Origin of the sequence: Martinezella tropici (assembly GCF_008370325.1) — a bacterium.
In the GTDB taxonomy this organism is placed as follows: Bacteria; Pseudomonadota; Alphaproteobacteria; order Rhizobiales; family Rhizobiaceae; genus Rhizobium; species Rhizobium tropici_B.
In genome coordinates this window covers 447,540-505,210 of the sequence record NZ_VNIP01000001.1, presented here as the reverse complement: position 1 = coordinate 505,210, position 57,671 = coordinate 447,540, and the positions used below count along the sequence as shown (strand labels likewise).

At 61.4% G+C, this 57,671-nt stretch carries 50 protein-coding genes and 1 pseudogene (2 of these 51 cut by a window edge); 16 read left to right on the top strand and 35 right to left on the bottom strand.

Annotation, left to right across the window (positions count from 1 at the left end; translation table 11 throughout):
* Both fliI and flgF read right to left on the bottom strand, forming a co-directional pair.
* Window positions 1–50: the 5' end (the start) of a flagellar protein export ATPase FliI gene (fliI, locus tag FP026_RS02520; RefSeq protein WP_149633046.1), read on the bottom strand. Its footprint begins 1,336 nt before the window's first position; 50 of the gene's 1,386 nt are visible here — the first part of the coding sequence; the start codon lies at window positions 48–50; its stop codon lies off the left edge, out of view.
* Between the two features lie 11 nt (window positions 51–61).
* A complete protein-coding gene (gene flgF, locus FP026_RS02515) occupies window positions 62–796 on the bottom strand; it encodes a flagellar basal-body rod protein FlgF (RefSeq protein WP_149633045.1) in 735 nt (244 codons plus the stop codon).
* 223 nt (window positions 797–1,019) lie between these two features.
* Between flgF and motA the strand changes: the two genes are divergently transcribed.
* From motA to FP026_RS02485, 6 genes are all read left to right on the top strand, one after another.
* Entirely contained in the window at window positions 1,020–1,892 is an 873-nt protein-coding gene (gene motA, locus FP026_RS02510; RefSeq protein WP_149633044.1) for a flagellar motor stator protein MotA, read from the top strand.
* Window positions 1,893–1,894: 2 nt separating this feature from the next.
* Window positions 1,895–2,842, top strand: coding sequence for a FliM/FliN family flagellar motor switch protein (locus FP026_RS02505; RefSeq protein WP_432444083.1), 948 nt, complete (start codon window positions 1,895–1,897; stop codon window positions 2,840–2,842).
* Between the two features lie 68 nt (window positions 2,843–2,910).
* The gene (gene fliN / locus FP026_RS02500; RefSeq protein ID WP_149633042.1) at window positions 2,911–3,441 is read left to right on the top strand and encodes a flagellar motor switch protein FliN; all 531 of its coding nucleotides are present in this window, start codon (window positions 2,911–2,913) and stop codon (window positions 3,439–3,441) included.
* A 48-nt stretch (window positions 3,442–3,489) separates the two neighbouring features.
* The gene (gene fliG, locus FP026_RS02495) at window positions 3,490–4,533 is read left to right on the top strand and encodes a flagellar motor switch protein FliG (protein WP_149633041.1); all 1,044 of its coding nucleotides are present in this window, start codon (window positions 3,490–3,492) and stop codon (window positions 4,531–4,533) included.
* A gap of 93 nt (window positions 4,534–4,626) precedes the next feature.
* Window positions 4,627–5,706: a flagellar biosynthesis protein FlhB gene (flhB, locus tag FP026_RS02490; RefSeq protein ID WP_149633040.1), complete on the top strand. Its 1,080-nt coding sequence runs from the start codon at window positions 4,627–4,629 to the stop codon at window positions 5,704–5,706.
* A 5-nt stretch (window positions 5,707–5,711) separates the two neighbouring features.
* On the top strand, window positions 5,712–6,152 hold the full coding sequence (locus tag FP026_RS02485; protein ID WP_149633039.1) for a hypothetical protein: 441 nt from the start codon (window positions 5,712–5,714) through the stop codon (window positions 6,150–6,152).
* 52 nt (window positions 6,153–6,204) lie between these two features.
* Here FP026_RS02485 and visR read toward each other — a convergent pair whose 3' ends face one another.
* The 13 genes from visR to FP026_RS02420 all read right to left on the bottom strand — a co-directional run bounded on the left by visR (window position 6,205) and on the right by FP026_RS02420 (window position 18,516).
* Window positions 6,205–6,951 carry a transcriptional regulator VisR gene (gene visR / locus FP026_RS02480; RefSeq protein WP_149633038.1) on the bottom strand — a complete coding sequence of 249 codons (747 nt, stop codon included), beginning with the start codon at window positions 6,949–6,951 and terminating at the stop codon, window positions 6,205–6,207.
* Window positions 6,952–6,962: 11 nt separating this feature from the next.
* A complete protein-coding gene (gene visN, locus FP026_RS02475) occupies window positions 6,963–7,700 on the bottom strand; it encodes a transcriptional regulator VisN (RefSeq protein WP_149633037.1) in 738 nt (245 codons plus the stop codon).
* 524 nt (window positions 7,701–8,224) lie between these two features.
* The gene (gene fliF / locus FP026_RS02470) at window positions 8,225–9,901 is read right to left on the bottom strand and encodes a flagellar basal-body MS-ring/collar protein FliF (RefSeq protein WP_149633036.1); all 1,677 of its coding nucleotides are present in this window, start codon (window positions 9,899–9,901) and stop codon (window positions 8,225–8,227) included.
* A 164-nt stretch (window positions 9,902–10,065) separates the two neighbouring features.
* Window positions 10,066–10,455, bottom strand: coding sequence for a chemotaxis protein CheT (cheT, locus tag FP026_RS02465; protein ID WP_149633035.1), 390 nt, complete (start codon window positions 10,453–10,455; stop codon window positions 10,066–10,068).
* A gap of 16 nt (window positions 10,456–10,471) precedes the next feature.
* Window positions 10,472–11,026: a chemoreceptor glutamine deamidase CheD gene (cheD, locus tag FP026_RS02460; RefSeq protein WP_112343799.1), complete on the bottom strand. Its 555-nt coding sequence runs from the start codon at window positions 11,024–11,026 to the stop codon at window positions 10,472–10,474.
* Window positions 11,023–11,412 carry a response regulator gene (locus tag FP026_RS02455; RefSeq protein WP_004128537.1) on the bottom strand — a complete coding sequence of 130 codons (390 nt, stop codon included), beginning with the start codon at window positions 11,410–11,412 and terminating at the stop codon, window positions 11,023–11,025. The genes cheD and FP026_RS02455 overlap by 4 nt, the downstream gene beginning before the upstream one ends.
* Window positions 11,412–12,455, bottom strand: coding sequence for a protein-glutamate O-methylesterase CheB (gene cheB / locus FP026_RS02450; protein WP_149633034.1), 1,044 nt, complete (start codon window positions 12,453–12,455; stop codon window positions 11,412–11,414). The genes FP026_RS02455 and cheB overlap by 1 nt, the downstream gene beginning before the upstream one ends.
* Window positions 12,452–13,360 (bottom strand): protein-glutamate O-methyltransferase CheR, encoded by a 909-nt coding sequence (cheR, locus tag FP026_RS02445; RefSeq protein WP_149633033.1) that lies wholly within the window; start codon window positions 13,358–13,360, stop codon window positions 12,452–12,454. The genes cheB and cheR overlap by 4 nt, the downstream gene beginning before the upstream one ends.
* The gene (locus FP026_RS02440; RefSeq protein WP_149633032.1) at window positions 13,357–13,824 is read right to left on the bottom strand and encodes a chemotaxis protein CheW; all 468 of its coding nucleotides are present in this window, start codon (window positions 13,822–13,824) and stop codon (window positions 13,357–13,359) included. Before FP026_RS02440 ends, cheR begins: the two co-directional genes overlap by 4 nt.
* Before the next feature lie 4 nt (window positions 13,825–13,828).
* The gene (locus tag FP026_RS02435) at window positions 13,829–16,117 is read right to left on the bottom strand and encodes a chemotaxis protein CheA (RefSeq protein WP_149633031.1); all 2,289 of its coding nucleotides are present in this window, start codon (window positions 16,115–16,117) and stop codon (window positions 13,829–13,831) included.
* Window positions 16,118–16,133: 16 nt separating this feature from the next.
* Window positions 16,134–16,499, bottom strand: coding sequence for a chemotaxis response regulator CheY1 (gene cheY1, locus FP026_RS02430; RefSeq protein WP_034488652.1), 366 nt, complete (start codon window positions 16,497–16,499; stop codon window positions 16,134–16,136).
* Complete coding sequence (locus FP026_RS02425) at window positions 16,496–16,792, bottom strand: STAS domain-containing protein (RefSeq protein ID WP_149633030.1); 297 nt, start codon at window positions 16,790–16,792, stop codon at window positions 16,496–16,498. The genes cheY1 and FP026_RS02425 overlap by 4 nt, the downstream gene beginning before the upstream one ends.
* Window positions 16,793–16,854: 62 nt before the next feature.
* Window positions 16,855–18,516: a globin-coupled sensor protein gene (locus tag FP026_RS02420; RefSeq protein ID WP_149633029.1), complete on the bottom strand. Its 1,662-nt coding sequence runs from the start codon at window positions 18,514–18,516 to the stop codon at window positions 16,855–16,857.
* A 718-nt stretch (window positions 18,517–19,234) separates the two neighbouring features.
* Here FP026_RS02420 and FP026_RS02415 point away from each other — a divergent pair.
* The 3 genes from FP026_RS02415 to secD all read left to right on the top strand — a co-directional run bounded on the left by FP026_RS02415 (window position 19,235) and on the right by secD (window position 24,067).
* The gene (locus FP026_RS02415) at window positions 19,235–20,764 is read left to right on the top strand and encodes an ArnT family glycosyltransferase (RefSeq protein WP_149633028.1); all 1,530 of its coding nucleotides are present in this window, start codon (window positions 19,235–19,237) and stop codon (window positions 20,762–20,764) included.
* A gap of 235 nt (window positions 20,765–20,999) precedes the next feature.
* The gene (locus FP026_RS02410; RefSeq protein ID WP_149633027.1) at window positions 21,000–21,419 is read left to right on the top strand and encodes a hypothetical protein; all 420 of its coding nucleotides are present in this window, start codon (window positions 21,000–21,002) and stop codon (window positions 21,417–21,419) included.
* A 92-nt stretch (window positions 21,420–21,511) separates the two neighbouring features.
* Window positions 21,512–24,067: a protein translocase subunit SecD gene (gene secD, locus FP026_RS02405; protein WP_149633026.1), complete on the top strand. Its 2,556-nt coding sequence runs from the start codon at window positions 21,512–21,514 to the stop codon at window positions 24,065–24,067.
* Between the two features lie 109 nt (window positions 24,068–24,176).
* Here secD and FP026_RS02400 read toward each other — a convergent pair whose 3' ends face one another.
* The gene (locus FP026_RS02400) at window positions 24,177–25,052 is read right to left on the bottom strand and encodes an SMP-30/gluconolactonase/LRE family protein (RefSeq protein WP_149633025.1); all 876 of its coding nucleotides are present in this window, start codon (window positions 25,050–25,052) and stop codon (window positions 24,177–24,179) included.
* Window positions 25,053–25,317: 265 nt separating this feature from the next.
* Between FP026_RS02400 and FP026_RS02395 the strand changes: the two genes are divergently transcribed.
* Complete coding sequence (locus FP026_RS02395) at window positions 25,318–27,387, top strand: ATP-dependent helicase (RefSeq protein WP_149633024.1); 2,070 nt, start codon at window positions 25,318–25,320, stop codon at window positions 27,385–27,387.
* A 228-nt stretch (window positions 27,388–27,615) separates the two neighbouring features.
* Here FP026_RS02395 and mmsB read toward each other — a convergent pair whose 3' ends face one another.
* The 8 genes from mmsB to FP026_RS02355 all read right to left on the bottom strand — a co-directional run bounded on the left by mmsB (window position 27,616) and on the right by FP026_RS02355 (window position 35,961).
* On the bottom strand, window positions 27,616–28,497 hold the full coding sequence (gene mmsB, locus FP026_RS02390) for a 3-hydroxyisobutyrate dehydrogenase (protein ID WP_149633023.1): 882 nt from the start codon (window positions 28,495–28,497) through the stop codon (window positions 27,616–27,618).
* 19 nt (window positions 28,498–28,516) lie between these two features.
* Complete coding sequence (locus tag FP026_RS02385; protein ID WP_149633022.1) at window positions 28,517–29,578, bottom strand: enoyl-CoA hydratase/isomerase family protein; 1,062 nt, start codon at window positions 29,576–29,578, stop codon at window positions 28,517–28,519.
* A gap of 39 nt (window positions 29,579–29,617) precedes the next feature.
* Entirely contained in the window at window positions 29,618–31,213 is a 1,596-nt protein-coding gene (locus FP026_RS02380; protein ID WP_149633021.1) for a GMC family oxidoreductase, read from the bottom strand.
* A gap of 161 nt (window positions 31,214–31,374) precedes the next feature.
* Window positions 31,375–32,358 carry a branched-chain amino acid ABC transporter permease gene (locus FP026_RS02375; protein ID WP_149633020.1) on the bottom strand — a complete coding sequence of 328 codons (984 nt, stop codon included), beginning with the start codon at window positions 32,356–32,358 and terminating at the stop codon, window positions 31,375–31,377.
* Window position 32,359: 1 nt separating this feature from the next.
* Window positions 32,360–33,247, bottom strand: a complete 888-nt coding sequence (locus tag FP026_RS02370) for a branched-chain amino acid ABC transporter permease (RefSeq protein WP_149633019.1) — start codon at window positions 33,245–33,247, stop codon at window positions 32,360–32,362.
* 3 nt (window positions 33,248–33,250) lie between these two features.
* Window positions 33,251–33,952, bottom strand: a complete 702-nt coding sequence (locus FP026_RS02365; protein ID WP_149633018.1) for an ABC transporter ATP-binding protein — start codon at window positions 33,950–33,952, stop codon at window positions 33,251–33,253.
* 2 nt (window positions 33,953–33,954) lie between these two features.
* On the bottom strand, window positions 33,955–34,737 hold the full coding sequence (locus FP026_RS02360; protein ID WP_149633017.1) for an ABC transporter ATP-binding protein: 783 nt from the start codon (window positions 34,735–34,737) through the stop codon (window positions 33,955–33,957).
* A gap of 15 nt (window positions 34,738–34,752) precedes the next feature.
* Window positions 34,753–35,961, bottom strand: coding sequence for an ABC transporter substrate-binding protein (locus tag FP026_RS02355; RefSeq protein ID WP_149633016.1), 1,209 nt, complete (start codon window positions 35,959–35,961; stop codon window positions 34,753–34,755).
* Window positions 35,962–36,133: 172 nt separating this feature from the next.
* Here FP026_RS02355 and FP026_RS02350 point away from each other — a divergent pair, with 172 nt between their 5' ends.
* The gene (locus FP026_RS02350; RefSeq protein ID WP_149633015.1) at window positions 36,134–37,060 is read left to right on the top strand and encodes a LysR family transcriptional regulator; all 927 of its coding nucleotides are present in this window, start codon (window positions 36,134–36,136) and stop codon (window positions 37,058–37,060) included.
* A gap of 6 nt (window positions 37,061–37,066) precedes the next feature.
* On the opposite strand, the gene galE is transcribed toward FP026_RS02350, so the two are convergent.
* The 4 genes from galE to FP026_RS02330 form a co-directional block, all read right to left on the bottom strand.
* Window positions 37,067–38,101, bottom strand: a complete 1,035-nt coding sequence (galE, locus tag FP026_RS02345) for a UDP-glucose 4-epimerase GalE (protein WP_149633014.1) — start codon at window positions 38,099–38,101, stop codon at window positions 37,067–37,069.
* A gap of 426 nt (window positions 38,102–38,527) precedes the next feature.
* Window positions 38,528–39,694 carry a pyridoxal phosphate-dependent aminotransferase gene (locus tag FP026_RS02340; RefSeq protein ID WP_149633013.1) on the bottom strand — a complete coding sequence of 389 codons (1,167 nt, stop codon included), beginning with the start codon at window positions 39,692–39,694 and terminating at the stop codon, window positions 38,528–38,530.
* Between the two features lie 146 nt (window positions 39,695–39,840).
* Window positions 39,841–40,266 (bottom strand): large conductance mechanosensitive channel protein MscL, encoded by a 426-nt coding sequence (gene mscL, locus FP026_RS02335; RefSeq protein ID WP_149633012.1) that lies wholly within the window; start codon window positions 40,264–40,266, stop codon window positions 39,841–39,843.
* Window positions 40,267–40,520: 254 nt separating this feature from the next.
* On the bottom strand, window positions 40,521–41,087 hold the full coding sequence (locus tag FP026_RS02330) for a TetR/AcrR family transcriptional regulator (RefSeq protein ID WP_149633011.1): 567 nt from the start codon (window positions 41,085–41,087) through the stop codon (window positions 40,521–40,523).
* A 138-nt stretch (window positions 41,088–41,225) separates the two neighbouring features.
* Between FP026_RS02330 and FP026_RS02325 the strand changes: the two genes are divergently transcribed.
* Window positions 41,226–42,437 carry an MFS transporter gene (locus FP026_RS02325; protein ID WP_149633010.1) on the top strand — a complete coding sequence of 404 codons (1,212 nt, stop codon included), beginning with the start codon at window positions 41,226–41,228 and terminating at the stop codon, window positions 42,435–42,437.
* 8 nt (window positions 42,438–42,445) lie between these two features.
* On the opposite strand, the pseudogene FP026_RS02320 reads toward FP026_RS02325, so the two are convergent.
* The 4 genes and pseudogenes from FP026_RS02320 to FP026_RS02305 form a co-directional block, all read right to left on the bottom strand.
* Window positions 42,446–42,888 (bottom strand): annotated as a pseudogene (locus FP026_RS02320) (YybH family protein).
* A 101-nt stretch (window positions 42,889–42,989) separates the two neighbouring features.
* Window positions 42,990–45,200 carry a 3-hydroxyacyl-CoA dehydrogenase NAD-binding domain-containing protein gene (locus tag FP026_RS02315; RefSeq protein ID WP_149633009.1) on the bottom strand — a complete coding sequence of 737 codons (2,211 nt, stop codon included), beginning with the start codon at window positions 45,198–45,200 and terminating at the stop codon, window positions 42,990–42,992.
* Between the two features lie 13 nt (window positions 45,201–45,213).
* Window positions 45,214–46,422 (bottom strand): acetyl-CoA C-acetyltransferase, encoded by a 1,209-nt coding sequence (locus tag FP026_RS02310; RefSeq protein ID WP_149633008.1) that lies wholly within the window; start codon window positions 46,420–46,422, stop codon window positions 45,214–45,216.
* 209 nt (window positions 46,423–46,631) lie between these two features.
* The gene (locus FP026_RS02305; RefSeq protein WP_149633007.1) at window positions 46,632–48,428 is read right to left on the bottom strand and encodes an acyl-CoA dehydrogenase C-terminal domain-containing protein; all 1,797 of its coding nucleotides are present in this window, start codon (window positions 48,426–48,428) and stop codon (window positions 46,632–46,634) included.
* Window positions 48,429–48,909: 481 nt separating this feature from the next.
* Here FP026_RS02305 and FP026_RS02300 point away from each other — a divergent pair, with 481 nt between their 5' ends.
* The 3 genes from FP026_RS02300 (at window position 48,910) to FP026_RS02290 (ending at window position 54,662) form a co-directional block, all read left to right on the top strand.
* Window positions 48,910–52,581: an SEL1-like repeat protein gene (locus FP026_RS02300; protein WP_149633006.1), complete on the top strand. Its 3,672-nt coding sequence runs from the start codon at window positions 48,910–48,912 to the stop codon at window positions 52,579–52,581.
* A 291-nt stretch (window positions 52,582–52,872) separates the two neighbouring features.
* On the top strand, window positions 52,873–53,796 hold the full coding sequence (locus FP026_RS02295) for a sulfite exporter TauE/SafE family protein (RefSeq protein WP_112343768.1): 924 nt from the start codon (window positions 52,873–52,875) through the stop codon (window positions 53,794–53,796).
* A complete protein-coding gene (locus tag FP026_RS02290) occupies window positions 53,793–54,662 on the top strand; it encodes a TIGR02186 family protein (protein WP_149633005.1) in 870 nt (289 codons plus the stop codon). The genes FP026_RS02295 and FP026_RS02290 overlap by 4 nt, the downstream gene beginning before the upstream one ends.
* On the opposite strand, the gene FP026_RS02285 is transcribed toward FP026_RS02290, so the two are convergent.
* Window positions 54,663–55,166 carry a winged helix-turn-helix transcriptional regulator gene (locus FP026_RS02285; protein WP_149633004.1) on the bottom strand — a complete coding sequence of 168 codons (504 nt, stop codon included), beginning with the start codon at window positions 55,164–55,166 and terminating at the stop codon, window positions 54,663–54,665.
* Between the two features lie 114 nt (window positions 55,167–55,280).
* Between FP026_RS02285 and FP026_RS02280 the strand changes: the two genes are divergently transcribed.
* Complete coding sequence (locus tag FP026_RS02280) at window positions 55,281–55,841, top strand: dihydrofolate reductase family protein (protein WP_149633003.1); 561 nt, start codon at window positions 55,281–55,283, stop codon at window positions 55,839–55,841.
* A 54-nt stretch (window positions 55,842–55,895) separates the two neighbouring features.
* Here the strand turns inward: FP026_RS02280 and pdeM are convergent, their stop codons facing one another.
* Complete coding sequence (pdeM, locus tag FP026_RS02275; protein ID WP_149633002.1) at window positions 55,896–56,636, bottom strand: ligase-associated DNA damage response endonuclease PdeM; 741 nt, start codon at window positions 56,634–56,636, stop codon at window positions 55,896–55,898.
* A 21-nt stretch (window positions 56,637–56,657) separates the two neighbouring features.
* Window positions 56,658–57,671, bottom strand: the final stretch of a protein-coding gene (locus FP026_RS02270; protein ID WP_149633145.1) for a ligase-associated DNA damage response DEXH box helicase. The gene runs 1,497 nt beyond the window's last position; 1,014 of the gene's 2,511 nt are visible here — the last part of the coding sequence; its start codon lies off the right edge, out of view; its stop codon occupies window positions 56,658–56,660.

The following is a 57,671-nucleotide window of genomic DNA, read 5'->3' as shown; positions in this document are numbered from 1 at the left end:
TGCGAAAGCTTCGGCGACATCGCGCCCTCGGGCAACCGATCCTCGACCATCATCCGCCTCTTTACTGGCTGCCGCCGAGGGTCTTGATGGCGTCGGTGAGCGTGCCTTCACTGCTGCTGGTGAGCGTGCTGATATTGTCGAAGGCGCGGCTGACCTCGATCAGGTTGGTCATTTCCCGCATGCCGTTGACATTGGAATTTTCCAGATAGCCCTGGGCGATGCCGATACTCGAACGGTCGATGACAGCCTGAGGCGTATCGGTCGGCAGGATGCCGCTGTTTTCGTAGCGCAGGAAGCCTTTGCCGACATCGGCGCTGTAGAGGCCGATCTGACCCATGCTCCGGCCGTTCTGCGTGATCATGCCGTTCGATGCAACGGTCGGAGCGCCGCCCGCCGGATCGAGCTGGATCGGGGCACCGCCGGGATCGAGCACGGGGAAACCGCGCGTCGAAACCAGCGCACCGCTGTCGGTCATGGTGAAACGGCCGTCGCGCGTGATCACCAGGCCCGCCGGGGTGTTGAGGCCGAAATAGGCGTCGCCCTTGACCGAGAAATCGAAGAGATTGCCGGTATTTTGGAGTTCGCCATTGTCGGTGGAGAGATAATCATTGCCTTGCGAGACGAAGGCGACCTTGGCGTTGAGCTTGTTTTGGGTATTGCTGAGGACCTGATCGAACTTGACCTCGGTGCCACGAAAGCCCGTCGTGTTCACGTTGGCCAAGTTATCGGCGATCGTGGTCAGGCGGCGCTCGAGCGCCATCTGGGATGACAGCGCGACATAGATACCAGACTGCATTTTCAACGCCCTCCGGACATTGGAGAATAACGGGAAAGGAAACGCCACCGGCGCTCCTACATTTCGTTAACGGGGCATGGATGCCCTTAGCCATCATCCTGCAGGGCTTGGCTTGTGCGAAGCTGACAAGGCAAAAAGCTCTTCCTCAGGCCCAACGAACAGCCTCACGCAAGGCAGCTCCCCTAGTTCATCATATGAAGCAACGTTCAGGTGTGGACCGACGATGAATATTATTATCGGATTTGTAGTGACCTGCGGCTGCATCATAGGCAGCTTCATGGCTATGGGCGGAGACGTAGGAGCGCTGTTCCAGCCCTTCGAATTTGTCATTATCGCAGGCGCCGGCCTCGGCGGCTTCATCATGGCCAATCCAATGAAAGTGGTGAAGGATTCGGGCAGAGCGCTCGGAGAAGCCTTCCGGCATGCGGTTCCGAAGGAACGCGATTATCTCGACACGCTCGGCGTGCTCTATGCCCTGATGCGCGACCTGCGCACCAAGTCGCGCAACGAGATCGAGGCCCATATCGACAATCCCGATGAATCGACGATCTTCAAGGCCGCGCCGACGGTCCTGAAGAACAAGGACCTCACCGCCTTCATCTGCGACTATGTCCGTCTCATCATCATCGGCAACGCCCGCTCGCACGAGATCGAGGCGCTGATGGATGAAGAACTCGACACCATGACGCACGACAAGATGAAGCCCTATCACTCGATCACGATCATGGGCGATTCCTTCCCGGCGATCGGTATCGTCGCCGCCGTTCTCGGCGTCATCAAGGCGATGAGCCACATCAACGAATCACCCGAAGTGCTCGGCCATCTCATCGGCTCGGCGCTGGTCGGCACCTTCCTCGGCATCATCCTGTCCTATTCGGTCTGCGCGCCGCTGGTCTCCCAGATCAAGGTCGTGCGCAACAAGCAGCATCGCCTCTACGTGATCGTGAAGCAGACGCTGCTCGCCTACATGAACGGATCGGTGCCGCAGGTTGCTCTCGAATATGGCCGCAAGACTATCTCTTCCTACGAGCGTCCCTCGATCGACGCCGTCGAGCAGGAGATGATGAACCCCGGCGGCGAAAGCAAGGCGGCCTGACGATCATGAGCCAGCAATCCGCGTATAAGGCACAGACGATGGACCGCACCCTCTTTGCCAGACTTACCGGCAATCTCGGCGACCAGGCTGCGCTTGCCAAGCTCGGCGCCGCCTTCACCCAGGTCTATGCCGAATTCCTGCCCGACATCATCAAGAACGAGACAGGCCTGGATATCAATATCGCCTATGCCGGCTGTCAGTCCGGCCCGATGAACGACCTGATCGGCGGGCTGGGCGGCAGCCATGCCCTCATCAACGGCTCGCTGCGCAACTGGGCGCCGAAATTCATCCTCGGCTGCGGCGCCGGCTTCATCATGACGTTGATGGAACATATGCTGGGCGCGCGCGCGGAAGACATGGAAGCGGCGGTGGCCCGGCCGCTTTCCGCGATAGAGCTCGACCTTTCCGTCATGGTGTTCGACAAGATCGCCAATGTGCTGCGCTCAGCCGTCAACGCGCCCGGCGGCTTCGAGCCTTATCTCGACCCGCCCTATAACATCGAAGATCGCCCGAAAGCCGTCGGCGACGAGGGCAATGATTTTGCGGCCGCGATCACCATGGCGATCTCGCTCGGCAAATCGATGTCCCAGATCGTCATCATCGTGCCGCAGCGCGATCTGCTGCGCACTGTCGTGAGCGCACCGCGTGCCAAGAACCCGACGGCCGCCTCGCAGACATGGTCGGATCAGCTCGGCGAACAGGTGCGCCGCTCGCAGGTGACGCTGGAGGCGCGCATCCGGCTGCAGTCGCTGACGCTCGACACCATTTCCAAGCTCGCGGTCGGCGATGTCATCCCCTTCATGGATGCCGGCGACGTCCGGGTCGAAGTCAGCGCCAACAGCAAAGACCTTTACATCTGCGAATTCGGCCGTTCTGGCGAAAATTATACGGTACGCGTCAAAGATAACGTCAATTCCGACGACGAGCTCCTTCGACACCTGATGAATTGACTAGCTGAAGGTGGTCAGTCGCCCACCCACGGCAGCTTGAGGCAAGTTTCAACTGGAATAGTGATTTCATGGCTACGAAGACGACAAAGCAAAGCAGCGAGGAATCGCTGGAGATTTCAAACAGCGACGCCGCCCTGGACGAGGCCATCGACGGTCTGCGCGGCGTTCTGAAGAAGGATAGCGACGGCGATCTGCCTGACTTCGACGCCGATACGTTCGGCGCGGAAACAAGCACCGACCTTTCTACCTTCGGCGATTTCGGCGACGACAATTCCGACCCCGCCTTCGACGGTGGTGACTTCGCCGACGTTTCCGCGGCGCCTGCGGCTCCCGGCAGCGCATTGACGGCCAATCTCGACCTGATCATGGATATCCCGATCGACGTCCAGATCGTGCTCGGCAGCAGCCGCATGCAGGTGTCGGGCCTGATGAATCTGACCGAGGGCGCAATCATCGCGCTCGACAAGAAAATCGGCGAACCCGTCGAGATCACAGTGAACGGCCGCAAGATCGGCCGGGGCGAAATTACCGTTCTGGAACATGATGACACCAGGTTCGGTATCAAGCTCACGGAAATCTACAACACCAAGAAAAGCTGAACCGGCTCAGGATGAGCCCACTCCCCCTGCGGGATGGAGACGAAGACCATGATGGACTTTGACGATTTCAGCGGCGCACTTGCCGAGAAACCGTTGACTCAGACTGAAAAAGCAGCGGCCGTCCTTCTCGCGATGGGAAAGCAGGTGGCGGGACGGCTGCTCAAATATTTCACGCAGAACGAGTTGCAGATGATCATTGCCTCGGCGCAGTCGCTGAGGCTCATTCCGCCGGACGAGCTGGCGCAGCTCGTGGCGGAATTCGAAGACCTCTTCACCGAGGGCGCAGGCCTCATGGACAACGCCAAGGCCATCGAGAGTATTCTCGAGGAGGGCTTGACGCCGGACGAAGTGGACAGCCTGCTCGGCCGCCGCACCGCGTTTCAGGCCTATGAGACATCCATCTGGGATCGCCTGGGCGAAGCCGATCCGGTCTTCGTCGCCAAGTTCTTCCTGCGGGAGCATCCGCAGACCATCGCCTACGTGCTGTCCATGATGCCTTCGGCCTTCGGCGCGAAGATCCTGCTGCAGCTTCCCGAAGCCCAGCGCGCCGACGTCATGAACCGCACCGTCAATATCAAGGACGTCAGCCCCAAGGCGGCCCAGATCATTGATAACCGCGTGCTCGGACTGATGGCCGAGATCGATGCCGAACGCAACACATCCGGCTCCACGAAGGTCGCCGACCTGATGAACGAGCTCGACAAGCCGCAGGTCGATACCCTGCTGAGCTCGTTGGAATCGATCAACAAGGAATCGGTCGAGAAGGTCCGTCCAAAGATCTTCCTCTTCGACGATCTCACGCGCATGCCGCAGCCGAGCCGCGTGCTGCTGCTCAACGACATCGCCTCCGACATCCTGACGATGGCGCTACGGGGATCCGGCAACGAGATTCGCGAGATCGTTCTGTCCTCGATCAGCCCGCGTCAGCGCCGCATGATCGAATCCGACCTGCAGATGGGCAATACGGGCATCAATCCGCGAGAAATCGCCATCGCCCGGCGCGCCATCGCCCAGGAAGCCATCCGGCTTGCCAATTCCGGCCAGATCGAGCTCAAGCCCCGAGAAAATACGCCTGTGGAAGAAGCGGCGTGAACGCGACGCGACTCAGCTAAAACGTCATAGACTGACAAGCTATGGGCCGCGCATGATGCGCGGCCTCTTTCCGTTTCGCAAAGGGCGGCTGCTTTGGCTGACGAAGACAAGGACAGTAAAACAGAACGACCGACGGAGAAAAAACTCCGCGATACCATCGAGAAGGGCAATGTGCCCCACTCCAGGGAGGCGACGCTCTTTGCTTCCATGCTGGCAACGGTCATCTACGTCACCTTCTTCCTGCCGACGCGCATGGGCCGCATGGGCGAGGTATTGCGGGATCTCTTCGAAAAGCCTGATCAATGGCGGCTCGATTCGGGTCCCGACGCCATCTCCCTGTTTACCCGCATAGGCTGGGAGGCGGGAAACATGGTGTTGCCGGCCGTGGTGCTTTTCTTCGTCTTCGGCATCGGCGCCTCGATATTCCAGAATCTGCCCACGCCCGTCCTGGAGCGAATCCGGCCGCAGTTTTCGCGCATATCCCCAGTGTCGGGTTTCAAGCGCATCTTCAGCACGACCGGCCTGGTGGAATTCGGCAAATCACTCGCAAAGATCGTGCTCGTCAGCATCGTCATATTTTTCGTGCTGCGCGGCCAGTTCTTCCACGCGATCGATTCGATGGTTTCCGATCCGCAGACCATTTTCGTGCGCCTGTCGACGGTGGTTCAGCGGATCCTCATCATTGTGCTGATGGCAACCGCGATCGTCGGCATCGCCGACGTGCTGTGGAGCCGCTACCACTGGTTCGACCAGCTGAAAATGACCAAGCAGGAAATCAAGGACGAACACAAGCAGTCCCAGGGCGATCCCATCGTCAAGTCGCGCCAGCGCTCGGTCGCACGCGACCGCGCCCGCCGCCGCATGATGAAGCAGGTGCCACGCGCCACCCTCGTCATCGCCAACCCGACTCACTTCGCCGTTGCGCTGCGCTATGTGCAAGCGGAAAACGATGCGCCTGTCGTCGTCGCCAAGGGCCAGGATCTGATTGCCTTGAAAATCAGGGAGATAGCCGAGGCAAACAATATTCCCGTTTTCGAAGACCCGCCGCTCGCGCGCTCCATGTTTGCGCAAGTCTCGGTTGATAGCGTCATACCGTCAGTATTTTACAAGGCTGTCGCTGAGCTCATCCATCGGGTCTACGCTGCGCAGCCGAATAGAAAACGGGTACGATAAACCAAATGAAAAAATGCCCCTACTCTGCCCAGCGCGAACAAATACTAGCCGAAGCCATCAGCCCCGTCGCCAGCGAGCTACGCCTCCTCGATGCAGCCGACCTGATCTCGCTGCTGCGCTTCGAACGATACGGCAATCTTGGTGACCTCGTGGCCTCGGCCGCCGAGCTGTACTTCCTTCCAGGCATTGTCAATTTCGGTCTCGGTGGCGACTACAAGCTCGATTGGGGCGGGCCAGCGGAGGTCACGCTCGACCTGGAAATCAAGCCGCAGGGCGTCACCATCTATGCCAAGCTGGCGCTGACGGAACACCTTGCCGGCATCGAGATCAATCACATCGCCTTCGACAGGGCATCGTCCGACCCGGACGAAAACACGGCGCTGCTCGCACGCAGCCTCAGAGACGCGCGCTACGTCATCAGCGGCGAAGCTGCGCACGCAATCTGAAAAATCCAGCGGTCCGAAACTTGGCAGGACGATTCGTCTCGGTACAGCAGCGTCAGCTTATGTAGCCGAAGCGGATCGCCTTTGCGATTGCCTGGATACGGTTGACGCTATCGAGCTTGATCGTCGCCGATCCGAGATAGGCGTTGACGGTGTGGACCGACAAACCCAGTTTCTCGGCAATTTCCTCGCTGATGCGCCCGTCGCCGGCAAGCTGCAGGCAGGCAATCTCACGCTCGCTCAACGCCTCGGCAGCCTGCGAGCGTCGCTCATCCAGCGACAGGAGTTCCATCATGATCTGGCAGCTGCGGCCATGCAGCTCGACGATCATCTCGCTCGCAAGATCCATGAACTTGGCCGTAAAGACGATATAGCCATTGCCGACCGCACCTAGCCGCACCGGAAAAGCCACGCCGGCAAAGGGCAGAAGATGCGGCTTCAGGCGTTGCGTGAAAACGGCAAAGTCCGGCGTTTCAGCCGTGCTGTCGCTATCCCGGCCATTCCACATGAGCGGAAGCAGGGATTTGTCGATATGCTCGATCATAGCCTCGCCATAGGCTTCCACGAAGGATTTGCCGACGACGGAATTGGCCGAGCCCCAGTTGTCGAGTTCGCAGACCAGCCGCTGCTTGTGCGGCAGGCCCGAGCCATGAAGGCGATAGACAGCGAAATGCTGCGCATCGATCAGCTTCTGCATCGATACCAGCTTCGGAAAGAGATCGGAGCGGCCAGAAATCCTGCCGGAACGGGTAAGCCGCGATTCGGCGGGCCTATCCGTCGTCCTGTCTGGCTGATAGCGCATCCGTTAAGCCCTTAAACGAGATTGTTTCGCACCGCGAAGGCTATAGCCTCCGAACGTGTCTTGGTGGCGGTCTTGCGCATGACGCTGGTGATATAGTTGTTGATGGTGTTGCGCGAGATCCCGAGAATCATGGCAATCTCGTCGCTCGTCTTGCCCTCGGCGATCCAGAACAGACATTCCAGCTCGCGCTCGGTCAGATCGAAATCGCGTTCCAGCTTGCCTTCGACGCACCGGGTGGAGCTCGCGAGATAGCCGGACAGCAGGCCGACATCGCGCAGCCGCTCCGATGAAAGCGTTACCGATTCATGCGCCAACAGCAGCAGAGAGAAACGCGTACGCCCGACATTGAAGCTCAGGGCGTGATATTGCCGACCAACGCCGTCAGGCAGGGTGACATCATCCGGCAAGAGCGCCACGCTCGGCTGAAACAGCGACATGCATTTTTCCAGCTCGCCGATGCGACCATAACTGCTGGTCAGTTCCGCCGCCAGGCGCCTGACGAGATCGAAGGGCCAATTGGAAGAAATGACGAAGTCAAGACCACTTTCCTGGATAAGATCGGAGCGTACGAGGAGATAGTGGGAAGCGCCGGCATAGCTGGTCAGCGCATGCAGGCCGGCTTGCAGATAGCCCTGGCCCGAAATGGCATTCAGCTGCAGAATGAGCTGCTCGCGCGACATGGCTCCGGCTGGAACGACTGATCGCGCATCCCTATCGCTTCTGCTCACCTGCGATATCTGCATGTCCATACTTGCATTTCCTGCCGCTGTTGGGCGATCGGCCGTCAACGAGAGCATTGTTTCGCCAGAACCCGGCACATCGCCCGAGGAAATCGACGGGATTCTCCGTGAGGCATCAAAACTGGGTCTTCTCTACCGCGACACAAACACATCCCGGCGGAGCGGGTAGATGAGCGTACCCATCCCTGAATTCCACGTCGGCAATCGTGCTGGCATATATCGCCGCCAACACGATCTACGAACCACGAACTGATTTTTCCGCGCTCCGGAATCTGCAGACGCTTTAAACATGCGAAACACGGAAAACGAGGACCGATTGGCTCCGAATACACGGCTATTACGCAATAAGCATACTATTTCTAAGTCGATTCTTTCTACCCAGCAACCGGATCCAGGGAAATTCCAGCTTACGAACACGTCAATTTACTTGGCAGCGGCTAATTGATCACAGTTGAAATCGCAAATGTCGGCAAGCTTAACGCGCCAGCAGTCCCGTAACGAGAAAAGGACCGGGAGGTATCCCGGTCCTTTTCTCAGGCCGCCTGGTCGACAGCCCATTTTCTAAGGATCTTTGCGGCGCGCTCCTCGCTGATTTCCACCATGCGAGACAGGCGGCGTTCCGGCCCTTCCTTGACGCGACGGTTGAAGGTGCCGCCGTCGTCGCCCATCGTCAGCAGATCGTCGGTGCTGTCGAAGCCGAAGTCCGAGCCGAAGCCGTCCATCAGCGCGGCTCCAGGACCGCCCACGGCGGGCGCGAAGTCCGGCAGCTCCAGCCCGGCCGCTTCCGGCAGTGCCGTGCTGCTTGCGGAGCCGCCGAGCGAGCGGATCAGCGGACGGAAGCCCATCCAGACGATCAGGAAGGCGACGGCGACGAAGGCCAGCGAATTGATGATGCCGGCCATGTCGCGGCTCAGCATGTCCGTGATGCTGAAGCTGGAAGATGCGTCCTCAAGCAGCTGGTTGTCGAGGAAATCCATCGCATTGACGGTGACGATGTCACCGCGCTTCGTATCGACGCCGGCGGCCGTCGTGACGATCTTCTGCATCTCGGCGACATAGGCATCGATCTTGGCCGGATCCGCGCCTTCGCCGACCATCTGCGCGATGCGGCCCTTGTTGACCACCACCGCGACGGACAGCTTTTCGATCTTGTAGCTGTTACGCGTCGTGGCCGTGGTCTTGCTGTTGATTTCGTAGTTGGTCTGCTCTTCGCGCTTGTCCGACTGGTCGTTCGACGTCGGCGTCTTGCCGCCGGACTGCGGGGCCGCCTGCGGAATATTCTGTTCCACGGTTGCGGCGCTATCGGGCTGGCTCTGCTGCGACTTCTGGGCTTCCTTCACCGTGCGGACCGAGCGTTCGACCTTCGAGTCCGGATCGTAGGTGGTTTCCTGCACCTGCTGACTGTCGGTATTGAGCTGCGCCGTGACGCTCGAGCGGAAGTTGTCCGTGCCGAGGAAGGGTGCGAGCGCCTTGTTGATGTTGGATTCGACTTCGCTCTGTACATTCTGCACGATGCCGAGATTGCGGTTCAGAGCGCCATTGCTCGGGTCATCACCCGATGCGAGCAGCTGGCCTGTCGAATCGAGGATCGTGACGTCATCGACCTCCAGGCCCGGTACGGCGGAGGCGACAAGGTGGCGGATGGCCGATGCCGATTTGCGGGCCGCTTCCGCGCTGGCGCGGATCATGACCGAAGCCGTCGGCTTCTGATCCGCCTTCCGGAAATTGCCGACGTCCTGCATGACGATATGGACACGCGCGGCACTGATGCCGGCGATTGAGGTAATGGTGCGGCCGATTTCACCCTCGAGTGCGCGCACGCGGGTCACTTCCTGCATGAAGGAGGTCAGGCCGAGTGAACCGACATTGTCGAACAGTTCGTAACCGGCATTGCCGCTATTGGGCAGGCCGCGCTCGGCGAGCAGCGCGCGGGCCTTGCCGGTCATGCCGGCTGGAACGGTCAGGCTCGTGCCGTCGGAACCGACCTGAAAATTGATCTTTGCCTCTGCGAGAGCGATGCTGATCTGGTTGAGATCGGTCGCATCCAGGCCGACATAAAGCGTCTCCTGCGCGGGCTTATTGACGTAAAGGGCGGCAAAAAGGATCAGCAACATGGAGACAGCGCCGATGCCCCCAAGGATCATCAGCCGCGTTCTCCCGAGATTCTGAATATTCCGAAACAGGGGAACTAATTGATTTAACAGATTCATTCTGTTCTCGCACGATTCGTCAAAGACCTGATGGCTTTGTACCCTGCGGAGAAAATAGAAATCGAAACTTGTGCGAGCGTTTCGTCCGGCTGAAAAAACAGGAAAAGTCGTAGGAAACGATGAAGATTATATAAGAAAAACAGTATTTATTGCCGGCGGCCGGATCAGAAGAAATCAAACTCGCCGGCAGCCTTCGCCAGGGGCTGAGAATGCGCATGGACCCCACCGCCGCCAAGCGCCTTCTGCATCTCCGTCAGCTTGACCAGGCTCAACGCCGTTGCCAAATCGACCATCCAGCCCTCGGGCATGGTCCCGGCGATCGTATCGATGAATTCCGCGATGCCGCGCGTCTTCTGCACGGCAAGGTCGATGCCCTGAACGACCTTCATCGCCTCCGGCGAGGCCATTATATCGGCACCGCTGAGATCGAGCAGCTGCGGCTCGATGCGCTCGATCAGATAGGCGACGTCATGCAATTCGGAAACGACCCGCAGGAGGATGGCTGGAAGCGTCTCCTCGGTGGCGGCCGTTTCAATGCGCTGGAAGGGGGTCATGCGGTAGCCTCGTTGATCAGAAAAATTCGATCGTATTGTCGACCGGCTTGGGAGCCACGACCGGGCGCTGTTCCAGCGCAACGGTCTTCTGCGTCTCTGCACCGGTCAGCGGGTATTGCCTGGCCCTTCCGGAGATCGGCCAATATTCGATCTTGCGCCCATGCTCGCCGCCCGTGCTGGAGCTGACGACCGGTATGCCTTCGTCTTTCAGGAACTGCATGGCGAAAACGGCATTCTGCTCGCCGACATTGGAGAAGGTGGCGATCGTCTTGGCACCGCCGAAGACTTTTGCTTCCAGCCGATCACGCCGCGCTCCCTTCTTCAGGAGACCGTTGATCAGAAGTTCCATCAGGTGCACGCCGTAACGCGTCGCGTCGCCGCCGCTCATCGGCGAGGTGGCCATTCCCGGGAGGAGGAAATGGTTCATCCCGCCGACGCCGGCGATGGGATCGCGCAGGCAAGCCGCCACGCAGGAGCCGAGGATGGTCGTCAGCACCACGTCGGGATCGCTGATGACCTTGTACTCGCCCTGAATAATATGCACGCGACGGGCAGCACCCTCGACGATCATTTCAGCGCTCCGAAGACAGCCTCGATGGCAGCTTTCATCTTCTCGATGGTGAAGGGCTTGGCGAGCACGTTGTTGGCCCCGAGCTGCGCCGCCTTCTGGACCAGCGCGCGGTCGCCCTGCGCTGTCAGGATGATGAAGGCCGCCTTCTTCGTCGTCGGGTTTGTCCGGACTGCCTGCAGCAGACCGAGCCCGTCCATTTTCGGCATGTTGAAATCGGAGATGACGAGATGATGGGGCTGCTGCTCCATGATCTTCATCCCCTGCTCGCCGTCGCCGGCGGCGGTGATCTGCTTGAAGCCGAGCTGCGTCAGAGCATCGCTCAGCAACAGGCGGCTGGTGACCTGATCGTCGACGATCAGAACTTTGATTTTCTCCGCTAGAGACATTATTCGCTCCCTTCCTTTCGGGCGGCTGTTATCTTCAAAATTTCCTCGCCAATGGCGTTCAGCGGAAACTGTTGTTCGACGGCGCCAAGCTCGTGGGCGACCCTCGGCATGCCGTAGACCACGCAGGTCTTTTCGTTCTGGCCGATGGTGCGCGCGCCGGCATGGCGCATCTTGAGGAGACCGGCGGCGCCGTCACGCCCCATACCGGTCAGGATCACGCCGACGGCATTGCGGCCTGCCAATTCGGCAACCGAATCAAAGAGCACGTCGACCGAAGGGCGATGGCCGTTCACCGGCCCGCCGTCCACCAGACGGCAATGGGGCGCGGAGGCATTGGCAACCCGCAGGTGCCTTTCGCCGCCCGGCGCCAGATAGATCTTGCCGATTTCCAGTCTTGCGCCATCGGTCGCCTCCTGGACGACCGGCGCACAGAGACGGTTCAGCCGTTCCGCGAAGCTGCGTGTGAAGGTCGGCGGCATATGCTGCGTGATAACCGTCGGCGGGCAGTTGGCCGGGAATTTCTGCAGCACATTGATCAGTGCCTCGACGCCGCCGGTGGAGGAGCCGATGGCGACGATCTTGCGTCCCACGCGGAAATCCGAAACGGCTGGCGGCGGCACGCGTTGGGCAGCAGGCTTCACATATTGCCGCTGGGAGCGGGCTGCCGCCTTCACCTTATCCGCCAGGTCGCCGAAAGGATGCGGCTCGCCAGGCGACGGTTTTCCGACGCAGTCGAACGCGCCGATTTCGAGGGCTGCAAGCGTCGCATCGGCACCGCGATGAGTCATCGTGGAGACCATGATCACGGGCATGGGCCTCAGCGTCATGATCTTTTCCAGGAACTCGAGGCCGTTCATGTTCGGCATCTCGATGTCCAGCGTGACGACATCGGGATTGAGAGCCTTGATGGCGGCGCGCGCCTCGAGCGCATCACCGGCCTGGCCGACGACGTCGACGTCCGGGTCGGAGCGCAATACGGCCGTGATCAGGCCGCGCATGGTCGGGGAATCGTCGACCACGAGAACACGGGCAGCTGCGCTCATGGTTTCCTCCCCGCATTCTTGCCGAGATAGCGATAGGTCGTGATGCCGATATTGTCGAAGACGTGCTTCGCTTCGCCGGAGACCCGCTCGGAATGGCCGATATAAAGGTGGCCGCTGTCATGCAGCTGGCCGGCAAAGCGAGCCCAGATCTTCATCTGCGTCGGTTCGTCGAAATAGATGACGACGTTGCGGCAGAAGATGACGTCGAACATGCCTTTGAAAGGCCATTGCGCCAGCAGGTTCAGCTCGTTGAAGGTGATCAGCCGCTTGACGCGGTCGTCGATCTGGAATTTGCGCCGGCCCTGGACATTGACCTCCTGGAACCATTGCTTGCGCATGGCGGGCGAGATTGTTTCGAGCGCCGTCTCATCATAGGCGCCGGCGCGGGCAAGGCCGAGGATCTTCGGATCGATATCCGTCGCCAGGATCTTGAAATCGAAGTCCGCGGCATTCGGCATCAAGCCGAGCACGGTCAGCGCGATCGAATAGGGCTCCTGCCCGTCGGAACAGGCGGCCGACCAGATGCGCACCCGGCCGCCGGCCTTGGCACGCGCCAAGAGGCCTGGCAGAACCTCGTCGCGCAGATGATCGAAATGATGATTTTCGCGGAAGAAGCGCGTGAAATTGGTCGTCAGATGCGAGAGCATCTCACGACGCGCCGCACTTCCCGCCGGCGAGGAAACCAGCTGGCAGTAGTCGCGGAAACCGGCGAGACCCAGCGCGCGGATGTGCTTCGACAGCCGCGAATAGACGAGCGACGCCTTGCTCTCGTTGAGGGAAATGCCCGCATCCGCATAAATCATGGCGGCGATTTCCATGAGGTCGCGCCGTGTCAGCGGATATTCGCCGCTCGCCAGCACCTCGTCCGGAGATGCCTTGAAATCCATAGCTCCCATCGCGCTCATGCAGCCTCGCTTTCGCTTTCAGGGAACAGGGCTTCCAGCTCGATCAGGCAGATCATGCGGCGATCGATCGCCACGATGCCGCGTGCAAACTGCCGCTCGTGATCAGAAGAGACTTCCGGCGTCGGCTGAATGCTGTCGTCGGTGATCGTCAGGATGTCCGACACCGCATCGACGAGAAGGCCGACCACCTTGCGCTTGACCTGGGCGACGATAATGACATGCCGTGCCGTCGGCTCGGCGCGCTTCATGCCGAGCCGGGAGGAGAGATCGATGATCGGCAGGACTGCGCCGCGCAGGTTGATGACCCCCAGCATATAGCCAGGCGCATGCGGCATGGCCGTTGCGGGTGTCCAGCCGCGAATTTCGCGGACCGACATGATGTTGACACAGAATTCCTGGTCTCCGATGCGGAAGGCGATCAGTTCGCGGATGCCCTGGGTCAGGTTCTTGACGGCGTAGGACATGAACTCACCCCACCGCTGCGTAAGACATTTCAGGCTTCAGCGACTGGCCGCGCGAAGCGCCGACCACCGCATCGACATCGAGGATCAGGGCGACGCGGCCATCGCCGAGGATGGTCGCGGCCGCGATGCCCGGGACATGCGTGTAGTTGGCCTCGAGGCTCTTGATGACGACTTGGCGCTGGCCCTGGATGGCATCGACCATGAGGGCACGTTGTCCGCCGCCTTCCGATTCCACCAGCAGCGCGACGCCTTCGACCGGATTGGCCTGCGTGGCGCGGAAGTTCAGGATGCGGCCGACATCGACCAGCGGGCAGAAGCTGTTGCGGATCGAGATCAGGCGGTGATTGGCGCCGAAAGAGTGGATGGCGGAAGCCTCCGGCTGCAGTGTTTCGACGATCGCCGTCAGCGGCACGACAAGCGTCTGGCCGGCAACAGTCACCACCATGCCGTCGAGGACGGCGAGCGTCAGCGGCAGGCTCATGGTGAAGACCGAGCCCTGCCCCGGCCTGGAGCTGATATTGATGCGGCCGCCAAGCGCCTGGATCGAGCGCTTGACCACGTCCATGCCGACGCCGCGGCCGGAGATGTCGGAGATCTTGTCGGCGGTCGAGAAGCCCGGCAGGAAGATCAGATTATCGATTTCCTCATCCGACAGATTGGCATCGGCCGGGATCAGATCATTGTCGATGGCCTTCTGACGCACCTTTTCGCGGTTGATGCCGGCACCGTCGTCGGCAAGCTCGATCAGGATGCGGCCCGAGCGGTGCTTTGCCGTCAGACGAACCGTGCCTTCCGGGTTCTTGCCGAGCGTTGCACGCTTTTCCGGCGTTTCGATGCCGTGATCGACGGCATTGCGGATCATATGCGTCAACGGTTCGGCCAGCTTGTCGATGACGGTCTTATCGACTTCGGTGTTTTCGCCCTCGGTGATCAGGCGGATCGACTTGCCGGTCATGTCGGCGATTTCGCGGACGATGCGCGACATGCGCTGGAAGACGGGCTTCACCGGCTGGGCGCGGATCGCCATGACGCTGTCCTGGATCTCGCGGGTGAGCTGCTGCAGCTCTTCGAGACCCATGTTGATGGAGGATGCGCCGTTGTTGTCGTTCTCGATGACGCTCTGCGAGAGCATCGCCTGGTTGATGACAAGCTCGCCGACGAGGTTGATCAGGCGGTCGACACGATCGAGATCGACACGGATGGTCTGGCCGGCGGCGGCAGCGGCGGCACTGTTCTGCGCGGCAGCCGCATTGGAAGCGGCAGCTGCGGCAAGGGCAGCTTCCTTCTTTTCGACGCGCGCGGCAGCGGAGGCGAGCTGCGTGACGTTGCTCGCGATTTCCGCGGCGGCAACGGCAGCAGCGGCATCATTCTTCGGCGCCACTGCCGCCTCGGCGCGTTCGGCAGCCGGCGCGGCGCCATCATCGTCAAGGGCGGAGAGATCGAAGGGTACGGGCACCATCGGCAATTCGTCGCTGGCAGAGGCGCTGGCGCCGCTTTCGACCTGCCTGATATCGAGATCGCAATCCCATTCGGCAAATTCGAAGACGGTGCGAATGGCATCTTCGCCCTTGTCCGTCTTGATCGAGATCGCCCATCTGAAATAGGCGCTTTCAGGATCGAGATCGGGAAGACCTGGCAGCATGTCCATGTCGCAAAAGATGTTCATTTCGCCGAGCCGCGCTAGGTCCCGCAGCAGCAGCGTCGCGTCATTGCCCTTGGCGTAGAGATCCGAGCGCGGCCTGAAATCGACCTCATACTCCGGCACGCCATCGCCGGCCGGCTCGTCACCACCGAAATCGTCATCGAAGCTGAAGGGGATCGGCTGGAAGCCGCTATCATCAGTCGCAGTCGGTATGGCGGACTTGGGAGCGGCCTCGACGACGACCGCCGCCGCAGACGGCGCGGGCAGATCGCCATTCGCCAGCGCTTCCAGTTCCTTGACCAGACCGCGGCTGCGCGTCTGATCGACACTGCCGCCATCGCGGGCGGCATTGGTGAGATCCGCCAGGACGTCGGCCGCCTTGAGCATGACCTTCAGGACATCCTGGGTCGGCTCCAGCTTGTTGGATCGAACGCAATCAAGCGTGGTCTCGAAGACGTGGGCGAATGCGACCAGGTCGTCCAGACCGAAGGCACCTGCCCCACCCTTGATGGAATGAACGGCGCGGAACACGGCATTGACGGTTTCCGGATCACGGTCGCCGTCATTCATTTTCAGGAGACCGGATTCCAGTTCGGCGAGCTGCTCTTCGCACTCCTGGAAGAAAATCTCTTTGATTTCGTTCATATCCATGAGGGGTGGATCCTGTTTAGGCGGTTACGCGCTCGATGGCATCGATCAGCTTGGCGGGATCGAACGGCTTGACGATCCAGCCGGTCGCGCCGGCCTGGCGGGCACGGTTCTTCTTCTCCGCATCGCTTTCGGTCGTCAGCACGAGGATCGGAACGGCACGGTATTTGTCGTTGCGGCGCACGCCCTCGATGAAGCCGAAACCGTCAAGGCGCGGCATGTTGATGTCGGTAACGATGACGTCGGGATTGGCCTCTTCCAGAATTTCCAGGCCCTCGACGCCGTCTTCGGCTTGAATGGTCTCGAAACCCGCATTGTTGAGGGTCACGAGAAGCATGTTTCGGATGGTTCGCGAATCATCCACCGTCAGTACTTTTTTCTTCATTGCCGGATCTCCTTGGCAAGCAGATGGGAGATATCCACCCCGATCACCTGCATTGTTTTTTGAAATGCATCCGACACCTTGGAGAAGGTGAAGGAGAGCTTGTCCTCATCCCATGTCTTGGCGGCGGCCATGATCACCTGAACGCACAAGGCCCCGATCCTTTCGACGCCGGACGCATCGATCGCGACATTGCTGCCGCGCATCCCCATCAGCGTGCCGCGAAGGGCGGAGGCCTCGTTGAGGTCCAGCACCGCGGCCAGACTGATTGTCTTTTCGCCTTTCCTGCTCGGCATCGCTTCATTCCTCGTTGTCTGAAATCGGGCCGCTCGGCCCGCATGTGCATGAAACTGAAAGATCAATAGGCATTGCGCTCGCCTCCCGATGCGACCCTGCGAAGCGGGAAGCCGAAATCGGCCATCTCTTCTTCGTCCCGCGCGATGTTGAATTCATCACGGGCGGGAAGCTGTCGTTGCTGAGCGGCTCTCACCGGCACGGCAGGCGCCGCATGGCGCCGCTCGCGCTCAATGCGGAACTCGCGAATGGTCCGGCCGAGCTCGACGACGACGCTATGCAGGTGATCGGCGCCTTGCTCGGAGCGGCTTGCTTCGCTCCCGGCAACCGCCGCACGCTCGCTATAGCCGCCAATATCTGATGTCAGCGCCTTGAGTCCGGCGACCTGCTCGTCACTGGCTGCGGCAATCCCCGAGATCGCCTCGTTGATATCGGTCACCTGGCGCACGATGCTGCCGATCGCATCCTGGGTGCGGCCGACCATCTGGACGCCGGCATCCACTTGCGCCTTGGTTCCAGTGACCAGAACCTTGATCTCGCGCGCCGCATCGGCGGAACGCTGGGCGAGTGCGCGAACTTCCTGCGCGACGACGGCAAAGCCACGGCCGCTATCGCCGGCGCGGGCGGCTTCGATGCCGGCATTCAGGGCAAGAAGATTGGTCTGGAACGCGATTTCATCGATGACGCCGATGATCTGGCCGATCTTTTCGGCTGAGGTCTCGATATCCGACATGGCCGAGATCGCCTGCCCGACGATCCGGCCGCTGTCTTCGGCGGCGATGCGGGTCGATGCTGTAACCTTCTCGGCCGAGCGGGTATTGGCCGCATTGCCGCGCACCTGCTCGGCGAGCTCGGCAAGCTGCCGCGCCGAGACCGCAAGCGCACGCGACTGTTCGGACGATGTTTCCGCCAGGGATTTCGAGGCATGGGAAATGGCATCGCTTGCCGCCTCCGCCGCCTGCACACCGCCGGACAGAGCCGAAAACTGCTGCTGGATGTCCGCGAGTGCCGCATTCAAGACTTCCGCGACCTCGGCATAGGCTTCGGGACAATCCATCGGCAGTCGGGCCATCGGCAGCCGGGTCGTCAGATCGCGATCAGCAAGGCCGTTGGCGAGATCGGCAATGAAGGATGCTGCCTCGGCGCGATCGGCAGCCCGCTGTTCAGCGAGCGCCCGCTGGTGGCCGACCCGCAATTCGTTGAACCGCAACGATACAGCAATCTCGACATCGACCATCACGAGACGCACGACGGATGTAACGAGTTCGCTGAGCTCGCGGGCGCGGCGCTTGGCTCCGGGCAGGATGGCGCGGCCGCCCATTTCGTCGAGAAGACCGGCAAGAAGATGCTCCAGCATGACGCCGTGGCCCGCAACGTGCCAGCGTGGGTCGAGCCCCATCTTGCTTTCACTGTCCGACAGAACCTTAACGCGCTCTGCATAAAGACTGTCGAAGCGTGCATCCGTCAGCACATCCCAGTGTGAGGACTGCAGATCCTGAAGGCGATCGAGCTGGTTTTCGCTGGAAAAATTGCGCGCGGCGTCCGGATAGGCTTGGAACCGATGGAAAAGATCGCGCAGGCCTGCTTTCAGATGCGTTTCGAGCATCGGCCGGTTTCGGCGCAAGATTTCGCATTGCCCGGCATCGAGACCAGCAAAACGCAAGCGGTCGCGAAGGCTGCCAGCCTGCGCCCTGCCTGCCTGATCTGATGGCGAATCCTGCGCCAATACCGTCCCCGCCGAACTGCCGCGCGCCCAAGCGCCGGCGAAACCGCTGATGATCCGCGCCAGGCGCAATGAGGAGGCGAGGAAAGGCTGTCATCGCCTTCGATCGATCGATCGCGGCGCTGAAGCTCGCTCGTTCATCAAAGTCTGCTGCGGACCTGTTTGATGAAGTGGATACCGGATCGAACCCGGTACGACGGGGCGGCTTCATGCCTGGTGAGAACGAGTCACAATTTTCCCATTCCGACGTTCAGACTCAATGTTTATGGTTAATTCCTTGCCCGAAGGTTAATGACGGAAGAAGGCATGTTCTGCAGTATTTTGCTCTAAATTAGGCATTACTTTCGGATATACTTCATCGATCGGTAAAGACACGGGCCGCAAGTCACGAGCAAGCTTCGTATCTTACTGCTCAACAGATAGACAGCTTCGATGTCGATACGGAGAGAGCAATGATTGTTCTTGGTTTGACCGCCTCGCTGATGGCCAGCCTGACGCTGGCAGCCTTCATGCTTCTGTGCCGCATCGAGGAGACACGCGGTAAAGCCGCTTCGCGCGTCCTCTAGGCGCGCTGCAATACACCCCGGATTTCAAAATCGGATGCATGGCGCTTCGCGGCCACGTCGGTGCATGCCGTCGTTATCCGGACGACCGGGAGCTAGCTTTGGTCTCAATAGTTCCGTATTAAGCCTCACGATCAGGCACCGAGACCCATCCGTTAATGCTCGACACGACCCATTCCCGAACGACTGCACAGAAACTCTCTCTGCAGGTGGCCGTCGCAATCATCTTCGGAGTGACGCTCTGGCGCGTCCTCATGTTGCTGGTCAACAGGACCGACCTCTTCGTCGACGAGGCGCAATATTGGTTCTGGGGCCAGAATCTCGATTTCGGCTACTACTCCAAGCCGCCGATGATTGCCTGGGTCATCCGTTTCTTCAACGCGATCTCCGGGTCGGACTCGACATTCTGGATCCGCGTATCGGCGCCGATCTTCCATCTCGCCACCGCCCTGATGCTCATGTGCACCACACGGCGGCTGATCGAAGGCGAGGAGGGACGCGAGATTGCGCCGTGGGTCGGCGTCATCTTCATCACCCTTCCGGCCGCTTCGCTTTCGGCCGTGCTGGTATCGACCGACACGATCCAGATCTTGTTCGTGACGATCGCGATCTGGGCCTTTGTCGGCCTGACCAGGCGATCTTCCGTGCTGGAAGCTTTCATCCTCGGCGCCAGCCTCGGCATCGCCTTCCTGACGAAATATTCGGTGCTCTTCCTTCTGCCGGGAGTCGGCATCGCCATGCTGACGATACGCTCGGCGCGCATCGCCTGGCGGGACGTTGCCATTGCCGCCATCGTCGGCGCCATTGTCGTTTCACCCAATCTCTGGTGGAACTTCGCCCATGATGCGGCGACCATAAAGCACACCGAGAATATTGCCCAATGGAGCAAGGATGGTGGCAGCAACGGCCTGCTGAAGCATGTGCTCGGCGGGCTCGGCTTCTTCGGAGCGCAATTCGGCGTGGTCGGTCCGGTCGTCTTCTATGCCCTGCTGTGGGCGACATGGCGGCTGATCCGCGGGCGGAGCGACGACCGGGAAAAGCTGCTGTTCTGGCTGTCGGTGCCCGTCGTGGCTCTCATTACGCTGCAGGCCCTGTTCGCCAAGGCCTATGCCAACTGGGCCGTCTGCGCCTATGCCGCCGGCACGATTCTCGCCGTCTGGCTGCTCTATCGCCTGACGAAGAAGGGCTTGAGCACCTCGCTCATTATCGGCGCCGTCGTCGCCTTCGTGATCCCGGTGCTGACAGTCTTTGCCTATGATATCAAGCTGCCGAACGGCGATCTCGTCATGAGGCGCTATGTCGGCCGCACGGTCATCAGCCAGGAAATCGCCGATATAGCGACGGACGCGAAGACGCCGGTCATCGTGGCCGAGGATCGCGATATCCTGGCCGATCTTTATTATACGTTGAAGGGCAAGCCCTTCCGTATCTATGCCCGCAATTTCGGTGGCTTTCCCAACAACTATTACGAGCAGAACTTCTCTTTGCCGGCCGACGTGACCGGGCCGGTACTGTATATCGACAACGGCCCGTTCGAATGCGCGGGAAGCCAGGTGGACCTCATCAAGAGCTGGTCGCCGCCCTATGGCGAGATGAAAGGCAAAACGCTTCATGCCTATCGCGTTCCGGCATCCTGCCTGGCACCCAAACCGTCAGCCGCCGCCGGAACGGGAGCGACAGAAAATTAAGAAACCGCGCCGGGACTGTTGACCGGCTCGCGCAACTGCATCATGACAGGCCGCACTACAGCGCCGCGCGTCATATGTGACGCGCAAAGGTCGCTGTAGCACTTTTAACCCACTGCATAATCCTTAAATCGGTATCGATTTAAGGATTATGCAGTGGGAAGACGCGAAGCGTCCTGATATCATGACCGAACCGCCGGTGTTCGCGCCGGCAAAGGAACAAAGGCATTTCTGACTGTTGAGCCCGCTCGAATTCGGCATTGCCGACTGCGAAGATAGAGACGACAGGACGCACCGCGCCGGAGCGCGCGTGATCGCCTCCCTGTTCGTCGCGTTTTTCGCCTATATCGGACTGGCGCTCGGTGGCGGCATCAATCTGGCCGCACGTGCCGATGCGGATGCTCTTTCCTCCGGCAAGGATAGCCAACCGCTCTACCTTTCCCTGCGGGATCCGGTGCGCGGCATCGTCGTTGCCGACCGCCTGGTAACGCCGAAGGCGACCTGGCACGATATCGGGCCGGCGACACTCGCGTCCCTTCCCTCTCTCGGCTATCTGGCCACGCCCTGGCAGCCACGCCATCCCGGCGATGCTGCGCGGCTCGAATCCCTGGCATTTCACGCCTATTTCGCGCGCGGCCCTCCGGGCGATTTCGCGTAAGCGATCGGCGCCGCCGCGCCGCATCTCCGACATGACCTTAAGTCCGCCAGCGGTCAGCCGCCGGCATAAGCGTATTTTCAAGGATAATACCCATGCGCACCTCACCATGGCTCGTGGCACTTTATACAGTCGTCATCCTGCTTGGCCTTCTTATCGCTCTGCCGAATGCACTGCCGCCGGCGGTCCTCAGCAAAATCCCCTCCTGGCTTCCGCATAGCCAAGTGTCCCTCGGCCTCGACCTTCGCGGTGGCTCCTATCTCGTTCTCGAAGTCGACGAGAAGGATCTGACGAACGGCCGGCTGCAGTCGCTGCAGCAGGACGCACGCCGCGTGCTGCGCGACAAGAACATCCAGGTCCGTTCGGTCGTCCGCAACGGCGACCAGATCGTCGTGACGCTCAACGACGCCTCGCAGAGCGGTGACGCTGTAACGCAGTTGCAGACGCTGGCCAATACGATCACGTCGGGCCTCTCGGCCGGCCAGTCCGACCTCACCATCAAGCCAAACGGCGCAACGATCGCCCTGTCCTTCTCGCAGGCGGGCATTTCGGCCAACGTCGATTCCGCAGTTCAGCAGAGCCTTGAAGTCATCCGCAAGCGCGTCGACCAGGTGGGCGTTGCCGAACCAACCATTCAGCGCGTCGGTCCGAACCGCGTTCTCGTCCAGCTTCCGGGTGCACAGGATCCGTCGCACCTGCGCGAGCTTCTCGGCTCGACCGCGAAGATGTCCTTCCACCTGCTGGCTGACAATGCCGATCCGAACAATCCAGGCCCCGGCGTCACCATCCTCAAGGACGAGAAGGGCAACAGCTATCCGATTCTCGACCGTATCGAACTGTCCGGCGACCGTCTGACGGACGCTCGCGTCAGCTTCGATCCGAACACGCATGAGCCGCTCGTCACCTTCCGCTTCGATAGCGCCGGCGCCAACCGCTTTGCAGAAATCACACGCGAAAATGTCGGCAAGCCCTTTGCTATCGTCCTCGATAACAAGGTTCTGAGCGCGCCGAACATCCGCGAGCCGATCACCGGCGGTTCGGGCCAGATCTCCGGCAATTTCACCGCCGACAGCGCCACCACGCTCGCAGCCCTGCTGCGTGCCGGCGCCTTGCCGGCGAAGCTCACCGTCATCGAAGAGCGCACGGTCGGTGCCGACCTCGGCAGTGACGCGATCCAAAAGGGCATCTATAGCGGCCTGATCGGCTTCGTCCTGGTTGCCGCCTTCATCTTCGTGCTCTACGGCGCCTGGGGCATCCTCGCGAATGTTGCACTGCTCATCCACACGATCCTGACCTTCTCGGCCCTGACGCTGGTCGGCGCCACGCTGACGCTGCCCGGCATCGCCGGCGTCGTCCTCGGCATCGGCCTTGCGGTTGATGCCAACGTTCTCATCAACGAGCGCATCCGCGAAGAAACCCGCAAGGGCCGCGGCGCCTTCGCCGCCATCGACAACGGCTTCAAGAAGGCTTATTCGACGATCATCGATGGCAACATGACGGCCCTGATCGCCGCCGCCATCCTGTTCTACTTCGGCTCGGGCCCGGTTCGCGGCTTTGCCGTGACCATGGGTCTCGGCCTCATTATCTCGATGTTCACCTCCGTCGCCTTCGTGCGCGTCGTGATGATCGCCATCACCCGTCGCCGCAAGCTGAAGGTGCTCAACATCAGGCCGCTGATCCCCTTCAGCCCCTATGACAAGCACATCCAGTTCATGAAGGCCCGCTTCTTTGGCGTCACCGTCTCGGCGATCCTGTCGATCGCCTCGGTGGTCCTGTTCGTCCATCCGGGCCTCAACTACGGCGTCGATTTCCGCGGCGGCATCCAGATGTCGGTCAAGACCAAGGACGCGGCCGATTTGGCGACGTTCCGAGAGGGCCTGAACACGCTCGGCCTCGGCGAAATCGCACTGCAGTCCTTCGGCGACAACAACAGCCTCCTTGTCCGCGCCCAGCGCCAGGACGGCGGCGAAGAGGCGCAGACCGCCGCCGTGACCAAGCTCAAGGCGGAAATCGTCAAGATCGATCCAAGCGCGACTATCGAAGGCACCGATGTCATCGGTCCGAAGGTCTCGGGCGAGCTTGCCTGGGCCGGCATCCTGTCGGTCGTAATCGCCAGCCTGGCGATGCTGTTCTACATCTGGTACCGTTTCGAATGGCCGTTCGCGGTCGGCGCCATCGTCACGCTGGTCCTCGACGTCACCAAGGCGATCGGTTTCTTCGCGATCACCGGGCTCGATTTCAACCTGACGGCCATCGCCGCGATCCTGACGCTTGTGGGATATTCGGTGAACGACAAGGTCGTGGTCTATGACCGCATGCGTGAAAACATGCGGCTCTACAAGTCGATGCCGCTGCGCGACATCATCGACAAATCGATCAACGAGACCCTGGCGCGAAGCCTCTATACCAACGCCACCGCCTTCCTGGCGCTGGTGCCGATGGCGATCTGGGGCGGCAGCGCCGTCTCCAGCTTCGCGATCCCGATGGTGTTCGGCATACTCGTCGCCGGCGCCTCGTCGGTCTTCATCGCGGCGCCGATCCTGCTCTTCCTCGGCGATTGGCGCCGCCGCCATGCCAAGGTGGTCGCCAACGACGCCAAGCCGGATGATAAGTCCGGCAAGGACAACAAGCAGATCCCCGCGGCCGAATAGGCAGCCAATATATGAGAACAGGACATGCCCGGCCTCCGGGCATGTCCGTCAGCCGGACGAGAGCATGCCAAGCAAAGTGCGCTGCGAGCGCCATCCGGAGTAAAGCGCCTCAGGAAATGGACGGCATATGCAACGGCAGGCCGGGACGGGGCGCCGTTATCTTCTCTATGACACCCTTCTCCTGTTCGCTGACGAGCAGGTGCTTGCCGTCGACGGTGAAGGCGATGCCGCCCGGCCGCGTGCCAATGGTGCGGATATGGCCGGCCATCATCCCCTCGGTATCGATCAGACAAATTTCGCCAAGGCCGGTCATGGCACAATAGAGCGTGCCGCTGCGATCGAAGGCAAGGCCCGATGGCCCGCGCAGTACGTTTACCGCGGGCGACCTCATCGATTGCGCGAACATCTCCTGTCGCCCGCCGACGATCTGCCGATGGATTTTTCCGGTCAACGTCTCGCTGTAGTAAAGCAGCCCGTCAGGCCCGAAGGCGATGCCGCTTGCAAGCAGCAGGCCGGCGGCCAGGACGCGGATCACGCGGCCTTCGGCGGGATCGATCTGATAGACGCAGCCATTATAGGCAGCCTTGAAAAAATCCGGATGGATATGCCCTCTTTCCAGCAGGTCGGTGAGGCGGATGCCGGAATCGGTCATGTAGAGCAGGCCGTCAGGCCCGAAAGCGAGCGCGTTCGGATGAAGAAACGGGCCGTCGGCGCTCCCCTCTATCACCTGGCGGATCTTCCCCTGCGGCGAGAGCTTGATGAGCGAATTCTCCGGGCCGCCGGCCACCCAGAAGCAGCCGTCACCGTCGATCGCGATTCCAGTCGGGCTGCCGCCGATCCGACACAGCTCCTCATAGGCGCCGCTCGTATCGAAAAGCTTCAGATAACGGCGACTTGGGTCCGTCTCAACAAGCGCGATGCGCCCATCCGGCAGAGCCACCAGTCCGCCAGGCAGGCGCAGCCCAGTGGTGATCGTTTCGTTCATATTCGGAAACCTTCACTCAACGCACTGCGAAAACCCATACTCAAAGTGCCGCGCCATAATGATATATAAGAACGAACGAAGTTCTTTCGAGCCGCCTCGGCCAAATCCGAATGAAATTCTTGCGCAAAACTTCGCATCGAGGAGGGAATTTTCCCAAACTTGACAGGTCCGGTCGATTCGGAACATCCATAGAACGCTCAGATATTTTCACGCCTGCGATTCGTCGCGTATCGCGCCCGGCTTCCTCGCCCATCCAGGAGAATTGATGACTGCCGCCTATCTGGAAAAATTGAACCCGGAGCAGCGGCTGGCGGTGGAACACGGCACGACAGCAGACACCGGCCACGTCGCCGGACCGCTGCTCGTCATCGCCGGAGCCGGTTCCGGCAAGACGAATACGCTTGCCCATCGCGTGGCGCACCTGATCGTCAGGGGCGCCGATCCGCGCCGTATCCTGCTGATGACCTTCTCACGCCGCGCCGCCGCCGAGATGGGCCGCCGCGTCGAGCGCATCTGCCGCGAGGTGCTGGGGGCCAATGCCGGCATCACCGCCGATGCGCTGGCCTGGAGCGGCACGTTCCACGGCATCGGCGCTCGCCTGCTGCGGGATTATGCCGAGCAGGTCGGCATCGATCCGGCCTTCACGATCCACGACCGGGAAGATAGCGCCGACCTGATGAATCTTGCGCGCCACGACCTCGGCTTTTCCAAGACGGAGAACCGCTTCCCGACCAAGGCGACCTGCCTTGCCATCTATTCGCGCTCGGTCAATGCGGAAGCGCCGCTCGACGGGGTGCTGCGGGATTTCTTCCCATGGTGCGCCATGTGGGAGCAGCAGCTGCGCGATCTCTTCGCCTGTTATGTCGAGGCGAAGCAGGCGCAGAACGTGCTCGATTACGACGACCTGCTGCTCTACTGGGCGCATATGCTGCAGGAGCCGCTGATCGCCGAGGATATAGGCAGCCGCTTCGACCATGTGCTTGTCGACGAATATCAGGACACCAACCGGCTGCAGTCTTCCATCCTGCTGGCTCTCAAACCCGACGGCCGGGGATTGACCGTCGTCGGCGACGATGCGCAGTCGATCTATTCCTTCCGTGCCGCGACCGTGCGCAACATTCTCGATTTCCCCAAGGCCTTCACGCCATCGGCCGATATCGTCACGCTCGACCGCAATTATCGCTCGACGCAGCCGATCCTTGCCGCCGCCAATGCCGTGATCGACCTTGCCTCCGAGCGCTTCACCAAGAACCTGCGCACAGAGCGGCAAAGCACGGAGCGCCCGCGGCTGGTGACGGTTCGTGACGAGGCCGATCAGGCGCGCTACATCGCCGACCAGGTGCTGGAAAATCGCGAGAGCGGCGCAAGACTGAAGCAGCAGGCCGTGCTCTTCCGCACCTCCAGCCATAGCGGCCCGTTGGAGGTGGAGCTCACCCGGCGCAACATTCCCTTCGTCAAATTCGGCGGCCTGAAATTTCTCGACAGCGCCCATGTGAAGGACATGCTGGCGGCGCTGCGCTTCGCGCAAAACCCGCGCGACCGCGTGGCAGGCTTCCGGCTGATGCAGCTCCTGCCCGGCGTCGGCCCATCGACGGCACAGCGCGTGCTCGACCAGATCGGCGAAGAGGCGAGCCCTATCACGGCACTCACGGAACTACCGCCACCTCCACGCACCGGGGACGACTGGACCGCTTTCGTCGAGACGATGCAGGAGGTCAAAAGCGGCAAGGCCGGCTGGCCGGCGGAAATCGGCCTGGTCCGCCAATGGTATGAGCCGCATCTGGAACGCGCGCATGAGGATGCTGCGACACGCCAGGCGGATCTCGTCCAGCTCGAACAGATTGCCGCGGGCTACAGCTCACGCGAGCGTTTTCTCACCGAACTGACGCTCGATCCGCCCGACGCCACCAGCGATCAGGCCGGCGTGCCGTTGCTCGACGAGGACTATCTGATCCTCTCGACCATTCATTCCGCCAAAGGCCAGGAATGGACGAAGGTCTTCATCCTCAACGCCGTCGACGGCTGCATCCCCGCCGATCTCGCCGTCGGCTCATCCGCCGAGATCGAGGAGGAACGGCGCCTGCTCTACGTCGCCATGACCCGGGCGAAGGACAATCTCGATCTCGTCATTCCACAGCGCTTCTTCGTGCATGGCCAGCATGCGCAGGGCGACAAACACGTCTTCGCCTCCCGCACACGCTTCATCCCGGCGACATTGCTGCAGTTCTTCGAGGTTTGCGGCTGGCCGCAGGCGCGGGCCGAAAGCCCCGCCGCCATCCGGGCGAGGCAGGTGCGCGTCGATGTTGGTGCGCGGATGCGTGGCATGTGGCGGTGAGTTGAGGTTATTGAGGGCGGCAGGTCAGGCATGTTCTTTGATACCGCATCTTCGTGCGTGCCCCTCACCCTAGCCCTCTCCCCGCTCGCGGGGCGAGGGGACGACCTCGCAACGCAATAAGCCTCTCTTCCAGCCGAATTGATAGGGCACAATTCCCCCTCTCCCCGCGAGCGGGGAGAGGGCCGGGGTGAGGGGCAACCTTGCACCCCGCCAGCTATCCGGCAATCCTCACTTTGCCTCCCGAAACATCTCGATAATCGCTGAAAAATCACGCCCGCCATTTCCAAGCTTTTCGAAGAGCGCGTAGAGCTGCGCCGCCTCCGCACCCAAAGGCGTGGACGCGCCGCTGGAGAGAGCTGCTTCCTGCGACAGGCGCAGGTCCTTCAGCATCAAGGCGGCGGCAAAACCCGGTTTGTAATCGTTGTTGGCTGGCGAGGTGGGCACCGGGCCGGGCACGGGGCAATAGGTATTGATCGACCAGCACTGACCCGAGGAGGTCGAGGCGACATCGAAGAGAGCCTGATGCGAGAGGCCAAGCTTTTCGCCGAGCACGAAGGCTTCGCAGACGCCGATCATGGAAATGCCGAGGATCATGTTGTTGCAGATCTTCGCGGCCTGGCCGGCGCCGGCATCGCCACAGTGAACGATCTTTTTGCCCATCACCTCGAGCAGCGGCTTGGCGGCGGCGAAGCTTTCCGTCGACCCGCCGGCCATGAAGGTCAGCGTGCCGGCAGCCGCTCCGCCCGTGCCGCCGGAAACCGGCGCATCAAGAGAAAGGCAGCCAACTTCGCCGGCCATCGCATGCGCCTTGCGGGCGCTGTCGACGTCGATGGTGGAGCTGTCGATCAGCAGGGTTCCCTTGGGCACGGACCGCAGCACATCGGCCCAGACGGTCAGGACATGCTGGCCCTTCGGCAGCATGGTCACCACCGCTTCGGCATCGGCCAATGCCTCGGTCAACACGTTGGCGGCCTTCACGCCCGTCGCTTCGGCTGCCTTCAGCACATCATGCGAGAGGTCGAACCCGGTGACGACATGGCCGGCCTTGACGAGATTGGCGGCCATCGGGCCTCCCATATTGCCGAGCCCGATGAATGCGATCCGTGTCATGATGTTTTCCTCCCACCATTCATTGTGTCGCGAAAAGCGGCGGCTGCGCCGCTATGAAAAAGCGATCGATATCGCCCGAAGTCACCTCCGAAAGGCTCGCCGGCGACCATTTCGGATTGCGGTCCTTGTCGATGACGGCGGCGCGCACGCCTTCGTAGAAATCGTGATTATACAATATGCCCATGCAGGCGCCGAGTTCACGATTGAGGCATTCGGCTAGATCCGCACTCGCCCTTCCCGCCCTGAGCAGCTGCAGCGTCAACTTCAAGCTCGTCGGCGAGCGGCTGGCGAGCGCGCCGACGGCCTCAGCGGCAAACTCTGAGGGTTCGCTCGCCAATGACTGCAGGATGCCTTCAACCGTATCGCCGAAAAAGGCGCGGTCGATCATATCGCGGTTTGCCGCAAGCCTGCTTTCGCTTGCTTCCGTGGCCATTGTTTTAATCAGCGCATGCACGTCTGCGGCAGAGGCCGAGAGGGGAAGCGACGCGACCGCATCGACCAGGGCCGGCAGTTCCGAGGACGGCACGCAGTGATCGGCAAAGCCGGCATGGATCGCATCGGCGGCACCGATCGCGAGGCCGGTCAGCCCCATCCAGGTCCCTGCTTCGCCCGGCGCGCGCGGCAACAGCCAGGTGGCGCCGACATCCGGGAAGTAACCGATGCCGGTTTCCGGCATGGCAAGGCGCGTACGCTCGGTGACGACGCGATGGCTGCCATGCGCCGAGAGGCCGACGCCGCCGCCCATGGTAATGCCATCCATCAGCACGACATAGGGCTTGGAATAGCGCGAAATGGCATGATTGAGCCGGAACTCCTCGCGCCAGAAGGTTTCCGCTCCGTCGGAACCCTCCTTGCCGCTCTGGTGCAGCAGGCGGATATCACCGCCGGCACAGAAGCCGCGCTCCCCCTCGCCCATGACGATGACGCTCGCGACTGCGGGATCGGCGGCGAAATCTTCCAATGCCGAAGCGATGGCTCGCACCATCAGCAGCGTCAGGCTGTTCAGCGCCTTGGGTCGATTTAACCTGATGATGCCGGCCGATCCGCGCCGCTCGATGATGACCTCGTCGGTGCTGTCCATGCAAATCTCCTGTCTCCGTTTCCGTCCATCAATAGGCCTTCATCGGTTGTCGGCAAGGATCATCTCGGCGGCCTTTTCGGCGATCATGATGGTTGGCGAGTTCGTATTGCCCGACGTGATCGACGGCATGACGGAGGCGTCGGCGATGCGCAGCCTTGCCAATGCCCGCAACCGCAGGCGGGGATCCACGACACTTTGGGCGTCGCCGCCCATGCGGCAAGTGCCGACCGGATGGAAAATCGTCGTGCCGATATCACCGGCAGCGCGTTCCAGATCCGCATCCGTGTCATAGGCCGGACCGGGCCTGAACTCCTCTGGCTTGAAGCGGGCAAAAGAGGGCTGCGCCACGATCCGCCGCGTCAGGCGAATGGAGCGCACGGCAATTTCCCGGTCACGCGCGGCTGAGAGATAGTTCGGGCTGATGGCCGGCTGCATGGCGAAATCCGGGCCGCGCAAGTGCACGGAACCGCGGCTTTCGGGGCGGAGATTGCAGACGCTGGCGGTGATCGCCGGAAAGGGGTGAACGGGATCGCCGAATTTATCGAGCGAGACGGGCTGCACATGATATTGCAGATCCGGCGTTTCCTTGTCCGGCCCGGAGCGTGTGAAGATGCCGAGCTGGCTCGGCGCCATCGCCATCGGACCTGAGCGGCGAACGAGATATTCGAGGCCGATCGCCGCCTTGCCGATCAGCTTCGTCGCCTTCTCGTTCAGAGTGGGGACGCCGGTGACCTTGTAAGCAAGGCGAAGCTGCAGATGATCCTGTAGATTTTCGCCGACGGACCGGACCTCGCGCACGACCTCGATGCCAGCCTTGCCGAGCACATCGCCATGGCCGATGCCCGAAAGCTCGAGAATATGCGGTGAGCCGATGGAGCCGGCTGAAAGCACGGTCTCCTTGTTCGCATAGGCGCGCTTCGCCACGCCGTCATGCTGGAATTCGACGCCGGTCACGGCATCGCCCTCGACGATCAGGCGCCGGACCTGCGCCTTGGTGTAGACGGTGAGATTGCCGCGCTTCATCGCTGGACGCAGGAAGGCCTTCGTCGTGTTCCAGCGAATGCCGGAGCGCTGGTTGACGTCGAAATAGCCGGAGCCTTCGTTGTTGCCGCGATTGAAATCCGCCGTCTCGGGGATGCCGGCCTCCTTGGCAGCAGCCTGAAAGGCATCGAGCACGGCCCAGCGCACGCGCGCCTTCTCGACCCGCCACTCGCCACCGGCGCCGTGCACCTCGTCCTTGCCGCGATAGTGATCCTCGGACTTGATGAAATAGGGCAGCACATCGTCCCAGCCCCAGCCGGCGCAACCGAGCTGGCGCCAGAGATCATAGTCTCGAGCCTGACCGCGCATGTAGATCATGCCGTTGATCGAAGAGCAGCCGCCGAGCACCTTGCCGCGCGGATAGTTCAGCGACCGGCCGTTCAGGCCCGCTTCCGGCGACGTGGTGAAGCACCAGTCGGTGCGGGGATTGTTGATGCAATAGAGATAGCCGACCGGAATGTGGATCCAATGGTAGTTGTCATTGCCGCCGGCTTCCAGGAGCAGCACCCTGTTGTTGCGGTCGGCCGAAAGCCGGTTGGCCAGCACACAGCCGGCACTGCCGGCACCGATGATGATGTAGTCGAAGCGATCCATGTCCAAACTCAGTAGTTCCCTCTCCCCGCCTGCGGGGAGAGGGCTAGGGTGAGGGGCTAGGAGGTACGGCAAACCCGGCTTCCCGATCAACTTCGAAATAGCCCCTCATCCGCCCTTCGGGCACCTTCTCCCCGCCTGCGGGGAGAAGGAAAATCAAGCGGTCACCGCCGATATTCGAACCCCAGTTTCCGTCCCAGCCGCGAGGCATAAAACTCGCCGACGATGCCGCGGCGGAAGAGCAGGACGCAAACCATGAAGACGATGCCGGTGATGATGGTGACCGGGAATTCCGAAGTGGCGAGATAATTCTCCAGCGTCGCCACGAACCCAGCACCGAAAAGCGGTCCGATCAGCGTGCCGATACCACCGAGCAGGGTCATGAGGATGACTTCGCCCGACATCTGCCAGGCGACATCGGTGAGCGTCGCGAACTGGAAGACCAGCGCCTTGGCCGCGCCGGCAAGCCCGGCCAGCGCCGCCGACATAACGAAGGCGCCGAGCTTGTAATGCGCGACGGAATAACCGAGCGAGATCGCCCGCTGTTCGTTTTCGCGGATCGACTTCAGGATCATGCCGAAGGGCGAATTGATGAAGCGCCAGATGATCAGCACGCCGATCAGAAACACCGCAAGAACGAAGTAATACATATTGAAGGAGTTATTGAGATCGAGGACGCCGAAAAGGTAGCCGCGCGGCACCGACTGAATGCCGTCTTCCCCATGGGTGAACGAGGCCTGCAGGCAGAAGAAATAGAACATGTAGGACAGCGCCAGCGTGATCATGGCGAAATAGATGCCCTGCCTTCGGATGGCGACGAAGCCCATGACGAGGCCGAGCAGCGACGCGCCGGCAACGCCGATCAAAATGCCGAGTTCGGGTGGGAGGCCCCATTCCTTCACCGCATGGGCGGTGAAATAGGCTGCCCCACCGAAGAAGGTGGCGTGACCGAAAGAAAGCAGGCCGGCATAGCCGAGCAGCAGATTGAAGGCGCAGGCAAACAGCGCGAAGCAGAGCACCTTCATGACGAAGATCGGGTAGATGAAGAACGGCGCCCAGATCAAGCCGACGAGGCCGACGACCAAAAGCAGCTTCTGTACGGAAAGCTTCGGACGCTCCTTGGAACTCAAGCTGATCAATCCAGCCATATCACGCCTCCCGACCGAAGAGGCCCGCGGGCCTCAGAAGCAGCACGATCGCCATGATTACGAAGATGACGATATTTGAGGCTTCCGGGTAGAAGACCTTGGTCAGCCCTTCGGCGATCCCGAGCATATAGCCTGTCACGATCGCCCCCATGATCGAGCCCATGCCGCCGACGACAACAACGGCAAAGACGATGATGATCATGTTCGATCCCATCAGCGGCGAGACTTGGTAGATCGGCGCGGCCAGTACGCCGGCAAAGGCCGCAAGCGCCACGCCGAAGCCGTAAGTCAGCGTCAGAAGCACCGGCACGTTGACGCCGAAAACCTGGACGAGTGTGGAATTCTCGGTCGCGGCGCGCAGATAGGCGCCAAGCTTGGTCTTCTCGATCAGAAGCCAGGTGCCGATGCAGACCACCAGCGAGGCGATGACCACCCAGCCGCGATAGACGGGCAGGAACATGAAGCCGATATTTTTCGCGCCCGCCAGTTCCGTCGGGACGGCATAGGGCTGGCCCGAGGAGCCATAGAGATAGCGGAAGGTTCCCTCGATGGTCAGCGCCATGCCGAAAGTGAAGAGCAATCCGTAGAGCGGATCGATCTTGTAGAGCCGCCGCAGGCAGAACCGCTCGACCAGCGCCCCGAACAGGCCGACGATCAGCGGCGACACAACGAGGGCGGGCCAATAGCCGATGCCGGCATAGGCGAGCAGCAGATAGGCTGTGAAAGCCCCGAGCATATAGAGCGCGCCATGGGCGAAATTGATCACCCGCAGCATGCCGAAGATGATCGCAAGACCGAGGCTCAGCAGTGCATAGAAGGAGCCATTGATGAGACCGATCAGCAATTGACCGAGAAGGGCCTGGGCAGGGATGCCGAATATCGTCGTCATGGCTCAGACCCCCAGAACCTTGTGCAGCATATCCATGCGCTCGGACAGTTCGCCGACCGGGAATTCCGAGACCATCTGGCCGTGATCCATCACATAGAAGCGATCGGCTATGCGGCTGGCGAAGCGGAAATTCTGTTCGACGAGCAATATGGTCATGCCGCGGCCTTTAAGCTTCTGCAGGACTTCGCCGATGCGCTGGACGATGACGGGCGCAAGGCCTTCGGTGGGTTCATCGAGCAGCAGCATGCGGACGCCGGTACGCAGGATGCGCGCCATGGCGAGCATCTGCTGTTCGCCACCCGAAAGCCTCGTGCCGACACTGTTACGCCGCTCATGCAGGTTGGGAAATAGCTCGAAGATCTCGTCGAGCGTCATGCCGCCTGAGGCTACGACCGGCGGCAGCATCAGGTTTTCATAGACACTGAGCGTCGAGAATATGCCGCGCTCCTCCGGCACGAAGCCGATGCCCTGATGCGCCGTCTTGTGCAGCGGCACCTGCATCATGTCCTTACCGGCAAAGGCGATCCTGCCCCTGCGGGCGCGGACGATGCCGACAATGGTGCGCAGCGTCGTCGTCTTGCCGACGCCGTTACGGCCGAGGATGGTGATGGTTTCCCCCTCGCCCACACGCATGTCGACGCCATGCAGGATATGGCTTTCGCCATACCAGGCATTGAGGCCCTGAACGTCCAGAAGCGGTGCCATCGTCAAGCCTCCTCCGTGCCCATATAGGCTTCGCGGACGCGCGGGTCGCGGCTGACCGTTGCATAATCGCCCTGGGCCAGGATCTCGCCACGCTGCAGGACTGTGACATGGTGGCAAATATCGGCAACGACGGAGAGATTGTGCTCCACCATGAGCACAGCCCTGTCGCGCGCGACATCGCGGATGATGGCGGAGACGGTATTCACATCCTCCAATCCCATGCCGGCCATCGGTTCGTCGAGCAGCAGCACCTTAGGATCGAGCGCAAGCGTGGTTGCTATTTCCAGCACGCGCTTGCGGCCATAGGAAAGATCGGCGGCGATGGCATCGCGCTCCTTCGAGAGACCGACGGAGGCAATAAGTTGTTCGGCGCGCGCATTGAGGCTGTCGAGGGCCGACAGCGGCCGCCAGAATTGGTGGGCGAGATTGCTCGGCCGCTGCAAAGCGACGCGGACATTGTCCAGTACGGTCAGATGCGGGAAAACGGCCGAAATCTGGAAGGAGCGCACTAGGCCCATGCGCGCAACCTTGTCAGGTCTTGTCTTGGTAATATCGGTGCCGAGCAGCGTGATGGTCCCATGCGTCGGCTGCAGGAACTTGGTGAGCAGGTTGAACACCGTCGTCTTGCCGGCGCCGTTCGGGCCGATCAGCGCATGGACGCGGGCATGCTGCACGTCGAGATCGACATTCTTGACGGCGGTGAAGCCACCGAAATCGCGGCGAAGTCCCCGGGCGGACAAAACCACCCGAGGCTCTTCATGCAGATGTGTCGCGGACATCGCCATAAGCTGGTCTGCGCCCTATTGCTTGACGAGATCGCAGCCGCTCTTGGCCGGATCGATATAGGCTTCCTTGCCCGGGATCGTCGCCAGCACGTTGAAGTAATCCCACGGCTCCTTGCTCTCTTCCGGCTTTTTGACCTGAAGCAGATACATGTCGTGGATCATGCGGCCATTGGCGCCGACCGTGCCACCGCGACCGAAGAAATCATCGACCGGCATTTCGTGCAGCTGCTTGGCGACGGCCTCGGTATCGTCCGTGCCGGCCTTCTGCACCGCCTTCAGATATTGCGTGACAGCCGAGTAGGTGCCGGAATGGATCATGTTCGGCATCTTGCCGGTGCGGGCAAAGAAGCGCTTGCCGAATTCGCGGCTCTTGTCGTCGAGGTTCCAGTAATAACCTTCCGTCAGCGTCAGGCCTTGTGCCGCCTGCAGGCCGAGGCCGTGGACTTCGGCGAGCGTGAAGAGGAGTGCGGCCAGATGCTGTCCGCCCTGGGTGATACCGAATTCGGAGGCCTGTTTGATGGCGTTCGAAGTGTCGAGACCGGCATTGGCAAGGCCGATGACCTTGGCGCCCGACGATTGGGCCTGCAGCAGGAAGGATGAGAAATCATTCGTCGACAGCGGATGGCGGACGGAGCCCAGGATCTTGCCGCCGCTTGCCTTGACGAAATCACCGGTCTGCTGCTCGAGAGAGTAGCCGAAGGCATAGTCGGCGGTCAGGAAGAACCAGGTGTCGCCACCCTGCTTGACGAGCGCACCGCCGGTGCCGACGGCCAGGGCATGCGTGTCATAGGCCCAATGGAAGCCATAGGGCGAGCATTGCTTGCCGGTGAGATCGGTCGTAGCCGCGCCGGTGACGATATCGATCTTCTTCTTTTCCTTGCCGACCGCCTGCACGGCGAGCGCGACCGATGAGGTCGTCAGCTCCATGATGGCGTCGACCTTTTCCTGGTCATACCATTGGCGGGCGATGTTGGAGGCGATATCGGGCTTGTTCTGGTGATCGGCGTTAACGATCTCGATCGGCACGCCGAGAACCTTGCCGCCGAAATCCTCGGCAGCCATCTTGGCGGCCTCTACCGACGATTTGCCGCCGAAATCCGCATAGACGCCGGACTGGTCGTTGAGGATGCCGATCTTGACGACACCATCGGACGGGCCGGCGGCGAAAGCCGCGGTGCCGGCTGCAAGCAGAAATGCAAGGGATGCAATAAGACTCTTTCGCATGTCCTCTCCTCCCAGAGATTTGGCAAAAACGAATCTGTTCAAAATTGGCCAGCCGCTTTCCTCAAAACGACTTTTCTCGACGGGCAGGATCACGGAATTCGTGCGTTGACGCAAGTCGCGATTGCAACTAATTCCAAACAAGGTCTGTTCATTTTTGAACAGAGGAGGATGCATGAAGCGCACACCGCACTTTACCTGGGACGATCTGCAGTTTTTCCTCGCCGTCGCGCGAACCGGGCAACTTTCAACCGCGGCGCGACAATTGCGCAGCAGCCACGCCACGGTCTCGCGCCGCATCGACCGTTTGGAATTCGCCTTGAAAGTCAAGCTCTTCGAGCGTAATCCGCGCGGCTACATGCTGACCAGCATGGGACAGCGCTTCGTCGATACGGCCGAGCATATGGAGCAAGAAACGGAACGTCTTCGCGCCGATCTTTCCGCGGGACCAGCGGCACAACGGGGTGTCGTGCGCATCAGCGCGCCGGAGGGGTTTTCCAATTTCTTCTTCACCGGCGTTCTGCCGGAATTCACCGCGAAACATCCGAATATTTCGCTTGAGCTAATCACCATCCAGCAGATCATGTCGCTCTCGCGCAAGGAAGCCGATATCGTCGTGGTGCTCGACCCGCCGAAGGCCGGACCCTACTTCACCGAGAAACTGACGGACTACCACCTACAGGTCTACGGATCGCGTGATTACCTCGCCCGCCATCCGCCAATCGAAAGCCGCGACGACCTGCCTGACTTCGCCTTCATCGGCTATATCGAGGATATGATCTTCGCGCCGGGCCTGGATTATCTCGATGACGTCCATCCGCGCATCAGGCCGCAATTCCAGAGCTCGAGCATCTTCGCGCAGCTGACGGCGACGAAGAACGGCCAGGGGCTGTGCGTGCTGCCGTTTTTCATCGCCGGCAAGCATCCCGATCTGCAGGTCGTCCTGCCGCATGAGGTGGATCTCAGGCGCCACTACTGGATCACATGCCACCGCGATCTGCGTCAGTCGCCACGTGTGCGCACTGTCATCGATTTTCTGGCGGAAGCCGTGCGCAAGAACGCGCCGGCCTTTTTGGGACCCTGGCGAGCGACCGACGGCTGACGGCTATCAGATGCTTGGTGCCGCAAAGACCTTTTGCAGGCCGCCCGCATCGAATCCCGCGCGCTGGGCTAGGTGGAGCTCCCAATCCAGCGACGAGCGCACGATCGTTTCAAGGCTGTTGTATTTCGGCGACCAGCCGAGCTCGCGATGCGCCGCCGTTGCGTCGGCCACAACGCTGGCGGCATCGCCGGGCCGGCGCGGCGCGATATGGATACGGAAGGCGCGGCCATGCACGCGCATCACCATATTGAGCACGTCGAGCACGGAATAGCCTGCACCATAGCCGCAATTGGCGACCAGGGACCGGCCGCCATTGCGCAGATGCCGCAGCGCCAGGAGATGCGCCTCGACGAGATCGCTCACGTGAATATAGTCGCGAACGCCGGTGCCGTCATGCGTCGGATAGTCCGTGCCGTAAATCTCCACCTGAGGGCGACGGTCGAGTGCAGCCTCGCAGGCAACCTTGATGAGGTGGGTGGCACCCTTGGTCGATTGCCCCGCCCGCCCCTCGGGATCGGCGCCGGCTACGTTGAAATAACGCAGCGCCACATAGCGGAAATCATAGGCTGCGGCGGCGTCGCGCAGCATCAGTTCGGACATCAGCTTGGATTGGCCATAGGGCGATTCCGGCCGCAACGGCGCGTCTTCGCTGACCGGTCTGTCCGCCGGCTGCTGGCCGTAGACCGCAGCGGTGGACGAAAAGACGAAATGTCGGATACCAGCCCTGACGGCGGCGCTCATGAGGATGCGGGTCTTGCCGGTATTGTTCTCATAATAGGCAAGTGGATCCTCGATCGACACCGGGACAACGGCCGAACCGGCAAAATGAATGATGGCCTCTATACGGTTTTCAGCGAAAATCTGATGCAGGAGCGCTTCATCGGCGATATCGCCGAGATAGAAGCGTGCAGCCGGCGGAACGGCCCAACGGAAACCCGTCGACAGGCGATCGAGAACCACCACGTCCTCTCCCGCGTCCAGCAATCTCCAGACCATGTGGCTGCCGATATAACCGGCCCCGCCCGTCACCAAGACAGTCATTCTTCGCGTCCCCGCCAAGTCTTACCGGCACCATATGAGGCCGCTTCTCCTGCGAAATTGATTAAAAGCGGACGGGTGCGCGGGAAAGATTGCGGGGATGGTTAGAGTGGGCTTTAGGGGATGGATTGCATTTTACCGATCCGCCGAATTGCGCGATACGGAGAGTGTTCACCCCCTCTGTCACTTCGTGACATCTCCCCCACAAGGGGGGAGATTAGAAACTCGTTGCAGCCTCTCACACCCAATGAGCGTCGTATCTGTTGACGCCAAAGTTTCATCGTATTGCCGGGAGCGGCTGCGAACTCCAAACAATCTCCCCCCTTGTGGGGGAGATGTCGCGTCAGCGACAGAGGGGGGTATCAGAGGTGCGGCAAATCGGAGGGATGCCCTTCAATCGATCGGCATTCACTCACCCGAGGCGAAGGACTACAGTCCCTGAATATACCTACTCAACCTCTCCGCAGCATCCGCCACCTGAACCGGATCGCGCAGGAAGCAGGCGCGCATGAAGAGCTCGCCGCCCAGCCCGAAGGCCGTCCCAGGCGCCAGGCCGACACCGGTCTTGTCAACAATGTCGATGGCAGTCTTGCGGCTGTCGGTGACGCCGTCGATCTTCAGGAAGGAATAGAGCGCGCCATCCGGCTTCAACGTCTGCACGCGATTGGTGGCGATCAGGGCGTCGCAGAGAATGTCGCGCGAGCGAGCCGCCTTCTCGATATTGGAGCGGACGAAATCGTCGCCCTCGTTCAGCGCAGCGACCGCGCCCTTCTGCATGAATTGCGCGACGCCGGAGGTCGAATATTGCACGAGGTTTTCGATCACCTGCCCGAGCTCGGCCGGCGCGACGATCCAGCCGACACGCCAGCCGGTCATCGACCAGTTCTTCGAGAAGGAATTGACGAAGAGGATCTTGTCGTCGGCTTGCTTGACGTCCAGGAAGCTCGGCGCGCGACCGCCGGCATAATAGTAGAGCGCATAGATTTCGTCGGCCATGATCCAGAGATCGTGTTTGCGCGCCAGCGCGAGAATATCGCGAATATCCTGATGGGTCGCCGTCCAGCCTGTCGGGTTGGACGGGGTATTGATGAAGAGGCCTCTGGTTTTCGGCGTGATCGCCGCCTCCAGGCGCCCGAGATCGAGCGACCATTTGCCATGCTCGAACTGCAGCGGCACGGCGACGGAGCGGGCACCGGCAATTTCCAGCGCTGCAGCAATATTCGGCCAGGCAGGGGAGAGATAGATCATCTCGTCGCCGGGAGAGGTGATTGCCTGCACGGAAAGCTGGATCGCCTGCATGCCGGAGCCGACGACGTAGAAATTCTCCATCGGCAGCGAGGTACCGAAATGCCGGCCATAATAATCGGCAAGCGCCTGGCGCAGCTCGGGAATGCCGCGCTGCCAGGTGTAGAAGGTTTCGCCGGCATTGAGCGAAGCCATGGCGGCGCGATTGATGAAATCCGGTGTCGGCAAATCGCCCTCGCCGACCCAAAGCGGCAGCAGGCCTTCGCGGCCGCGGGCATAGTTGACCACTTCGACGATCCCGCTTTCGGGGGCTGCGAGCGCGCGCGGGCTGAGGCTATCTAGAATCGACATGCGAAGTCTCCGGTTTGCGCCTTCATAAAGCAGAGCGGCGGACAAATCCCATGACTTTGCCTTAGTGACCGATCGATTTTGGTGATGAATAAAGCCCCAGTCCTTGTGTGGACCGAGGCTTTTATTAAATAGGATGGGCGAAGCCGTCAGCGTTTCGCGAGAAGATCGCGGATTTCCGTCAGCAGCTGAACGTCGGCCGGCGGCGGTGCTGCCTCGGCGAGCTTGTCTTCCTTGCGCTCGACCTGGGCGCGCAGCGTGTTCACGCCCTTGACCATGAGAAAGATGATCCAGGCGAGGATCAGGAAGTTGATGAGGACAGTGATGAAGTTGCCGTAGGCGAGAACGGCACCCTGAGCGCGGGCGGCAGCAAGCGTCGGCGCATTGACGCCCGAAGAAAGGCCGATGAAGTAGTTCGAAAAATCGAAGCCGCCGAAAATCCTACCGACGATCGGCATGATGATATCGTCAACCAGCGATTTCACGATGCCGCCGAAAGCGCCGCCGATGATCACGCCGACCGCGAGATCCATGACATTGCCTCGGGCGATGAATGCCTTAAATTCATTAAGCATTAAACAGTCCCCTTCGCGTTGCCGTTGAATTCACTAATGATGATTAGCACCATCTTTTTCCTTATTTTTCAACAGCAGATTGGCGAAAACTCTTACTCAGGTCCGAGTATCCCAAGATAATTCCATGGGTTAAGCAATCTATCCGCGCATATCGCCAGCTACTTGTTCGTCAGTTGCGGGCAACGCAACCGAGGCGCCGTCCCACGACAGGTGAACAAATCTTTGATCAGTCGCCTGGCGCTGACTGCCATGCTTCAGGTTTTGAGCGCTCCTTCCGGCATCACTTTCGCAACCAGCTTGCGAACATAATCCGGGCCGGGGGCCTGGTCGAAGAGGATGCGATATATGACCGGTGAGATGACGTGGTCCATCAGTTCCGTCAGAGTCGGAAACGGCTCGCCCTGCTCCTTGGCACGGGCAATGAAAACAGCAAGCTGCTGCTGCGTATAACCGCTGCACTTCTCAGCATTTGCGACGTCGGCGGCCGAAAGAATGTCGCGCAGCATTTGCCGCCCGACACCTGAGGCCATTTCATCGGCATATTGCTCGGCCCAGGCTTCCAGATCCTCGCGGGGGCGGCCGATCCTCGCCGGCTCGCCTTCCGGCTGCAGCCGCGAGGCGGCGACGTCAGCCAAAAGCTCTTGAAGATCGCCCCAGCGACGATAGATGGTAGAAGGCGTGACGTTGGCGCGCTGCGCGATCATAGGGATGGTGATGTCGGCGCGATCCATCGTCGCCAGCATGTCGCGGACGGATTGATGCACCGCCGCCTGCACTCTGGCACTGCGCCCGCCAGGGCGGGGATTTTCTCTGTAGCCCATAAGCCTTTGCCAATCTTTCCCTTTTGCCGCCGGCGAATGACCAGGCGCCATTCACTAAGGCAAATTATTTGCTTTTGTATGTTAGGCATCCTATATGCGCCTAACGCAATCTTTTAGCTTTAGGCTAGGATATAGTCGATGACCGAGCCCAATTCCACCGCCACCACACCGATTTCATCGGCCAGACGTTTGGCGCCGTTCTACTATGCCGCGACGAGCGCGCTGTTCTTCGCCGCCTCATCCGCGCCGACGCCTCTCTACCGCCTTTACCAGCAGGCCTTCGCCTTCTCGCCGATCCTGATCACGGTGATCTTCGCCGTCTATGCCTTTGCGCTCCTCGCCTCGCTGCTGATCGTCGGCTCGATTTCCGACCATCTCGGGCGCCGGCCGGTGATCTTCGCATCGATCCTCCTCAATATGGTGGCGATGGTGCTGTTTTTAATGGCTAGGGGTCCGGATTGGCTGATTGCCGCCCGCATCGTGCAGGGCCTGGCTACGGGAGCTGCGGCAAGCTCCATCGGGGCCGCTCTCGTCGATCTCGATCCGATCAAGGGATCAATCACCAACAGTCTTGCGCCGCTGACCGGCATGGCGATCGGCGCGCTCGGCACGAGCTTCCTGGTTCAGTTTGCACCGGCGCCGACCCTGCTCGTCTATATCGTCACGCTCGTCCTTCTTATTCTGCAAGCCGTGCTGCTCTGGCTTGTGCCCGAAACGACGCACCGGCGGAGCGGGCTGATCGCATCGCTGAAGCCGGAAGTCGCCGTTCCCCAACAGGCGCGCCGGACGCTGCTGGCGCTGACGCCGATCAACGTCGCCGTCTGGGCGCTCGCCGGCTTCTATCTGTCGCTGGTGCCTTCGCTCGTCAGCACGACGACCGGCAGCACGGCGCCGCTGGTCGGCGGCTCCGTGGTCGCGGCCTTGACGATCAGCGGTGCGACGGGCGTGTTCCTGCTGCGCGAGAAGTCCACCGCCATGATCATGAAGTTCGGCATACCAAGCATGACGCTCGGCATACTGACTGTTATCGCCGGCATGCATGTGGCCGAAGTGTCGATCCTCGGGCTTGGGACGTTGATCGCCGGCGCCGGCCTCGGAGCGACTTTTCTCGGCACGGTGCGCAGCATCATGCCATTGGTGAAGCCAGACGAGCGCGCCGGGCTGCTTTCGGCCTACTATATCCAGAGCTATCTCGCCTTCAGCTTGCCCGCCATCCTGGCCGGCTTCCTGTCGAAGGCGCTCGGATTTGCCGAAGCCGCCGATATCTACGCGGCGGCGATCCTTCTGCTCTTCGGCTGGGGCGTGCTGGCGTTGCGCACCGGTCGAGAAAAGCCATTGAGTATATCGTAAGATTATACTTACGGTTTGAGCCCAAGTTCGGCAAGGCCGCTGCCATCCATCGCAAACGGCACCGACGTATGCTCGTGAACGATCTTCCAGATGCCTGCCTCCTTTCTGAGGCCGAGTGTCTGGCGAAACCATAGATCGACATCGATGCCGTCCGTCTTCCTGCCGGTCATATGCACAAGGCCTGTCCAGAAGGCGACATCCTCGCCGACGGTCAACCTGACGTCGACGGCATCGCCGCCGATTGGCCCCCCCAGGTCGAAAACCAGCCCCGCAGGCCTTTTTCGCCCTTGCCCTTGTGTACCAGAGGCGCCGCCAGGGTGAAGCTGACGACATCGTCGCTTAAGTGCCCGACGACGCCGGCGGCGTCCTTGTTGCCAAGAGCGGACATCCAGCCTGCAAGCATCGCGTTGATGGCTTCGGCCTCGTGGCGATTGCCGATGATCTCGATCATATCATTCTCCTCGGTTTGATGGACACAAGCAGAGGACGGACGAAAAGAGCCGCTCCCGACAGGAGCGGCCCGTTATTTTGGGTCAGCTGTGGCTTATTGCCTCAAGCTGCTTTCTGGGTGCCATAGGGATCGAAGCGTCCGTAGAAGGTTTCGCCCTTTGCGGCCATGTCCTTCAGCAGCGCCGTCGGCTGGAAATGCGGGCCATAAGCGGCTGCCAGCTTTTCGCAGAGTTCGACGAAAGCCTTGACGCCCATGCCGTCGATGTAGGACAGCGCGCCGCCGGTATAGGGAGCGAAGCCGAAGCCGAGGATGGAGCCGACATCGGCCTCGCGCGGATCGGTGACGATGCCTTCCTCCATGGTGCGGGCCGCCTCGAGCGCGATGGTGACGAGGAAGCGCTGCTTCAGCACGCCGACATCGACCGCATCGGCCTTCTTCTGCGGATAGAGATCCTTCAAGCCCGGCCAGAGCGACTTCTTGGCCGGCTTCGGCGGATAGTCGTAGAAGCCCTTGGAATTCTTGCGGCCAAAACGCCCCTCGCCTTCCACGAGACCGCTGATCAGCTGCATGTGACGCGGGTCGACCGCCTTCTCGCCGAGATCGGCGACGGTCGCCTTCAGGATCTTGTAGGAAAGATCGATGGCGACTTCGTCGTTGAGCGCCAGCGGTCCCACCGGCATGCCGGCCATCTTGGCGGCATTCTCGATCATGACGGCCGGCACGCCTTCGATGAGCATGTCGTAGGCTTCGTGGATGTAGCGGAAGACACAGCGATTGACGAAGAAGCCGCGCGTGTCGTTGACGACGATCGGCGTCTTCTTCATGGCGGCGACATAGTCGAGCGCGACGGCCAGCGCATGGTCGCCGGTTTCCTTGCCGAGGATGACCTCCGTCAGCATCATCTTTTCGACCGGCGAGAAGAAATGAATGCCGATGAAATCGGCCGGGCGCTTGGAATTCTTCGCAAGGCCTGTGATCGGCAGCGTCGAGGTGTTGGACGCGAAGACGGCGCCAGCCGGCAGCACGGCTTCAACAGCCTCGATGACGGCCTTCTTGACCTCGCGGTCCTCGAACACGGCTTCGATGACGAGAGCGGCATCCTTGAGATCGGCGTAGTCGGCCGACGGCGTGATGCAGGACAGAAGGGCCGCACCCTCGTCCTGCGTCAGCCTTCCCTTACCGACCGAATCCTTGACCAGCCCCTCGCCGACGCCCTTTCCCTTGGTCGCGGCCTCAATGTCGCGGTCAATGAGTGTGACCGGAATGCCCGCGGCGGCGGTAACGTAGGCGATGGAAGCGCCCATGAAACCGGCACCGACGACACCGACCTTCTTCAGCTCCGTCTTCGGCTGGCCTGCCGGGCGGCGGGCGCCCTTGCCGAGTTCCTGCATGGAGATGAACAGCGAGCGGATCATCGAATAGGCTTCGGTGGTCTGCAGCACATGGGTGAAATAGCGCTGCTCGATCTTCAGGCCGGTATCAAAGGGAACCTGCAGGCCTTCATAGACGCATTTGAGGATAGCGAGAGCGGCCGGATAATTGCCCGATGTCTCGCGGCGCAGGATGGCCGGTGCCGCCGGCCAAAGCTGGGCGGCGGCCGGCGTCCAGATGCCGCCGCCCGGCGTCTTGAAGCCCTTTTCGTCCCAAGGGGCGACGGGCTTCAGGCCATCCTTGATCATCTGCTTGGCGGCCGGGATCAGCTGATCCGGCTCGACCACCTGATGAAGGAGGTTCATCGCCTTGGCGCGTGCCGCCGTTAGCGACTGGCCCGTGGTCATCATCTGCAGGGCGGATTGCGCATCCGTCAGGCGCGAGATGCGCTGCGTGCCGCCGGCGCCGGGGAAGATGCCGACCTTGACTTCGGGCAGCGCGATCTTGACGCTTTTGGCGCTGGAAGCGACACGGCCATGGCAGGCGAGCGACAGCTCGAAAGCGCCGCCCATGCAGGTGCCGTTGATCGCCGAGACCCACGGCTTGCCGCAGGTTTCGAGCTTGCGGAACAGACCGGTCATACGCCCGACGAGATTGAAGAGCTTCTGGGTGGCTGCGGCCGGGTCCTTGGCCTTCTCCTCCTGGTAGAAGGAGAACATGGACTTGATCATCGAGAGATCGGCGCCGCCGGAGAAGGAGGCCTTGCCCGAGGTGAAGACCACGCCCTTGACCGACGCATCGGCGACGGTCGCGTCGATGATGGCGTTCAGTTCTTCCAGGATCTCGGCGGTGAAAACGTTCATGGACTTGCCGGGCATGTCCCAGGTGACGAGCGCGATGCCGTCTGCGTCCGTTTCGACGGTGAAATTCGTGTAGGCCATTGTTTTCTCCCCCTCAGACGCGTTCGACGATCGTGGCGGTGCCCATGCCGGCGCCGATGCAGAGTGTTACGAGCGCGGTGTTGAGATCGCGGCGTTCCAGCTCGTCCAACACCGTGCCGAGGATCATCGCGCCGGTCGCGCCGAGCGGATGGCCCATGGCGATCGCGCCGCCATTGACGTTGATCTTGTCATGCGGAATCTCGAAAGCCTGCATGTAGCGCAGCACGACGGCGGCGAAGGCTTCGTTGAGCTCGAAGAGATCGATGTCGGCAAGCGTCATGCCGCTGCGCTTCAGGAGCTTTTCGGTGACATCAACCGGTCCCGTCAGCATCAGCGCCGGGTCGGAGCCGATATTGGCGAAGGCCTTGATGCGGCCGCGCGGCTTCAAGCCCATGCTTTCACCGCCCGCCTTGGAGCCGAGCAGCACGGCGGCGGCACCATCGACGATGCCCGAGGAGTTACCGGCGTGATGGACATAGTTGATGCGCTCCACTTCCGGATGCGCCTGGATGCCGACGGCTTCGAAGCCGCCCATTTCGCCGGGCAGCTGGAAAGACGGATTGAGCGAGGCCAGCGCCTGCATGTCGGTGCCGGGACGCATATGTTCGTCCCTGGCAAGGATGGTCAGGCCGTTGATGTCCTTCACCGGCACGACGGACTTGTTGAAATAGCCCTTCTCCCAGGCATTGGCGGCGCGCTTCTGGCTCTCGACGGCATAGGCGTCCACGTCATCGCGCGAGAAGCCGTATTTGGTGGCGATGAGATCGGCCGATACGCCCTGCGGCATGAAATAGGCCGGGAAGTTGACCGAAGGGTCCATGAACCAGGCGCCGCCGGACATGCCAAGGCCGACGCGCGACATGCTTTCGACGCCGCCGGCAATTACGATGTCATCGGCCCCTTGCGCGATCTTGGCCGCGCCGAAATTCACGGCATCGAGGCCGGAGGCGCAAAAGCGGGAAATCTGCATACCGGGGGCCCTGGTGGAATAGCCGGCTTCGAAGGCAGCACCCCTCGGAATGACGGCGCCGGCTTCCATGACCGGATCGACGCAGCCCATGATGATGTCGTCAACCGTTTCGGTATCGAGCCCGTTGCGGTCGCGGATCGCCTCCAGCGTCTTTGCGGCGAGGCGCACGGACGGCACTTCGTGCAGCGACCCATCCTTCTTGCCGCGCCCGCGCGGCGTACGCACGTGGTCGTAAATGAAAACCTCGGTCATGTCTCATCTCCCTGTGGCGGCGAGCCGCCCTTCAATTCAGTATATAGCGACCAACGCCGCGAATTCCCCTTCTCCCCTCAGGGAGAAGGTGCCCGCCCCTCGACAAGCTCAGGAGGGCGGATGAGGGGAACCAAGGGCAGCCTTACGGTGCGACGCCCCCTCATCCTGCGCTTCGCGCGTCTTTCTCCCCACCGGGGAGAAGGAAAAACTCAAAACGCTTCCGCCGCTAGTTCCATCATCGTATCGGCGCCGGTTTCGATGCGAGCCTTACGCAGCGCTGTTTCCGGCATGATGCGCTCCATGTAGAACCGCGCCGTGACAAGTTTGTTCTTTAGATAATCCTCGCGCACGCTGTCGCCAGCCGCAAGGCCTGTCTGCGCCGCCTTCGCCATCTTCGCCCACATGTAGCCGAGGACAACGAGACCGAAGAGGTGCATGTAATCGGTCGAGCCGGCACCGGCATTGTCGGGCTTGGCCATGGCGTTTTGCATGAACCACATGGTCGCGGCCTGCACGTCGTTCAAGCCCTTCTTCAGATGCTTGGTGAAGAACGCCATCTGCTCGTCGTTGCGGTTCTCCTCGCAGAAATCGCCGATCTCCTTGAAGAGAGCCATGACGGCGCGGCCGCTGTTCAGCGCCAGCTTGCGGCCGACGAGATCGAGCGCCTGGATGCCGTTGGCGCCTTCATAGATCATGGCGATACGCGCATCGCGGACATACTGGCTCATGCCGTGCTCTTCAATATAGCCGTGGCCGCCGAAGACCTGCTGTGCCATGACGGCGTGTTCGAAGCCCTTGTCGGTCATGACGCCCTTGAGGATCGGCGTCGCAAGGCCAAGGATGTCGTCGGCTGCCTGCCGGTCCTTTTCGTCCGGAGAGCGATGGGCGATATCGGATTTCAGCGCCGTCCACAGCAGGAAGGCACGGCCAGCCTCGTTGAAGGCACGGATGGTCATCAGCGAGCGGCGGATATCGGGATGGACGATGATCGGGTCGGCTTGTCTGTCCGGTGCCTTCGGGCCGGAGAGCGAGCGGCCCTGGATGCGCTCGCGGGCATAGTTGGCGGCATTCTGATAGGCGATTTCGGCGATGGAGAGGCCCTGCAGGCCGACGCCGAGGCGCGCCTCGTTCATCATCACGAACATGGCGTTGAGGCCCTTGTTCTCCGCACCGATCAGGAAGCCCGTGGCCTCGTCATAGTTCATGACGCAGGTGGCGTTGCCGTGAATGCCCATCTTGTGCTCGATCGCGCCGCAGGAGACCGGGTTGCGATCGCCGAGCGAGCCATCTTCCTTGACGAGGAATTTCGGCACGATGAACAGCGAGATACCCTTGGTGCCTTCGGGCGCACCTTCAATGCGGGCAAGAACGAGATGGACGATATTATCGGTCATGTCGTGTTCGCCGGCGGAGATGAAGATCTTCTGGCCGGATATCTTGTAGCTGCCGTCGCCTCGCGGAACCGCCTTGGTGCGCAGCAGGCCGAGATCGGTGCCGCAATGCGGCTCGGTAAGGTTCATGGTGCCGGACCAGGTGCCCTCGACCAATTTCGGCAAGTAAGTCTGCTTCTGCGCGTTGGAGCCGTGGACGAGAATGGCGGCGATCGCGCCCTGCGTCAGGCCCGGATACATCATCAGCGACATGTTGGCAGCCGAGGTATATTCGCCGACGGCGCAGTGCAGCACATAGGGGAGCCCCTGCCCGCCGAATTCCTCCGGCACGGCGAGACCCAGCCAGCCACGCTCGCGATAGGCGCGATAGGCTTCCTTGAAGCCCTTCGGCGTCGAGACCGTGCCATCATCGTGACGCAGGCAGCCTTCCTGATCGCCGGAATAGTTGAGCGGGAAAAGTACCTCTTCCGCCATCTTGGCCGCCTCGCCGACGATCGCCTCGATCATATCGGGTGTGGCATCGGCATAGCCGGGGAGATTGTTATAGCGCTCCAGCCCAAGCACATCGTTCAGGACGAAGAGCGTATCGTTCACCGGGGCCTTATAGACTGGCATTTCTCGAATTCCTCCAATTCGCCGCCGGACCTCAGATTCCGGCCACTGACTATCCTTACAAAATATTGACGTTTGCGTAAACGTCAAATTTCGAGCGCATGTTGAAATTTTGGTGAAGGCGATCGAGGGGCGACAGATACCCACGCAATGCGACCCCCTCTCCTGGCGCCTGAAAGATCCCGCCTGCCCGCAAGAATATCAGGCTGCGGGACAGCAGAACCGAAATAAAAGGTTAAGATATCAGGCAAACTTAACGAGTTGTTTACCACGTTTCGTAAATTGTATGAGTTGAGCAGCAGTGCTTCGCGTCTCTTCAACTTATCCTTCGATAGGCGCGCCGTTTTGCAGCTCGGTTTGAGGAAAGCCAATACATTTATCCCTTTCCAAATGGTGGGATGCGGGCGGTGCGGCAAAGCCACGACGTCTCCTTTCCGTCAGTATGTTGGACCCGGGTGGTCCATAGTTCGAAGCGAGCAAAGATATGAGCGGATCGCGATCAAATCCTAACGGCACGGGCGACTGGGCGTCGCTGGATGCTCTGAGCCGCACGATCGAAGGACTGGAAGCGCGCATCGAGGGGCTGATGGGCACGGCCGCCTCGCGCGATACGCGCCAGCGCGCCGTCGCCGGCTATGCGCCCGCCCCGGAACGTTCCGCCGCGGTAGAACGGATGCCGCAGCGCACCGAGCGTGAGCCGCTCGCCAGCCGACCCTATGAACGCCCATTGCGTAACGAAAGCGATCTTCGTGCCGATCCGCTCGCCGAGATCCGTCAGCGTCAGCGCGCGCTGGAAGCAAGCCGCGAGCGGCTGCAGGTTCGACGTGAGGACGCGGCGCATGCCGAGCCGCAGCCGGCCCGGCGGCCCCTCGATGCCTATGCTCAGCGCCAGCCGATCCGCCCTTCCGCTGAAAACTCGGTCGACATCGCGCAGGCACTCGTCAATCTTCGTCAGGATTTGAAGCGCGACATCGCCGAGAGCGTGACCCGCGAGGTCAACGCCTTGCGGGCCGAAATCCGCGATATTCGCGAGAATGCCGAGGACAAGCATTTCATCGCCGATGTCCGCGAGGACATGGCCCGGCTCGCCAACAGCATCAACCAGCTCGCCGGTCAGCCGGAAACGGCTGGCCTGAAAGCCGAATTCGACGAGCTGCGCTCGCTGATGGACGGCCTTGCCCGCGAGGAATCGCTGCATCACGTCGGGCGCCAGATCAAGGCGATCGATACGACGGGGCTGCAGGACGAGCTCGTTTCGCTTGCCTATCGCCTTGACGACATCAAGCAGCATCTCGGCGGCATGAACCACAGCCCGGCCGTGCATGCGCTGGAAAACAAGCTGCTGACGATCGCGACCGCAATGGAGAGCCTCGGCTCCATGATGCAGCCGCAGGATCAGGCGATGCAGCGGCTGGAAGGCCGCTTGAGCGGCCTTGCCGACCAAATCGACCTGATGGGCCGCGATGCGGCGCAGCGCCAGCCGGTGGACGACCTTTCCGGCCGTCTTGAAGCGCTCGCCATGCGCATCGACGAGCTGGGTAGCGCCAAGGCCGTCGCCCGCCTCGAGGAACGGCTGGACCAGCTCTCGCACCTGATGGAGCGCTCGCAGAAGGCAGCACCGCAACCCGAACTCGTCAGCTACCTCGCCGATATCTCACACAAGATCGACGCGCTGGAACACGGGTCCGTCGACAACGCTCTGGCGGACCGGCTGGACTACCTTGCCCGCCGCATCGACGAGATGGACTTCCATCCGCCGGCTCCGGCCGCAGGCATCGACGACAGCATAGTTCGCCGGCTGGAGGGACGCCTCTCCGACATTGCGGCACGGCTGGAGGCCAGCACGGCCGCACCGCCCACCGACACGCAGGCGCTGCGCAGTCTCGAAGAGCAGATCGCCCACCTCTCGACATTGCTGACGAACGAGCCACGGGCCATCGCCGATCACATGCCCTCCGACTTCGACCGCCGGATGGGCGCGATCGAAGACTATATGGCGACCAATGACGAATATATCATCGAGGCGGCACGCCATGCGGCGGAAGCCGTCGTCGAGGCCTATTCGCGCGAAGGCATGACGGGCAATGGCGGACAGGCCGCCGACATGTCCGCGCTGACGGCGCTTGCCGAGGACCTTCGCCATCTCGAGGACATCAGCCGCGCCAGCGACGAGCGCACGCACCGCACCTTCGAAGCGTTGCACGACACGTTGCTGCAGATCGCCGACCGGCTCGACCACATGGAACATCGCCGCCCGGCTCCTCTGATGCCGGCTGCGGCATTCGAAAGCGACGTCTTCGCCCAAGAGGATGCCCCAGCCATAAAGCCGCCGATGGCCGCACAGCAGCAGAAGGCCGGGCCGATCATCCGCACGGTCGCATCCGCCGAACCCCCTATCTCCTCCGACGCCGCCGTCGCACAGGCGATAGACGCCAATACGAAGGCTGAAATCAAGGCTGCCGCCAAGAGCGGCAAGGCCAGCCTCTTCGCCAGCCTCGGCAAGCGCCTCTTCACGCCGGAAAAGGCCGAGCCGATCTTCCCGCCGGACCGCCCCGTGATCGAGCAGGCGCCATCGATCGACCCAGCCGACCTGATGCCCGGCGAAGAAGCCAACGAATTGCTGGAGCCGGGCTCGGGCGCGCCCGACATCAAGAAGATCCTCGAGCGCGTACGCGCCAGCCAGAATGCGTCGCGCAGCGGAAACGCGCGCCAGCCGACGGAAAACGAGCGGGCCGATTATATCGCGGCAGCCCGGCGCGCCGCGCAGGCGGCGGCGATGGAAGTCGACCAGACGCAGCGCTCGGCTCCCGCCTCCAAGAAGGATGCGAAAAAAGGCGGCGCTTTCTCGCGCTTCCGCCGGCCGATCCTGCTGGCCGTCGGCGCGGCACTTCTCGCCATCATGGCCTTCCCGCTGGTCAACACGCTGACGCGCGGGCACAAGGCGCCTCCGCCTGCCGAAGTCTCGACGATGATCGCGCCGCCGGCCAACGCCGCCGGCAATAGCGTCGTGGCGGCTGCGAACCCGGCAGACAACAATCAACAGCCCGCAGTCAACCAGGCTGCAGCACCAGCAGGCTCGACCGAGACGGCGGACACCCTAGCCGCGAGCGCCCCCGCCAATCCGGCAACTGCCCCTGCAGGCGACCATCTGACGGCAGCCACACCGCTCGACGGCAACGAGGCGGCAAGCGAGACCTTATCCCCTGCCGGCAGCGCGGCATCTGCACAACAGACGGCTGCTTTCGTCCAGCCGGACAAGGCGGCCGCAGCTCCCGTCGCTACCCCGGCGGCGACCGAGATCACCGTGCCTGACGGCATCCAGCCGCCATCGCTCGTCGCAGCCGCCAAATCGGCCGACCCCGTGGCGCTCTTCGAAATCGGCGCACGCTATACGGATGGCCGCGGCGTAGCAGCTGACATGAAACAGGCTGCGAGCTGGTATCAGCTTTCGGCCGACAAGAGCTATGCGCCCGCGCAGTACCGCCTTGCCAGCATGTATGAGAAGGGCAACGGCGTCGATCGCGATCTCGTCAAGGCCAAGCAATATTACGAGCAGGCGGCCAATCAGGGCAACGCCAGCGCCATGCACAATCTTGCCGTTCTCTTTGCTTCGGGCACGGCCGGGCCGCAGGATTACGATACCGCCGCAAGCTGGTTTACCCGCGCCGCCAACCTCGGCGTCTCCGACAGCCAGTTCAACCTTGCCATCCTCTATGCGCGCGGCAACGGCGTGAAACAGGACCTGCAGGAATCCTACAAGTGGTTCGCGATCGCCGCAAAGAGCGGCGACAAGGACGCCGCCCAGAAGCGCGATGAAGTCGCCAATGCCATGAAGCCAGTCGACCTGGAAAGCGCTCGCGCCAAGGTCGACCTTTGGAAGGTGCAGCCGGCCGATGCCAAGGCCAACGGCACCGACATTCCGGACGAATGGACGACCGGCAAGGGCGTGAACACGGCCTCCATCGACATGAAGAAGGCTATCCGCAACATCCAGGCCATCCTCAACAAGAACGGCTTCGACGCCGGTGCGCCGGATGGCACCATGGGTGACAAGACCGTGGCCGCCCTGAAGGGCTTCCAGAAATCTGTGGGGCTGCCGGCGGATGGACGGGTGACCGATCAGGTGGTCAAGGAGCTTCTGGCCCGCAACAAGTAGGCCTGGGATCTCTTCGGAAAACAGCCAGTCGATCATGCCGGCGCAATCGCGCCGGCATTTTGTTTAAGGGGTCGAAACGGCCTCGTCTCCCACCCGCCGTCGACCCATGCACCTGGAGCAACGTCACAGAAATGCGGAAAAAGCCGCGCTAGAGTGTGGCCGGCTATTCGAAAACTGGAACAGCACGGCTTTTCCTAAGGCTCTGGCAAGGATTTCAGATTAGAATTCGCCATTTAAAAGGGGAAAATGGTTCAGGCCCGGCCATCGGCCGCCTGCAGGTGGGAACAGCGCGTGACGATCTATCTGCCGATCGCAGAACTGTCGGTGAATATCCTCATTATTCTCGGCATGGGCGCCGCCGTCGGATTTCTTTCCGGCATGTTCGGCGTCGGTGGCGGCTTCCTCATCACGCCTCTCCTGATCTTCTACAATATCCCGCCTGTTGTCGCGGTCGCCACCGGCTCCAACCAGGTCGTCGCCTCCTCGGTGTCGGGCGCGCTCACGCATTTCCGCCGCGGTTCACTCGACCTGAAACTCGGCGCGATTCTACTTGCGGGTGGTCTGGCGGGCGCGACATTCGGCCTCTGGCTATTCGTCCTGCTGCGCCGGCTCGGCCAGATCGACCTGATCATTTCCCTGATCTACGTGGTGCTGCTCGGCACCGTGGGGACGCTGATGCTATGGGAGAGCGTGCGAGCCATGCGCCGGGCCGCGGGCAAACTGCCGCCCTCGACCGGCAAGCCGCGCCATCACAATTGGGTGCAGCGGCTGCCGCTGAAGCTGCGGTTCAAGAAATCCAAGCTCTATCTCAGCGCCATCCCGGTGATCGGCCTCGGTTTCTTCATCGGCATGCTGACGCCCATGGGCATCGGCGGCGGCTTCATCCTCGTTCCGGCGATGATCTATCTGCTGCGTGTACCGACCAATGTCGTCGTCGGCACCTCGCTGTTTCAGGTCATCTTCGTGACCGCCTTCACCACCATCGTGCAGGCAGCCACCAATTATTCCGTTGATGTCATCCTGGCCTTCCTGTTGATGGTGGCGGGCGTGATCGGCGCGCAATACGGCGTACGCGTCGGCCAGAGGCTGCGCGGCGAGCAATTGCGCGCCCTGCTCGGCCTGCTCGTCCTTGCCGTCGGCCTTCGCCTGGCGATCGCCCTGGTGGTGACGCCGGCCGACGTCTATTCGGTCGTCATGGAAAGCGTGAGCCGATGAGAGGTTTCGGGCTGCCTGAGCATTTCCTCGCAATTCCGGACGCAAAACCGCTACGCACTTTTGCTGGAATTGCTCTGCTCGCCGCTACACTGCTGCTTGCGCCGCTTGCGGCCCGAGCGCAGGTGATGCTCGACCAGCCAACGACCTCGACCACGGCGCGGGAGACGATGGAAATCGGCACCTCGACGAGCGAGATCGCCATTACCTCCGACTTCACCGGCGCCGATCTGACTATTTTCGGCGCCTTGTCCAATACCGACCAGCTGCTTCTGGCGATCGGCCAATATGACATCGTCGTCGTGCTGGAGGGTCCGCGCGAAAACGCGACGGTGCGCCGGAAAGAGCGCGTCTTCGGCATCTGGGTCAATACCCGCTCGATGACGTTCGAGCATGTACCGGAAGCCTATTCGCTGTCGAGCACGCGCGCCGTCGATAATATCACCACACCGCTCGAACTCAGCGATCGCGGCATTGGCGTCGACCATATTCCGCTGACGCCGCTCGGCTTCGTCGGCAATGTCGGCGATGTACCGGAATTCCGCAACGCCTTCCGGCGACTGCAGAAGACAGGCGGCCTCTATGAAAGCGATCCGGCCGGCGTGCGCTTCGTCAGCTCCTCGCTGTTCAGGGCGACGCTCAGAATTCCCGCCGATGTGCCGAACGGCGTGCACACGGTGCGCGCCTATCTCTTCAAGAGCGGCAAGTTCCTGAGCGAGAAATCCTTGCCGCTGCGCGTCATCAAGACAGGCATAGAACAGACCATTACCGATGCCGCGCACCAGCAGCCGATTGCCTATGGCGTGTTTTCCGTAATGCTGGCCCTCGTCACCGGATGGAGTGCGAGCTTCATGTTCCGAAAGAACTGATCAACCGCTTTTCCGGCGATTGGCGACCTCGAGATAGGCCTCCGTCAGCCAGCCGAGCACCGAGGGCGTGTCCGGCGGCAGCACCTTGCCGAGATGCTTGGCGCGCAGTTCGTCCATGAAATCCTCCCAGAGCTTCGAACCGCCATTTTCCAAGAGCTCGGCCCGGATCGAAAGCTCTTCCGACGCCGGAAGATGCTTGCGGCCCCAGGCGCCCATATGGGCAAAAAGCGGCACGAGGTCGATCGACATTTCCGTGAGACTGTAAACTGCCTTCTGCTTGTGGGTCGGATCATCCTCGCGGGTCAGCAGGCCGCGTTCGACCAGCCGCTTCAGGCGATCGGCAAGAATATTGGAGGCAATCCCCTCCTGCGACTTCTGCAGCAGCTCGCGAAAATGCCGGCGATTGCCGAACATGATGTCCCTGATGACGATCAGGCTCCAGCGGTCGCCCAGAATTTCCAGCGTCAGATTGATCGGGCAGCCAGAACGATGCAGCGCGTCCATGATGATCTCCAAAAAAACTGCTTGCATTTTGCCATCAGCTTGCCTACCTTGCAACTGCTTGCTTTTAGCAACCAGTTTTAATTATGATGCGGTTATCACAGCGGAGGAAAAGTGATGAGGAAGCTCGTTATCTGGAATCTCATGACGCTCGACGGCTACTTCGAGGGAACCAAGCCCTGGGACCTCGATTTTCACATGCTCGCCTGGGGCGATGAGCTGGAACACTATGCGACCGAGCTCGGCAAGGAAGGCGATCTGCTGATTTTCGGCCGCAAGACCTACGAAGGCATGGCCGCCTATTGGCCGACCGCAACGGAAACGCCTGATATCACCGCCTACATGAACGGCATCGCCAAGATCGCCGCCTCGCGGACGCTCGACAAGGCGGACTGGAACAACACTCGCATCGTTGGCGACATTGCCGCCGAGGTGAAGAGACTGAAGCAAGAACCCGGCAAGACCATGTTCGTCTTCGGCAGCGCCGAAGTGACGGATGTGCTGCTCAAGGCGGGCCTGGTGGATGAGCTCCGGATCTGCGTCGTTCCGGTCGTGCTCGGCGCTGGTAATCCGCACTTCAAGCCGGCAGCCGAACAGCGGCCGATGAAGCTCATCGATTCACGTCCATTGAAGACAGGCGCGGTGATCCTGCGTTATGAGCCGGGAAAAGCCGCCTGAAAACGGTCATGCAATTCCGGACGAAAAACCGACGCGCATTTTTTCCGGAATTGCCTAGGCCGAGAGGTTGCCGAACCGCACCGAATAGATGCGGTCGCGGCCGAGCAGATGGGCGATCAGGCTTTCCCGCTCGAAGAGGCCGGCTATGGCCTTGTGGCGAAGATCGAGGCCGCCGGTCATCACGCCGAAGGCCGGCATCAGCAGGCGGGCGCCATCCGTTGCAAAGCACGGGCGGCGCACCGATTTTTCGCGGCGTCGAACAGTGGCGGAGGGATGCAGGTGGCCGGCGATCTCACCGGCCTGCTGGCCCACTTTCGGCTCATGGCGGAAGGTGAGCCCACCGTAATGCATCTCGTCAACCGAATGGCCGGGCAGATCGACCGTGCCGTCCGGATCATGATTGCCGTTGATCCAGATCCATTCGCGGCCGCGGGCCATGCTAACGATCAGGCCGCGAAACTCTTCCGGCAGATGCTGTGAACCGACCCGATCATGAAAATTGTCGCCGAGCGACACCACGAGTTTCGGATCGTAACGGCCGATGACGGCCGCAAGAACCGTCAGTGTCGCCAGCGTATCATAGGGCGGCAGCAGCATGCCGCGACGGGCGAAAGCCGCTCCCTTTTCAAGATGCAGATCGGAGACGACGAGAATGCCGCTATCCGGCAGATAAAGCGCACCCATCGGATCGCAGACGGCGGCAACGCCTTGAACGACGGTCTCGACGCCCGAAGGGGGCGTCGATCCGTTCTTGACTTGGCCGTTCATCTCTCGCGCGAGCGCCAGGCGGTTCATCAATTTAGTCTACCTTCGTCGTCATTCCATGGCTTCTCGGATCAGATCGTCAGCCGCTTCCGCCAGCACCACATCATGCGCCTCGCCCGGCACGGATACCTTACCGATTTCCAGCATCACCGGCACGGCGAGCGGCGAGATGTGATCCAGCGCGCGGTGGATGATATGGCCCTTGATTCGCTTCAGCATATCCGCAAGACGACCAATATCCAAAAGCCCCGTTGCCGCATCCTGCCTCGTCGCCTGCAGCAGGATATGGTCGGGCTCATGGCCGCGCAGCACGTCATAGATCAGATCGGCCGATACCGTCATCTGCCGTCCGGTTTTTTCCTTGCCGGGATGGCGGCGTTCGATCAAACCGGCGATGATGGCGCAATTGCGGAAGGTCCGTTTCAACAGGAAGGATTCGCCGAGCCAGGCCTCGAGATCGTCGCCGAGCATGTCCTCGTCGAAGAGATCGGAGAGGCTGAGACGCCGATTTGCGATCATCAGCCCCATGTCCTCCAGACCCCATATGCCGAGCGAATAATCGGTCGCGACGAAGCCCATGGGCTTCGCGCCCGCTCGCTCCAGTCTTCGGGTCAGGAGCATGCCGAGCGTCTGGTGCGCCAGCCTGCCTTCGAAAGGATAGGCGACGAGGTAAGCGCGGCTGCCACGCGGAAAAGTCTCGATCAGAAACTCGTCGCGCTTCGGCAGCAGCGACTTCTCGTTTTGAATTTCCAGCCAATCGCGCACCTGATCCGGCAGGCGGTGCCGCCGGTCGGGATCGGCAATCATCGCCCGCACCTGATCGGCGAGATAGGTGGAAAGCGGAAACTTGCCGCCAGCATAGGAGGGGATTTTCGGATCCATCGAGAAGGCCTGCGAGGCCAGGCATTCGCTCTCGCGAATGCCTTCGAAGCGCAGCACCTTGCCGGAAAAGAGGAAGGTATCGCCGGGCGAAAGCTGCTCGACGAAATATTCCTCGACCTTGCCGAGCGGCGCGCCGCCTCTTCCGAGCGAGCCCAGTGCGTTGCGCTTCACCAGCCGGATATT

Bases quoted from the DNA above. Each gene is read 5' to 3' on its own strand.
- FP026_RS02315 (WP_149633009.1), bottom strand. From the start codon at position 45,200: ATGGCCTACACGAATTTCACCGTCGAAACGGACGCAGACGGCATCGCG.
- mscL (WP_149633012.1), bottom strand. From the start codon at position 40,266: ATGCTTAATGAATTTAAGGCATTCATCGCCCGAGGCAATGTCATGGAT.
- fliF (WP_149633036.1), bottom strand. From the start codon at position 9,901: ATGAATCTGTTAAATCAATTAGTTCCCCTGTTTCGGAATATTCAGAAT.
- FP026_RS02415 (WP_149633028.1), top strand. From the start codon at position 19,235: ATGCTCGACACGACCCATTCCCGAACGACTGCACAGAAACTCTCTCTG.
- FP026_RS02350 (WP_149633015.1), top strand. From the start codon at position 36,134: ATGAAGCGCACACCGCACTTTACCTGGGACGATCTGCAGTTTTTCCTC.
- motA (WP_149633044.1), top strand. From the start codon at position 1,020: ATGAATATTATTATCGGATTTGTAGTGACCTGCGGCTGCATCATAGGC.
- cheR (WP_149633033.1), bottom strand. From the start codon at position 13,360: ATGAGCGCGATGGGAGCTATGGATTTCAAGGCATCTCCGGACGAGGTG.
- FP026_RS02300 (WP_149633006.1), top strand. From the start codon at position 48,910: ATGAGCGGATCGCGATCAAATCCTAACGGCACGGGCGACTGGGCGTCG.
- pdeM (WP_149633002.1), bottom strand. From the start codon at position 56,636: ATGAACCGCCTGGCGCTCGCGCGAGAGATGAACGGCCAAGTCAAGAAC.
- visR (WP_149633038.1), bottom strand. From the start codon at position 6,951: ATGCGCTATCAGCCAGACAGGACGACGGATAGGCCCGCCGAATCGCGG.
- FP026_RS02395 (WP_149633024.1), top strand. From the start codon at position 25,318: ATGACTGCCGCCTATCTGGAAAAATTGAACCCGGAGCAGCGGCTGGCG.
- FP026_RS02290 (WP_149633005.1), top strand. From the start codon at position 53,793: ATGAGAGGTTTCGGGCTGCCTGAGCATTTCCTCGCAATTCCGGACGCA.
- fliG (WP_149633041.1), top strand. From the start codon at position 3,490: ATGATGGACTTTGACGATTTCAGCGGCGCACTTGCCGAGAAACCGTTG.
- FP026_RS02440 (WP_149633032.1), bottom strand. From the start codon at position 13,824: ATGTCCTACGCCGTCAAGAACCTGACCCAGGGCATCCGCGAACTGATC.
- FP026_RS02380 (WP_149633021.1), bottom strand. From the start codon at position 31,213: ATGGATCGCTTCGACTACATCATCATCGGTGCCGGCAGTGCCGGCTGT.
- FP026_RS02425 (WP_149633030.1), bottom strand. From the start codon at position 16,792: ATGCCGAGCAGGAAAGGCGAAAAGACAATCAGTCTGGCCGCGGTGCTG.
- cheY1 (WP_034488652.1), bottom strand. From the start codon at position 16,499: ATGAAGAAAAAAGTACTGACGGTGGATGATTCGCGAACCATCCGAAAC.
- cheT (WP_149633035.1), bottom strand. From the start codon at position 10,455: ATGACCCCCTTCCAGCGCATTGAAACGGCCGCCACCGAGGAGACGCTT.
- FP026_RS02485 (WP_149633039.1), top strand. From the start codon at position 5,712: ATGAAAAAATGCCCCTACTCTGCCCAGCGCGAACAAATACTAGCCGAA.
- flgF (WP_149633045.1), bottom strand. From the start codon at position 796: ATGCAGTCTGGTATCTATGTCGCGCTGTCATCCCAGATGGCGCTCGAG.
- fliN (WP_149633042.1), top strand. From the start codon at position 2,911: ATGGCTACGAAGACGACAAAGCAAAGCAGCGAGGAATCGCTGGAGATT.
- visN (WP_149633037.1), bottom strand. From the start codon at position 7,700: ATGGACATGCAGATATCGCAGGTGAGCAGAAGCGATAGGGATGCGCGA.
- FP026_RS02370 (WP_149633019.1), bottom strand. From the start codon at position 33,247: ATGACGACGATATTCGGCATCCCTGCCCAGGCCCTTCTCGGTCAATTG.
- galE (WP_149633014.1), bottom strand. From the start codon at position 38,101: ATGACTGTCTTGGTGACGGGCGGGGCCGGTTATATCGGCAGCCACATG.
- FP026_RS02400 (WP_149633025.1), bottom strand. From the start codon at position 25,052: ATGAACGAAACGATCACCACTGGGCTGCGCCTGCCTGGCGGACTGGTG.
- FP026_RS02365 (WP_149633018.1), bottom strand. From the start codon at position 33,952: ATGGCACCGCTTCTGGACGTTCAGGGCCTCAATGCCTGGTATGGCGAA.
- FP026_RS02325 (WP_149633010.1), top strand. From the start codon at position 41,226: ATGACCGAGCCCAATTCCACCGCCACCACACCGATTTCATCGGCCAGA.
- FP026_RS02435 (WP_149633031.1), bottom strand. From the start codon at position 16,117: ATGGATATGAACGAAATCAAAGAGATTTTCTTCCAGGAGTGCGAAGAG.
- FP026_RS02310 (WP_149633008.1), bottom strand. From the start codon at position 46,422: ATGACCGAGGTTTTCATTTACGACCACGTGCGTACGCCGCGCGGGCGC.
- cheB (WP_149633034.1), bottom strand. From the start codon at position 12,455: ATGAGCGCAGCTGCCCGTGTTCTCGTGGTCGACGATTCCCCGACCATG.
- FP026_RS02360 (WP_149633017.1), bottom strand. From the start codon at position 34,737: ATGGCGATGTCCGCGACACATCTGCATGAAGAGCCTCGGGTGGTTTTG.
- FP026_RS02280 (WP_149633003.1), top strand. From the start codon at position 55,281: ATGAGGAAGCTCGTTATCTGGAATCTCATGACGCTCGACGGCTACTTC.
- FP026_RS02340 (WP_149633013.1), bottom strand. From the start codon at position 39,694: ATGTCGATTCTAGATAGCCTCAGCCCGCGCGCGCTCGCAGCCCCCGAA.
- FP026_RS02305 (WP_149633007.1), bottom strand. From the start codon at position 48,428: ATGCCAGTCTATAAGGCCCCGGTGAACGATACGCTCTTCGTCCTGAAC.
- FP026_RS02285 (WP_149633004.1), bottom strand. From the start codon at position 55,166: ATGGACGCGCTGCATCGTTCTGGCTGCCCGATCAATCTGACGCTGGAA.
- FP026_RS02375 (WP_149633020.1), bottom strand. From the start codon at position 32,358: ATGGCTGGATTGATCAGCTTGAGTTCCAAGGAGCGTCCGAAGCTTTCC.
- FP026_RS02330 (WP_149633011.1), bottom strand. From the start codon at position 41,087: ATGGGCTACAGAGAAAATCCCCGCCCTGGCGGGCGCAGTGCCAGAGTG.
- FP026_RS02455 (WP_004128537.1), bottom strand. From the start codon at position 11,412: ATGTCTCTAGCGGAGAAAATCAAAGTTCTGATCGTCGACGATCAGGTC.
- secD (WP_149633026.1), top strand. From the start codon at position 21,512: ATGCGCACCTCACCATGGCTCGTGGCACTTTATACAGTCGTCATCCTG.
- mmsB (WP_149633023.1), bottom strand. From the start codon at position 28,497: ATGACACGGATCGCATTCATCGGGCTCGGCAATATGGGAGGCCCGATG.
- FP026_RS02385 (WP_149633022.1), bottom strand. From the start codon at position 29,578: ATGGACAGCACCGACGAGGTCATCATCGAGCGGCGCGGATCGGCCGGC.
- cheD (WP_112343799.1), bottom strand. From the start codon at position 11,026: ATGATCGTCGAGGGTGCTGCCCGTCGCGTGCATATTATTCAGGGCGAG.
- FP026_RS02355 (WP_149633016.1), bottom strand. From the start codon at position 35,961: ATGCGAAAGAGTCTTATTGCATCCCTTGCATTTCTGCTTGCAGCCGGC.